Source organism: Pseudomonas extremorientalis, assembly GCF_001870465.1.
Classification (GTDB): domain Bacteria; phylum Pseudomonadota; class Gammaproteobacteria; order Pseudomonadales; family Pseudomonadaceae; genus Aquipseudomonas; species Aquipseudomonas extremorientalis.
Window position 1 is genome coordinate 1 of record NZ_MDGK01000056.1, and the last position, 56,878, is coordinate 56,878.

50 protein-coding genes (1 of these 50 cut by a window edge) are annotated in these 56,878 nt (G+C 62.3%); 29 read left to right on the forward strand and 21 right to left on the reverse strand.

What is annotated here, in order from left to right; all coding sequences use genetic code 11:
* Positions 1–328: 328 nt before the first annotated feature.
* Both BFN10_RS22655 and aptA read right to left on the reverse strand, forming a co-directional pair.
* Positions 329–1,822 (reverse strand): CoA-acylating methylmalonate-semialdehyde dehydrogenase, encoded by a 1,494-nt coding sequence (locus BFN10_RS22655; protein ID WP_071491551.1) that lies wholly within the window; start codon positions 1,820–1,822, stop codon positions 329–331.
* 39 nt (positions 1,823–1,861) lie between these two features.
* A complete protein-coding gene (aptA, locus tag BFN10_RS22660; RefSeq protein ID WP_071491552.1) occupies positions 1,862–3,211 on the reverse strand; it encodes an omega-aminotransferase AptA in 1,350 nt (449 codons plus the stop codon).
* A gap of 126 nt (positions 3,212–3,337) precedes the next feature.
* Here aptA and BFN10_RS22665 point away from each other — a divergent pair, with 126 nt between their 5' ends.
* The 6 genes from BFN10_RS22665 to BFN10_RS22690 all read left to right on the forward strand — a co-directional run bounded on the left by BFN10_RS22665 (position 3,338) and on the right by BFN10_RS22690 (position 9,297).
* Positions 3,338–4,258, forward strand: a complete 921-nt coding sequence (locus BFN10_RS22665; RefSeq protein WP_071491553.1) for a LysR family transcriptional regulator — start codon at positions 3,338–3,340, stop codon at positions 4,256–4,258.
* Positions 4,259–4,338: 80 nt separating this feature from the next.
* Positions 4,339–5,733: a uracil-xanthine permease family protein gene (locus BFN10_RS22670; protein WP_071491554.1), complete on the forward strand. Its 1,395-nt coding sequence runs from the start codon at positions 4,339–4,341 to the stop codon at positions 5,731–5,733.
* An 87-nt stretch (positions 5,734–5,820) separates the two neighbouring features.
* On the forward strand, positions 5,821–6,480 hold the full coding sequence (locus BFN10_RS22675; protein WP_058423630.1) for a TetR/AcrR family transcriptional regulator: 660 nt from the start codon (positions 5,821–5,823) through the stop codon (positions 6,478–6,480).
* A gap of 12 nt (positions 6,481–6,492) precedes the next feature.
* A complete protein-coding gene (locus BFN10_RS22680; RefSeq protein ID WP_058423629.1) occupies positions 6,493–7,074 on the forward strand; it encodes an IMPACT family protein in 582 nt (193 codons plus the stop codon).
* Positions 7,075–7,108: 34 nt separating this feature from the next.
* Positions 7,109–7,795 (forward strand): SDR family oxidoreductase, encoded by a 687-nt coding sequence (locus BFN10_RS22685; protein ID WP_071491555.1) that lies wholly within the window; start codon positions 7,109–7,111, stop codon positions 7,793–7,795.
* Positions 7,796–7,941: 146 nt separating this feature from the next.
* Complete coding sequence (locus BFN10_RS22690; protein WP_071491556.1) at positions 7,942–9,297, forward strand: 8-oxoguanine deaminase; 1,356 nt, start codon at positions 7,942–7,944, stop codon at positions 9,295–9,297.
* Here the strand turns inward: BFN10_RS22690 and BFN10_RS22695 are convergent, their stop codons facing one another.
* Entirely contained in the window at positions 9,298–10,389 is a 1,092-nt protein-coding gene (locus tag BFN10_RS22695; RefSeq protein WP_071491557.1) for a calcium:cation antiporter, read from the reverse strand.
* Positions 10,390–10,583: 194 nt separating this feature from the next.
* Here BFN10_RS22695 and BFN10_RS22700 point away from each other — a divergent pair, with 194 nt between their 5' ends.
* Positions 10,584–11,537 carry an adenosine deaminase gene (locus tag BFN10_RS22700; RefSeq protein ID WP_071491558.1) on the forward strand — a complete coding sequence of 318 codons (954 nt, stop codon included), beginning with the start codon at positions 10,584–10,586 and terminating at the stop codon, positions 11,535–11,537.
* 50 nt (positions 11,538–11,587) lie between these two features.
* Here the strand turns inward: BFN10_RS22700 and BFN10_RS22705 are convergent, their stop codons facing one another.
* Positions 11,588–12,277, reverse strand: a complete 690-nt coding sequence (locus BFN10_RS22705; RefSeq protein ID WP_071491559.1) for an ArsR/SmtB family transcription factor — start codon at positions 12,275–12,277, stop codon at positions 11,588–11,590.
* 137 nt (positions 12,278–12,414) lie between these two features.
* Positions 12,415–13,341, reverse strand: coding sequence for a LysR family transcriptional regulator (locus BFN10_RS22710; protein ID WP_071491560.1), 927 nt, complete (start codon positions 13,339–13,341; stop codon positions 12,415–12,417).
* Between the two features lie 118 nt (positions 13,342–13,459).
* Here BFN10_RS22710 and BFN10_RS22715 point away from each other — a divergent pair, with 118 nt between their 5' ends.
* From BFN10_RS22715 to BFN10_RS22725, 3 genes are all read left to right on the forward strand, one after another.
* Positions 13,460–13,753 carry a putative quinol monooxygenase gene (locus BFN10_RS22715; protein ID WP_071491561.1) on the forward strand — a complete coding sequence of 98 codons (294 nt, stop codon included), beginning with the start codon at positions 13,460–13,462 and terminating at the stop codon, positions 13,751–13,753.
* Between the two features lie 25 nt (positions 13,754–13,778).
* The gene (locus tag BFN10_RS22720) at positions 13,779–14,792 is read left to right on the forward strand and encodes a zinc-binding alcohol dehydrogenase family protein (RefSeq protein ID WP_071491562.1); all 1,014 of its coding nucleotides are present in this window, start codon (positions 13,779–13,781) and stop codon (positions 14,790–14,792) included.
* Between the two features lie 146 nt (positions 14,793–14,938).
* Complete coding sequence (locus tag BFN10_RS22725) at positions 14,939–15,121, forward strand: hypothetical protein (RefSeq protein ID WP_071491563.1); 183 nt, start codon at positions 14,939–14,941, stop codon at positions 15,119–15,121.
* A gap of 8 nt (positions 15,122–15,129) precedes the next feature.
* On the opposite strand, the gene BFN10_RS22730 is transcribed toward BFN10_RS22725, so the two are convergent.
* Positions 15,130–16,323, reverse strand: coding sequence for a Bcr/CflA family multidrug efflux MFS transporter (locus tag BFN10_RS22730; protein WP_058423620.1), 1,194 nt, complete (start codon positions 16,321–16,323; stop codon positions 15,130–15,132).
* Positions 16,324–16,408: 85 nt separating this feature from the next.
* Positions 16,409–16,606 carry a heavy-metal-associated domain-containing protein gene (locus tag BFN10_RS22735; protein ID WP_071491564.1) on the reverse strand — a complete coding sequence of 66 codons (198 nt, stop codon included), beginning with the start codon at positions 16,604–16,606 and terminating at the stop codon, positions 16,409–16,411.
* A 147-nt stretch (positions 16,607–16,753) separates the two neighbouring features.
* On the opposite strand from BFN10_RS22735, the gene BFN10_RS22740 reads away from it, so the two are divergent.
* The 3 genes from BFN10_RS22740 (at position 16,754) to cueR (ending at position 19,800) form a co-directional block, all read left to right on the forward strand.
* The gene (locus tag BFN10_RS22740) at positions 16,754–17,134 is read left to right on the forward strand and encodes a hypothetical protein (protein WP_071491565.1); all 381 of its coding nucleotides are present in this window, start codon (positions 16,754–16,756) and stop codon (positions 17,132–17,134) included.
* A 66-nt stretch (positions 17,135–17,200) separates the two neighbouring features.
* On the forward strand, positions 17,201–19,402 hold the full coding sequence (locus BFN10_RS22745) for a heavy metal translocating P-type ATPase (RefSeq protein ID WP_071491566.1): 2,202 nt from the start codon (positions 17,201–17,203) through the stop codon (positions 19,400–19,402).
* Positions 19,399–19,800 (forward strand): Cu(I)-responsive transcriptional regulator, encoded by a 402-nt coding sequence (gene cueR / locus BFN10_RS22750; RefSeq protein ID WP_071491567.1) that lies wholly within the window; start codon positions 19,399–19,401, stop codon positions 19,798–19,800. The genes BFN10_RS22745 and cueR overlap by 4 nt, the downstream gene beginning before the upstream one ends.
* A gap of 133 nt (positions 19,801–19,933) precedes the next feature.
* Here cueR and BFN10_RS22755 read toward each other — a convergent pair whose 3' ends face one another.
* The gene (locus BFN10_RS22755) at positions 19,934–20,833 is read right to left on the reverse strand and encodes a PA4780 family RIO1-like protein kinase (RefSeq protein WP_014716761.1); all 900 of its coding nucleotides are present in this window, start codon (positions 20,831–20,833) and stop codon (positions 19,934–19,936) included.
* A 124-nt stretch (positions 20,834–20,957) separates the two neighbouring features.
* Positions 20,958–22,235 (reverse strand): acetyl-CoA C-acetyltransferase, encoded by a 1,278-nt coding sequence (locus BFN10_RS22760; RefSeq protein ID WP_071491568.1) that lies wholly within the window; start codon positions 22,233–22,235, stop codon positions 20,958–20,960.
* A gap of 105 nt (positions 22,236–22,340) precedes the next feature.
* On the opposite strand from BFN10_RS22760, the gene BFN10_RS22765 reads away from it, so the two are divergent.
* From BFN10_RS22765 to BFN10_RS22780, 4 genes are all read left to right on the forward strand, one after another.
* Positions 22,341–23,684: a 3-oxoacyl-ACP reductase gene (locus tag BFN10_RS22765; RefSeq protein WP_071491569.1), complete on the forward strand. Its 1,344-nt coding sequence runs from the start codon at positions 22,341–22,343 to the stop codon at positions 23,682–23,684.
* Positions 23,685–23,686: 2 nt separating this feature from the next.
* Positions 23,687–24,535 (forward strand): MaoC family dehydratase, encoded by an 849-nt coding sequence (locus BFN10_RS22770; protein WP_071491570.1) that lies wholly within the window; start codon positions 23,687–23,689, stop codon positions 24,533–24,535.
* Positions 24,536–24,836: 301 nt separating this feature from the next.
* Positions 24,837–26,399, forward strand: a complete 1,563-nt coding sequence (locus BFN10_RS22775; protein WP_071491571.1) for a collagen-like triple helix repeat-containing protein — start codon at positions 24,837–24,839, stop codon at positions 26,397–26,399.
* Between the two features lie 175 nt (positions 26,400–26,574).
* Positions 26,575–28,257, forward strand: coding sequence for a ShlB/FhaC/HecB family hemolysin secretion/activation protein (locus tag BFN10_RS22780; protein ID WP_071491572.1), 1,683 nt, complete (start codon positions 26,575–26,577; stop codon positions 28,255–28,257).
* Positions 28,258–28,279: 22 nt separating this feature from the next.
* Here the strand turns inward: BFN10_RS22780 and BFN10_RS22785 are convergent, their stop codons facing one another.
* A complete protein-coding gene (locus BFN10_RS22785; RefSeq protein ID WP_071491573.1) occupies positions 28,280–28,684 on the reverse strand; it encodes a response regulator in 405 nt (134 codons plus the stop codon).
* Between the two features lie 58 nt (positions 28,685–28,742).
* Positions 28,743–28,934, reverse strand: a complete 192-nt coding sequence (locus BFN10_RS22790) for a Flp family type IVb pilin (RefSeq protein ID WP_058423609.1) — start codon at positions 28,932–28,934, stop codon at positions 28,743–28,745.
* Positions 28,935–29,265: 331 nt separating this feature from the next.
* Here BFN10_RS22790 and cpaB point away from each other — a divergent pair, with 331 nt between their 5' ends.
* Genes cpaB through BFN10_RS22830 form a run of 8 tightly spaced genes read left to right on the forward strand, consistent with a single transcriptional unit; the run spans position 29,266 to position 36,684 of the window.
* The gene (cpaB, locus tag BFN10_RS22795; RefSeq protein ID WP_071491574.1) at positions 29,266–30,207 is read left to right on the forward strand and encodes a Flp pilus assembly protein CpaB; all 942 of its coding nucleotides are present in this window, start codon (positions 29,266–29,268) and stop codon (positions 30,205–30,207) included.
* Between the two features lie 19 nt (positions 30,208–30,226).
* Positions 30,227–31,444: a type II and III secretion system protein family protein gene (locus BFN10_RS22800; protein ID WP_071491575.1), complete on the forward strand. Its 1,218-nt coding sequence runs from the start codon at positions 30,227–30,229 to the stop codon at positions 31,442–31,444.
* The gene (locus tag BFN10_RS22805; RefSeq protein ID WP_071491576.1) at positions 31,441–32,634 is read left to right on the forward strand and encodes a CpaE/TadZ family protein; all 1,194 of its coding nucleotides are present in this window, start codon (positions 31,441–31,443) and stop codon (positions 32,632–32,634) included. Before BFN10_RS22800 ends, BFN10_RS22805 begins: the two co-directional genes overlap by 4 nt.
* Positions 32,631–33,902 carry a TadA family conjugal transfer-associated ATPase gene (locus tag BFN10_RS22810; RefSeq protein ID WP_071491577.1) on the forward strand — a complete coding sequence of 424 codons (1,272 nt, stop codon included), beginning with the start codon at positions 32,631–32,633 and terminating at the stop codon, positions 33,900–33,902. The genes BFN10_RS22805 and BFN10_RS22810 overlap by 4 nt, the downstream gene beginning before the upstream one ends.
* A gap of 10 nt (positions 33,903–33,912) precedes the next feature.
* The gene (locus BFN10_RS22815) at positions 33,913–34,794 is read left to right on the forward strand and encodes a type II secretion system F family protein (RefSeq protein ID WP_071491578.1); all 882 of its coding nucleotides are present in this window, start codon (positions 33,913–33,915) and stop codon (positions 34,792–34,794) included.
* A gap of 1 nt (position 34,795) precedes the next feature.
* Entirely contained in the window at positions 34,796–35,683 is an 888-nt protein-coding gene (locus tag BFN10_RS22820) for a type II secretion system F family protein (protein ID WP_071491579.1), read from the forward strand.
* Positions 35,684–35,693: 10 nt separating this feature from the next.
* Entirely contained in the window at positions 35,694–36,404 is a 711-nt protein-coding gene (locus BFN10_RS22825) for a tetratricopeptide repeat protein (protein WP_071491580.1), read from the forward strand.
* 10 nt (positions 36,405–36,414) lie between these two features.
* A complete protein-coding gene (locus BFN10_RS22830) occupies positions 36,415–36,684 on the forward strand; it encodes a DUF3613 domain-containing protein (RefSeq protein ID WP_071491581.1) in 270 nt (89 codons plus the stop codon).
* Positions 36,685–36,687: 3 nt separating this feature from the next.
* Here BFN10_RS22830 and BFN10_RS22835 read toward each other — a convergent pair whose 3' ends face one another.
* Together BFN10_RS22835 and BFN10_RS22840 are read right to left on the reverse strand one after the other, a co-directional pair.
* Entirely contained in the window at positions 36,688–37,476 is a 789-nt protein-coding gene (locus tag BFN10_RS22835) for a response regulator transcription factor (RefSeq protein WP_071491582.1), read from the reverse strand.
* A 125-nt stretch (positions 37,477–37,601) separates the two neighbouring features.
* Complete coding sequence (locus BFN10_RS22840) at positions 37,602–38,051, reverse strand: prepilin peptidase (RefSeq protein WP_071491583.1); 450 nt, start codon at positions 38,049–38,051, stop codon at positions 37,602–37,604.
* 72 nt (positions 38,052–38,123) lie between these two features.
* Between BFN10_RS22840 and BFN10_RS22845 the strand changes: the two genes are divergently transcribed.
* Both BFN10_RS22845 and BFN10_RS22850 read left to right on the forward strand, forming a co-directional pair.
* A complete protein-coding gene (locus BFN10_RS22845; RefSeq protein WP_071491584.1) occupies positions 38,124–38,567 on the forward strand; it encodes a TadE/TadG family type IV pilus assembly protein in 444 nt (147 codons plus the stop codon).
* Positions 38,564–41,290: a PAS domain-containing sensor histidine kinase gene (locus tag BFN10_RS22850; RefSeq protein WP_071491585.1), complete on the forward strand. Its 2,727-nt coding sequence runs from the start codon at positions 38,564–38,566 to the stop codon at positions 41,288–41,290. The genes BFN10_RS22845 and BFN10_RS22850 overlap by 4 nt, the downstream gene beginning before the upstream one ends.
* Here BFN10_RS22850 and BFN10_RS22855 read toward each other — a convergent pair.
* The 6 genes from BFN10_RS22855 to pbpC all read right to left on the reverse strand — a co-directional run bounded on the left by BFN10_RS22855 (position 41,287) and on the right by pbpC (position 48,207).
* Positions 41,287–43,233: a pilus assembly protein TadG-related protein gene (locus BFN10_RS22855; RefSeq protein ID WP_071491586.1), complete on the reverse strand. Its 1,947-nt coding sequence runs from the start codon at positions 43,231–43,233 to the stop codon at positions 41,287–41,289. The genes BFN10_RS22850 and BFN10_RS22855 overlap by 4 nt on opposite strands.
* 216 nt (positions 43,234–43,449) lie before the next feature.
* Positions 43,450–44,007, reverse strand: a complete 558-nt coding sequence (locus BFN10_RS22860) for a DUF4136 domain-containing protein (RefSeq protein ID WP_071491587.1) — start codon at positions 44,005–44,007, stop codon at positions 43,450–43,452.
* 45 nt (positions 44,008–44,052) lie between these two features.
* Complete coding sequence (locus tag BFN10_RS22865; protein ID WP_071491588.1) at positions 44,053–44,655, reverse strand: DUF4136 domain-containing protein; 603 nt, start codon at positions 44,653–44,655, stop codon at positions 44,053–44,055.
* 24 nt (positions 44,656–44,679) lie between these two features.
* Positions 44,680–45,429 carry a methyltransferase gene (locus BFN10_RS22870; protein ID WP_071491589.1) on the reverse strand — a complete coding sequence of 250 codons (750 nt, stop codon included), beginning with the start codon at positions 45,427–45,429 and terminating at the stop codon, positions 44,680–44,682.
* Positions 45,422–45,730, reverse strand: a complete 309-nt coding sequence (locus BFN10_RS22875; protein ID WP_016972502.1) for a MazG-like family protein — start codon at positions 45,728–45,730, stop codon at positions 45,422–45,424. The genes BFN10_RS22870 and BFN10_RS22875 overlap by 8 nt, the downstream gene beginning before the upstream one ends.
* Before the next feature lie 146 nt (positions 45,731–45,876).
* A complete protein-coding gene (gene pbpC / locus BFN10_RS22880; RefSeq protein WP_083351533.1) occupies positions 45,877–48,207 on the reverse strand; it encodes a peptidoglycan glycosyltransferase PbpC in 2,331 nt (776 codons plus the stop codon).
* A 90-nt stretch (positions 48,208–48,297) separates the two neighbouring features.
* Here pbpC and BFN10_RS22885 point away from each other — a divergent pair, with 90 nt between their 5' ends.
* A complete protein-coding gene (locus tag BFN10_RS22885; RefSeq protein ID WP_071491590.1) occupies positions 48,298–48,591 on the forward strand; it encodes a hypothetical protein in 294 nt (97 codons plus the stop codon).
* A 77-nt stretch (positions 48,592–48,668) separates the two neighbouring features.
* Here BFN10_RS22885 and BFN10_RS22890 read toward each other — a convergent pair whose 3' ends face one another.
* On the reverse strand, positions 48,669–53,567 hold the full coding sequence (locus BFN10_RS22890) for an alpha-2-macroglobulin family protein (RefSeq protein WP_071491591.1): 4,899 nt from the start codon (positions 53,565–53,567) through the stop codon (positions 48,669–48,671).
* 298 nt (positions 53,568–53,865) lie between these two features.
* On the opposite strand from BFN10_RS22890, the gene BFN10_RS22895 reads away from it, so the two are divergent.
* Positions 53,866–55,233 carry an MATE family efflux transporter gene (locus BFN10_RS22895; protein WP_071491592.1) on the forward strand — a complete coding sequence of 456 codons (1,368 nt, stop codon included), beginning with the start codon at positions 53,866–53,868 and terminating at the stop codon, positions 55,231–55,233.
* Positions 55,234–55,440: 207 nt separating this feature from the next.
* On the opposite strand, the gene speA is transcribed toward BFN10_RS22895, so the two are convergent.
* Positions 55,441–56,878 carry the 3' portion of an arginine decarboxylase gene (gene speA, locus BFN10_RS22900; RefSeq protein WP_071491593.1) on the reverse strand. It continues 476 nt past the right edge of the window, so only the last 1,438 of its 1,914 coding nucleotides appear in the window; the start codon falls outside the window, past its right edge — the gene reads right to left on this strand; it ends in the stop codon at positions 55,441–55,443.

The window sequence follows — 56,878 nt, forward strand, 5'->3', positions numbered from 1 at the left end:
GCGGGAGGCGAATTCTACAGCGTTACACGCTGCTGTCAACACCTCTTTTTCTCCGCTTTCGACCGAGAGGATCGAATCGTTAATAGAGCCAGACAACACTGCCCTACCAACTCCTCCTGGACTTCGATGAACTGAAGCAAGTCGCTGTCGAATTCCGCGTAACTCTTTGTTTACCAAGGAGTTTTCCGTTTCGACTGCGCCGGAAGTGGGGCGAATTATAGACTTCCAGAATCTGCCGTCAACACCTTTTTTAATATTTATGTCACACAGGTCAAAAAACGCCCAGAAACGCAAAAGCCGGCCCCGAGGGGCCGGCTTTCTGCACTACTTACAAACTAGGGAAAGCAAATTGCGAGGCTTCATGACTGGCCCGCTGCGGCCAACGCTGGGTAATCGCCTTGCGACGAGTATAGAAACGCACCCCATCCGGCCCGTAGGCATGCAGATCGCCAAACAGCGAACGCTTCCAGCCACCAAAACTGTGATACGCCACCGGCACAGGCAATGGAACATTCACCCCCACCATACCCACTTCAATCTCGTCACAGAACAGACGCGCCGCTTCACCGTCACGGGTGAAAATACACGTACCGTTACCGTATTCATGGTCGTTGATCAGTTGCATGGCCGCTTCCAGGCTATCCACCCGCACAACACACAACACCGGCCCAAAGATCTCTTCTTTGTAGATACGCATTTCAGGCGTCACATGATCAAACAGACTACCGCCCAGGAAGAAACCTTCTTCATGGCCCGCAACACTCAGTCCGCGCCCATCAACCACCAACCTGGCACCCGAAGAAACACCGTCTTCTATATAGCCACTGACCTTATCCCGCGCCTGACCAGTCACCAACGGCCCCATATCCAGGCCACAAGACGTCCCCGCCCCGATCTTCAGTGCCTTGACCTGCGGCACCAGCTTGGCGATCAACGCATCCGCCACTTGGTCGCCCACGCACACCGCCACCGATATCGCCATGCAACGCTCACCGCAGGAACCGTATGCTGCACCCATCAGAGCGCTGACGGCGTTATCCAGATCCGCATCCGGCATCAGCACCGCGTGGTTCTTCGCCCCACCCAATGCCTGTACGCGCTTGCCACGCTTGGTTGCCTCGGAATAGATGTATTCGGCAATCGGCGTCGAGCCCACGAAGCTAAGCGCCTTCACTTCCGGCGCCTCGATCAGCGCGTCCACCGCGCCCTTGTCACCGTGCACCACGCTGAGCACGCCTTTGGGCAGCCCGGCTTCCTGCAACAGTTGTGCAATCAGCAATGTCGAGCTCGGATCACGCTCCGATGGTTTCAGGATGAAACAGTTACCGCAGACGATCGCCAGCGGATACATCCACAGCGGCACCATCGCCGGGAAGTTGAACGGCGTAATACCGGCCACTACGCCCAGCGGCTGGAAATCCGACCATGCATCAATATTTGGTCCTACATTACGGCTGTACTCGCCCTTCAGAATCTCTGGTGCCGAACACGCGTACTCAACGTTCTCGATGCCACGCTTCAACTCACCGGCAGCATCTTCCAGCGTCTTGCCATGCTCTTCGCTGATCAGTTGCGAAATGCGCGCTTCGTTCTGTTCCAGCAATTGCTTGAAACGAAACATCACCTGGGCACGCTTCGCCGGCGGTGTATTACGCCACGCCGGGAACGCCGCCTTGGCTGCGTCGATCGCCTGTTGGATGGTTTCACGGCTGGCCAACGGCACCTGATGAATCACTTGGCCGGTCGACGGGTTGTACACGTCGGCACTACGGCCGGAATCATTGACCAACTCACCGTTGATCAAATGCTGGATAAGGCTCATGCGGGGCTCCTGAAAAGTTGTTCTATATAGAAGGAGAAATCAGTCGATCTTGTTCAGCACTTCGCCGACCGCATCGAACAGGCGATCCAGGTCCTGCGGCTTGCTGTTGAAGGTTGGCCCGAACTGCAGGGTGTCACCGCCAAAGCGCACGTAGAAACCCGCTTTCCACAAAGCCATGCCGGCCTCGAATGGACGCACGATGGCATCACCATCACGCGGGGCAATCTGGATCGCGCCGGCCAGGCCGTAGTTGCGAATGTCGATCACGTTCTTGCTGCCCTTCAAGCCATGCAGCGCATTCTCAAAGTGCGGGGCGACTTGAGCGACGCTCTGCACCAGGTTTTCCTTCTGCAACAGGTCCAATGCCGCCAAGCCCGCCGCGCAGGCCACCGGGTGCGCCGAGTAGGTGTAGCCGTGGGGGAATTCCACCGCGTACTCCGGCGTCGCCTGGTTCATGAAGGTCTGGTAGATCTCGCTGCTGGCAATCACTGCGCCCATCGGGATCGCGCCGTTGGTGACTTGCTTGGCGATGCACATCAGGTCCGGGGTCACGCCGAAGCTGTCGGCACCGAACATCGAGCCGGTACGGCCGAAACCGGTGATCACTTCATCGAACACCAGCAGGATATTGTGCTGGTCACAGATCTCACGCAGACGCTTGAGATAACCCTGTGGCGGCACCAGCACGCCAGCGGAGCCGGCCATAGGTTCGACAAACACTGCAGCGATGTTCGACGCATCGTGCAATTCGATCAGCTTGAGCAGTTCATCTGCCAGCGCAATACCGCCCTGCTCCGGCATGCCACGGGAGAAGGCATTGCTTGCCAGCAAGGTATGCGGCAAATGGTCAACGTCCATCAAGCCCTGGCCAAACAGCTTACGGTTGCCGTTGACGCCCCCCAGGCTGGTACCGGCAATGTTCACACCGTGATAACCACGGGCGCGACCGATCATCTTGGTCTTGGTGGCCTGGCCCTTCAGGCGCCAGTACGCACGCACCATCTTCACCGCCGTATCGGCACACTCGGAGCCAGAGTCGGTGAAGAACACATGGTTCAGGTTGCCTGGGGTCAGGTCGGTAATCTTTTCCGCCAACCGGAAGGACAATGGATGACCGTACTGGAAGCCCGGCGAGTAGTCCAACGTGCCCAGCTGCTTGGCGACCGCGTCCTGGATTTCCTTGCGCGTATGCCCGGCACCACAGGTCCACAGGCCCGACAACGAGTCATACACCTTGCGGCCCTTGTCATCGGTCAACCAGCTCCCTTCGGCGGCCACGATCAGGCGCGGGTCACGCTGGAAGTTTCGGTTGGCGGTGTATGGCATCCAGTGCGCGTCCAGCTTCAATTGGCTGGCCAGGGACGATGGGGCATTTTCGGGCATGTTCATCAGCAAAACCTCGCAGGGCAAAAGGCAGCGTCGGGATTGAAAAAGCGTTGTTGCAGCTAAATTGCCACGACGATAAAGTCGGTGAAATCCAACTCTTCTAACCTTCAGTCAGGCCTTCACTAAACTATGAGCAGCCGTCGACCCGACCCCCTGGCCCAAGTCAGCGACTTCGATATCCGCCTGCTGCGCATCTTTCGCAGCGTGGTGGAGTGCGGCGGCTTCTCCGCGGCGGAAACCGTGCTGGGCATCGGGCGCTCGGCGATCAGCCAGCAAATGAGCGACCTGGAGCAACGCCTCGGATTGAGACTGTGCCAACGCGGCCGCGCCGGCTTCTCCCTGACCGAAGAGGGCCGCGAGGTCTACCAGTCGGCCCTGCAACTGCTGAGTGCCCTGGAAAGCTTTCGCACCGAGGTCAACGGCCTGCACCAGCACTTGCGTGGCGAGTTGATCATCGGCCTCACCGACAACCTCGTCACCCTGCCCCACATGCGCATCACCCACGCGCTCGCACAACTGAAGGAGCGCGGGCCGGACGTACAGATCCAGATCCGTATGATCGCCCCCAACGAAGTCGAACAAGGCGTGCTCGATGGCCGCTTGCATGTGGGCGTGGTGCCCCAGGCCAGCGCCTTGTCGGGGTTGGAATACCAACCGCTGTACAGTGAACGTTCATTGCTCTACTGCGCGGTCGGCCACCCGTTGTTCTATGCCGACAACAAGCAACTGGAAGATGCACGCATTGACGCCCAGGACGCCATTGCCCCGACCTTCCGCCTGCCCGCCGAAATCCAGGCCCATTACCAGGCGCTCAACTGCACGGCCAGCGCCTCCGACCGCGAAGGCATGGCGTTCCTGATCCTCACCGGCCGTTACATCGGCTACCTGCCCGACCACTACGCGAGCCTTTGGGTACAACAAGGCCGACTGCGTGCGCTGAAACCGGCTACGCGTTTTTACGATTTAAGCCTCGCATCGGTCACGCGCAAAGGCCGGCGCCCCCATTTGGTGCTGGAAAGCTTCCTGGAAAGTCTCGCGGCAACCCGCTAACTCGGCCTCGCAGCTAAAAGCTGAGCAGTTGGACAGCTTTTTGCAACAGCCCAAGGACATAGACCTTGAGTTTGCCAGCCATGTCACCAGAAACGTCCAACAGCAGCGATCTTATCTACGGGCTCAACGACCGCCCGAAACCCGGACCTGCCTTACTCGCCGCCCTGCAACATGTACTTGCTGCATTTGTCGGCATCATCACCCCGCCGCTGATCATCGGCTCCGCCCTGGGCCTCACCGCCCATTTGCCCTACCTGATCAGCATGGCGCTGATGGTCTCCGGTGTCGGCACCTTCATCCAGGCGCGCAGGCCCTTCGGCATAGGCGCCGGGATGATCTGCCTGCAAGGCACCAGCTTCGCCTTTCTCGGCGCGGTGCTGTCGGCAGGTTTCCTGGTGAAACAACGCGGCGGCAGCCCGGAAGACATCATGGCGATGATCTTCGGCGTGTGCTTTTTCGGCGCCGTGGTGCAGATCGTGTTAAGCCGCTTCATCGGGCAACTGCGCCGAGTCATCACGCCTCTGGTCACCGGAATCGTCATCACCCTGATCGGCATCAGCTTGATCAAAGTCGGTATCACCGACCTCGGCGGCGGCTTCAATGCCGCCGACTTCGGCGCGCCGACCAACCTGGCGCTGGGCCTGTTCGTGGTGTTGACGATCATTCTGCTCAACCGCTCGAATACACCTTGGGTGCGCCTCTCGGCCATCATCATCGGCCTCGCCCTCGGCAGCCTGGCCGCCTGGTTCAGTGGCAAACTGGTGCCTCAAGCCCTGCCAGATCTGCCGCTGGTCAGCCTGCCGATCCCGTTCCGCTTTGGTTTCAACTTCGACTGGAGCGCTTTCCTACCGATCGCGCTTATTTATCTGATCAGCAGCATCGAAACCGTTGGTGACCTCACCGCCAACTGCATGATTGCCCGCCAACCCATCAGCGGCCCTTCTTATATAGGCAGACTCAAGGGCGGCGTACTCGGTGATGGCGTGAGCTGCATGATCGCCGCCACCTTCAGCGCCTTCCCCAACACCACCTTCGCGCAGAACAATGGTGTAATCCAACTCACCGGCGTGGCCAGCCGCTACGTTGGCCTCTACATCGGCGCGGTGCTGTTTTGTCTCGGTCTGTTTCCAATGATTGGCGCCGTGCTGCAGCAAATCCCCAAGCCGGTGTTGGGCGGCGCCACCCTGGTGATGTTCGGCAGTGTGGCCGCTGCTGGCGTGCGCATCCTCGCCCAGGCACCGCTGGACCGGCGCAGCATGCTGATCATCGCCACTTCGTTTGGCGTCGGCCTGGGCATCGCCGCCCAACCGAACCTGCTGCATCTGATGCCGACGCTGGTGCAGAACCTGTTTGACTCCGCCATCACCAGCGGCGGGCTGACGGCCATCGTGTTGTGCCTGTTGCTGCCCGAAAGCAAGGCCCCCAGCGCTGCCGCAAACAAAGCACCGGAAAGCGACAGCCTGGAACCGCTTTGACGGTTTTATTGCATCAGGACTTGTCTGAGGCTTGAGGGTGGGTTATCTGTGCACACGTCGTCTCAATCGATCAGCACGGAAACCTCCATGAGCCTCGAAGTTCCTGCCCACAGCACCCACGCCGGTAAGCCCGCCAGCCGCATTCGGCAAAAGAACGAACAAGCGATTCTGCAGGCGGCTGAAGACGAGTTCGCGCGCCATGGCTACAAAGGCACCAGCATGAACACCATCGCGGCCAGTGCCGGGCTGCCCAAGGCCAACTTGCATTACTACTTCACCAACAAGCTGGGCCTGTATATCGCGGTGCTCAGCAATATCCTCGAGCTGTGGGACAGCACCTTCAACACGCTGACCGCCGAAGATGACCCGGCCGTAGCGCTCACCCGCTACATCCGCACTAAGATGGAGTTCTCGCGTCGCCAGCCCCAGGCTTCGCGAATCTTCGCGATGGAGATCATCAGCGGCGGCGAATGCCTCACCGAATATTTCAGCCAGGACTACCGCGCCTGGTTCAGCGGCCGGGCAGCCGTGTTCCAGGCCTGGATCGACGCTGGCAAGATGGACCCGATAGACCCCGTGCACCTGATCTTCCTGCTGTGGGGCAGCACCCAGCACTACGCCGACTTCGCCACCCAGATCTGCCGCGTCACCGGTCGCACCAAGCTGACCAAGCAGGACATGGAAGACGCCGGCACTAACCTGATCCATATCATCCTCAAGGGCTGCGGCATCAAGCCCGCCTATTAAACGAAGCGACTTATGCCTTTCACGCTCACCGGCCTTTGCGAGTTTCGCGAAGAAATACGCAAAAGCCGCTTTATCACCCTCGCCGCACCGATCACCAGCCCGCAGGACGCCCAGGCGTTTTTCGAGCAACACAGCGACTTGAACGCCACGCACAACTGCTGGGCCTGGAAACTGGCCGATCAATACCGCAGCAACGACGATGGCGAACCCGGCGGCACCGCCGGGCGGCCGATCCTGGCGGCCATCGAGGCCCAGGGCTTCGATCAGGTGGCGGTGCTGGTGATTCGCTGGTACGGCGGCATCCAGCTGGGCACCGGCGGTCTGGCCCGGGCCTATGGCGGTGGAGCGAACAAATGCCTGCAAACCGCCGATCGCATCGAACTGATCAGCCGTGTCCCCTTGAGTTGCGCTTGTGGCTTCGCCGAGTTGAACCTGGTGAAACTGCGCGTCGCCGAACTGGGTGGGCTGGTGGTCGAAGAAACCTTCACCGCCAATGGCGTCGAGCTGCAACTGGCCTTGGGCGAAGCGCATATCGACACCCTGCAAATTCAACTCGCCGACCTCAGCCGTGGGCGTATCCTGCTACAACGCTGAACTCCGTGAACCGCGACGCTAAAGGAAGCTTTTCATGTCTACGCCAAAAACCGCACTGATCATCGGCGCCTCCCGCGGCCTGGGCCTCGGCCTGGTCAAGCAACTGCTTCAGGACGGCTGGGACGTGACTGCCACCGTGCGTGACCCGAACAAGGCCGATGCGCTGAAAGCCGTTGGGCCGGTACAGATCGAAAAACTCGACATGGACGATCAGCAAGCCGTGATCGCCCTGAGCCAACGCCTCAAGGCACGCACCTTCGACCTGCTGTTCGTCAATGCGGGCGTCAAGGGCCCCGCCAACCAGGAGCCGGGCCACGCCACCCTGGCCGAAGTCGGCCGACTGTTTTTCACCAATGCCGTAGCGCCGATCAACCTGGCCCAGCGTTTCGTCGGGCAGATCCGCAAGGACACTGGCGTGCTGGCGTTCATGAGTTCGGTGCTGGGCAGCGTGACCATCCCGGACGGCTCGGACCTGGCGCTGTACAAAGCCAGCAAGGCGGCACTCAACTCCATGACCAACAGCTTCATCACTCAGTTGGGTGATCACAAGCTGACCATACTGTCGCTGCATCCGGGCTGGGTGAAGACTGACATGGGCGGCGAAAACGCCCATATCGATGTCGACACCAGCGTGCGCGGCCTGGTTGACCAGGTGAACGCCTACACCGGCAAAGGCGGCCATCACTTCATCGACTACAAAGGCGACACCATCGCCTGGTAAGCGGTGCGGGATTGTTATCGACCGATTGCCGTCGATAACAATCCGCGCGTAGACTGCCCACCTCGCCCTCACGGGCGACCCTGGATCAGCAGACAGGGCAACACTGAGCTGGCAAACCTGAACCCATCATTCAGAGGAGCCGGCCAATGCCTGCGACCCGTATCTCGTTAAAAAACCCCCTTGCGATTTTCACGGCCAACGGCCTCGACGCCCGTGGCGGCCTGGTGCTGCAGGACGGTGTGATCACCGAAGTGCTGGCCCAGGGCCAAGAACCCACGCAACCCTGCGCACAGGTGTTCGATGCCCGTGAACATGTGGTCCTGCCCGGGCTGATCAACACCCACCATCACTTCTATCAAACCCTGACCCGCGCCTGGGCGCCGGTGGTCAATCAGCCGTTGTTTCCCTGGTTGAAGACCCTGTACCCGGTCTGGGCACGGCTCACCCCGGAAAAACTCGCACTGGCCAGTAAAGTTGCGTTGGCCGAACTGCTGCTCTCGGGCTGCACCACGGCGGCAGACCACCACTACCTGTTCCCCGAGGGCCTGGAAAACGCTATCGACGTGCAAGTGCAAAGCGTGCGCGAATTGGGCATGCGCGCCATGCTCACCCGCGGTTCCATGAGCCTGGGCGAGGCCGACGGTGGCCTGCCGCCGCAACAGACGGTGCAACAGGGCCAGGTCATCCTCGAAGACAGCCAGCGCCTGATCCGTGAATACCATCAGCGTGGCGACGGCGCGCAGATCCAGATTGCCCTGGCGCCCTGCTCGCCGTTTTCCGTCACCCCGGAAATCATGGAAGCCAGCGCTGAACTGGCCAATCGCCTGGATGTGCGCCTGCACACCCACCTGGCGGAAACCCTCGACGAGGAGGATTTCTGCCTGCAACGTTTCGGCCTGCGTACCGTGGATTACCTGGACAGCGTCGGCTGGCTCGGTCCGCGCACCTGGCTGGCCCATGGCATCCACTTCAACCCGGATGAAATCGCGCGCCTGGGCGCTGCCGGCACCGGCATCTGCCATTGCCCAAGCTCGAACATGCGCCTGGCGTCCGGCATCTGCCCGACCCTGGACCTGCTCGCGGCCGGCGCGCCTATCGGCCTGGGTGTGGACGGTTCCGCGTCCAACGACGCGTCGAATATGATCCTTGAAGCGCGCCAGGCTTTGTACATCCAGCGCCTGCGTTACGGCGCGGAAAAGATCACCCCGGAAGGTGTGCTGGGTTGGGCGACCAAGGGTTCGGCGCAGTTGCTGGGGCGTACGGATATCGGTGAATTGGCCGTAGGCAAGCAGGCCGATCTGGCGCTGTTCAAGCTGGATGAGCTGCGCTTTTCCGGCAGCCACGATCCGATTTCGGCGTTGCTGTTGTGCGGCGCCGACCGTGCGGACCGGGTAATGATCGGCGGCAAATGGCGCGTGATCGACGGCCAGGTCGAAGGCCTGGACCTCAAGGGCCTGATCGCCGATCACACCCAGGCTGCGCACCAGTTGATCGCTGGCTGATTACAACCCCAACAGCGACAGCATGATAAAGGTCGCAAACAGCACGAAATGGGTCATCCCTTCGATGGCGTTGGTTTCGCCATCGTTGAGGTTGATCGCGCTGACGATCAGCGTGATAAACACCATCACGGTCTGCACCGGCGTCATCGCCATCTGGAACGGCTGCCCGGTGTAGAGCGCCATCGCCTCCATCACCGGCACCGTCAGGATCACCGTCGACAGCGAAGCACCCAGCGCGATATTCACCACCGACTGCATGCGGTTCGCCAACGCCGCCCGCAACGCGGTCAGAATCTCCGGTGCCGCCGAAATGGCCGCGACCACGATCGCCGTGATCACCGGCGGCGCGCCTGTGCCTTCCAGGCCCAGGTCCAAGGTCTTGGACATCACCTCGGCCAGTGCACCGATCACAATCACCCCAAACACCAGCGTGCCAATGGAAAACGCCAGGTTGACTGGCGGCGCTTCCTGTTCTTCCGGCAGTTTCTTGCGGCGCTTTTCCGGGTAGCTGTAGCTGAAGAAGTAACTGTGCGGCCCAACCTGCATGCGCAGGAACAGGGTGTACAACACCACCATCGCGCCAATGGTGAAGGCCGAATAGATTTTCCAGTCGGCTTCGGGGATAAATTCCGGCACCACCATCGACACACCCATGGCGGTGAGGATCATCACGCTGTAGGTGCGTGCCGAGTCATCGTTGTAGGACTGTTCACCATGCTTGATGCCGCCCATCAGCGCGGCCAGGCCGAGGATCCCGTTGATGTCGAGCATCACCGCCGAATAGATGGTGTCGCGCACCAGGGTGGGCGATGGCTCATTGCTCATCATGATCGCCAGGATCACCACTTCCACCAGTACGGCGGCGAGGGTGAGGATCATGGTGCCGTAGGGGTCGCCGACTTTTTCCGCGAGCTGCTCGGCGTGATGGGCCACGCGCATCGACGCCACCACGATAAAGCCGATCAGCACCACACCGGCCAGCAGCGCCGTGATTTGGCCACTATGGAGCATCCAGTGCTCCAGCGGATAGGCAGCGATGGCGGCAATCAGCGCCAGCAGCATGAATTTTTCTTGCTTGAGGGATGTGAGCATTCCGGGCCTTTTAGTACGGCAAATCAGTCATTGATGGGGTACAGACTGCGCCAAGCCGCTAACGTTTCGTTACACCTTAGTTCACAAGGCCCTTGCGTGAATGCAACGAAAGCAATCCTGCTGGTCAGGTTTTGCCGATTATTTCAGCCATGGCCTGTAGAATGCCTTCATTGCACCTGATGAGAATTTAGAAAATGTACGATTGGCTCAACGCCCTGCCCAAGGCTGAACTGCACCTGCACCTGGAAGGCTCGCTGGAGCCGGAGTTGCTGTTCGCGCTGGCCGAGCGCAACAAGATTGCGCTGCCGTGGAACGACGTCGAAACCCTGCGCAAGGCCTACGCCTTCAACAACCTGCAGGAATTCCTCGACCTGTATTACAAGGGCGCCGACGTGCTGCGCACTTCCCAGGATTTCTACGACCTGACCTGGGCCTATCTGCTGCGCTGCAAAGCGCAGAACGTGATCCACACCGAACCCTTCTTCGACCCGCAAACCCACACCGACCGTGGCATACCGTTCGAAGTGGTACTCAACGGCATCGCTGCGGCGCTGAAAGATGGCGAGCAGCAACTGGGGATCACCAGCGGCTTGATCCTCAGCTTCCTGCGCCACTTGAGCGAAGCCGAAGCCGAAAAAACCCTCGACCAAGCCCTGCCGTTCCGCGACGCGTTCGTGGCCGTGGGCCTGGACAGCTCGGAAATGGGTCACCCGCCAAGCAAATTCCAGCGTGTGTTCGACCGTGCCCGCCACGAAGGCTTCCTCACCGTCGCCCACGCCGGTGAAGAAGGCCCGCCGGAGTACATCTGGGAAGCCATCGACCTGCTGAAAATCCAGCGTATCGACCATGGCGTACGCGCCATCGAAGACGAGCGCCTGATGCAGCGCATCATCGACGAGCAGATCCCGCTGACCGTGTGCCCGCTGTCCAACACCAAGCTGTGCGTGTTCGACGACATGGCCCAGCACAACATCCTCGACATGCTCGAGCGTGGCGTGAAGGTGACCGTGAACTCGGATGACCCGGCGTACTTCGGCGGTTATGTCACCGAGAACTTCCACGCGTTGTACACCTCACTGGGCATGACCCAGGACCAGGCCAGACGCCTGGCGCAAAACAGCCTGGATGCGCGACTGGTCAAACCGTAATACCCGTGGGAGCCGGCTTGCCGGCTCCTGCACAGTCAATGCCTGGACCATCACTCAGGCACGGCCAACCGGCTGATCGCCCTGCGCCCGATGGCACTGACCTGCAAGGCCTGGGACTCATTGCTCACGCAGATCCAGCTCGACTGCAAAAACAGTTGCAACAACCCCGCCCCCAACGCACCGCCCAGGTGCGGCTGCTGCTGGCTCCAGTCAAAGCAGTTACACACCAGCGGCGACGCCAATGCCTGGGTAAAAATCCCCAGTTTTGCCAAGTGCTGGGCGCCCTTCACCGTGACATCGGGACGCTGTTCGTAGCGCTCGATCCAGCCTGCGTCCAGCAGATGTTGATACAACTGCGCCCCCAACTCGCCACCAAGGTGCCCATGGCACAAACGGGCATGACGTAACGACGGCGGAGCAATCAGGGTCGGCGGCAAAGCATCCGGCGCGCTGCGCGCAGCGCAGGCCATGGTGGTCCTGGCCAGGGCATCGATGGCTGCACTGACATCCGGCGCCGCCACGCGAAACAGGCGCTTGCCACGCCTGGCTTCCACACGCAGCAAACCGCCTGCGGTCAGTCGCGCCAGGTGCGCATGGGCGGAGGTCGTGGACAAACCGGCGAACGTCGCCAACTCTATCGGTGACTTGGCTGAACCGTCCATCAAGGCCCACAGGATGGCGGTGCGCTTGGGCTCGGCGAGCAAGCTGGCGATCTGACTGATGCATGGTGCTGCTTCCATCTTTTCACTCCCTGTTGGCTTATTTTTCTACTGATGTGGGAGCCAGAGTATAGGGGCGCAAACCACCGGTTCCACGGCGTCTGACAGCGCGGATAGGGACAGGACCTGAGTGAAATTTCCTGCTCTGATGGAAGGCGCTACGTCGCGCTCAATCGCTCCGGCCATTGAGCGGTCAACGTCGCACAGCGAGATACGAGCATTTCCCGCAACAGGTTGATGGGCTTGCTCAGTTGCGCCCGATGGGCACACAGCAGATTGAGCGGCGTGCGCTCACCACGCAGCTCCGGCAGGATCAGGCGCAAGCGGCCCGCGAGCACATCGGTGCTGACATCCAGCCAGGATTTGTAGGCAATCCCCACACCCGCCACCGCCCAACGACGGACCACGTCGGCATCGTCACTGAAGCGGTCCCCCGTGACGGTCAAGCTCACTTCACGTTTGCCGTCGTGGAACGTCCAGTGGTCATGAACCCGGCTTCCGAGCATATAGAGCAGGCAATTGTGCTGGGCCAATTGCTCCAGGTGCCGAGGCTGACCATAACGGGCGAGGTAGCTGGGGGAGGCACACAGCACGCGAACATTCTCCGGCGCAACGGGCAGCGCGATAAGGCTCGAATCCTCGGGCTCACCGTAGCGCAGGGCAATATCCACCGGCTGGCGAAACAGGTCGGCAATCCGATCACCCAACAGCAGACGCACGGTAAGTTGCGGATACTCACGCTGAAATTCATCCAGCCACGGCAGCAACTGGTTACGCCCGAAATCCGACGGGGCGGACAGCTGCAGCACGCCGCTGACATGGTCCTGGCCGCTCGCCAATAAACGGCGCCCCTCGTCCAGTGAACTCAACGCAGCACGGGCATACTCCAGGAAGCCCTCGCCTTCGGCGGTCAGGCGCAAGCTGCGGGTGGAACGCGCCAGCAAGCGCGCGTCCAGTTGCTGTTCGATACGCTTGAGCGCGGCGCTGGCCACGGCAGGCGACAGGTCCATCACCCGTGCCGCTGCGGACAGGCTCCCGAGGTCCGCCGCCCGTACAAACAACTGCAAATCATCAAAGCGCAGCATACGTTCCCGCCCATTATCAAAATTTCATTGAAACAGACTGCTGTTTTAGCCGCTTTTATCTGCGCTGGAAATAGCCAATCATCTGTGCATCCCGTTCATCACGTGTCTGGAGTTGACTATGTCCACCGCCTTTAACGTCATTGCCACGCTGATCGCCAAACCCGGCCAACAAGCCACCCTGGAACTCTTGCTGCGCGGCCTGCTGGAACCCACGCGCCTGGAAGCCGGTTGCGAACAATACGACCTGCACCAAGACCTGCAACACCCCGAGACCTTCTACATGCTCGAGCGCTGGAGCGACGAAGCGGCGCTCGCCGACCACGACCAGAGCGCGCATATCCAGAGCTTTCGCACCCAGGCCGCTGATGTGATCGAACACTTCGAACTCAAGCGCCTGAAATTTCTCGCCTGATCATCGCCCTTTTTCCGGAGCCATCATGAAAGCCATTGCCTACTACGCCTCACTGCCGATCAACGATCCAAACGCCTTGCAAGACATCGAGCTGCCAGCACCCGTCGCCGGCCCGCGTGACCTGCTGGTGGAAGTCAAAGCCATCTCGGTCAACCCGGTGGACACCAAGGTGCGCCAGAACGTCGCCCCGGAAAACGGCGCCGCCAAGGTCCTGGGCTGGGACGTCGCCGGTGTGGTCAAGGCCGTCGGCAGCGACGTGACGCTGTTCAAGACCGGTGACAAGGTGTTCTACGCTGGTTCCCTGGTGCGCCCAGGCGGCAACAGCGAACTGCACACCGTGGACGAGCGCATCGTCGGCCATATGCCGAAAAGCCTGGGCTTTGCCGAAGCCGCCGCGCTGCCACTGACGGCGATCACCGCCTGGGAGCTGCTGTTCGAACGCCTGCAAGTGCGTGAGGGTAAACAGGATGAAGGCCAGAGCCTGCTGATCGTCGGTGCCGCCGGAGGTGTGGGCTCGATCCTGACCCAATTGGCCAGCCAGCTCACCGCCTTGAAAGTGATCGGCACCGCTTCGCGCCCGGAAACCCAGGCGTGGGCCAGGGACCTGGGCGCCGACCTGGTGATCGACCACAGCCAACCCTTGAGCGAAGCGCTGAAAAGCGCCGGCCACCCGCACGTGACCCACGTCGCCAGCCTGACCCAGACCGATCATCACCTGGACCAACTAGTCGAGGCTCTGCAACCCCAGGGCAAGCTGGCGCTGATCGACGATCCCAAGGCGCTGGACGTCAGCAAGCTCAAGCGCAAAAGCCTGTCGTTGCACTGGGAGTTCATGTACACCCGCTCGATGTTCGAGACACCGGACATGATCGAGCAGCACAACCTGCTCAACCGCGTGGCCGAACTGATCGACGCCGGCACCCTGAAAACCACGGTGGGCGAACACTTCGGCGTGATCAATGCGGCCAACCTGCGCCGCGCCCATGCGCTGCTGGAAAGCGGCAAGGCCAAGGGCAAGATCGTGCTGGAAGGGTTCTGAAAAAACGGCTGTCAGCGTCGTCCATTATTCATGTGAGTAATGGACGACACCGCTAGTCAGAGAGTTGATCTTTGTCATATTTGTGAGCGTATTCGGGTTTATATTGGCCGCCTTTGCCACGATTCTTTTACGTGAGGAAGTCAGCAATGAAGATCCTGATAAAAGCGTTAGCAAAATCCGCAGGCAATAAATGGCAGGTGCGTCTCGACCAGGACGCCTTCACCTTCCGCACCGAGGCCGAGGCCCGCGCCTTTGCCGACACCCTGCAAGCCCGTATCCAGGCCCCCCACCGTTTCCCCATCAGCCAGCAACGTTCTGCCGCTGGCTGACCCGCTCTTCAGACCTGCGCCTGCAAGGCCCGTTTGCGTTGCAGGCGCTGGGTCGACATCGCAATCGTCACCGCCAGTACACCGCACAAGCTGATGACCATGGCCATCGGCATCGCCGTGCCGTCGTGCAACACGCCGACCAACGAAGCAGCGCCGGCGGCCACGCCAAACTGAATGCAGCCGAGCAACGCCGAAGCGCTACCGGCCCGTGCACCCTGCCCGCTCATGGCGCAGGCCGAAGTGTTAGGCAGAATGCAGCCCAGGCTGGCAATGCAGATAAACAGCGGCACCAGCAATGGCCACAATGCATCGGTGCGCAATGCCGCGATGCCCAGCAACGTCAACGCCGCCAACAAGTAGACCCACACACTGCGCGACAGCAGGAACGCCGGGCCGCGCTTGGACAGCAGCCGCGCATTGACCTGCGCCACGAGGATAAAACCCGCCGCGTTGGAGCCGAACAGCCAGCCGTAATGCTCGGCCGGCACGCCATAGAGTTGGATAAACACGAACGGTGAACCGGCGATGTAGGCAAACATCCCGGCAATCGAAATGCCACCGGTGAGGGCATACCCGAGGTAGACGCGGTCCGACAACAAGGCCGCATAGCGACGCAACGAGCCGGACAACGGCTGGCGCGGCTGATGGGCCGGAAAGGTTTCCGGCAACCCGACGGCGACCGCGATGGCCGCCATTACGCTGAATATCGACAGCGCCAGGAAAATCGACTGCCAGCCCCACAGCCCCACCATCAACCCACCGGCCAGCGGCGCGAGGATCGGCGCCAGGCCAGTGACCAGCATCAGTTGGGAAAAGACTTTGGCCGACCCCACCGCGTCGCATTTGTCGCTGACCACGGCACGGGAAATCACCATGCCCGCGCAACCGCCCAGGGCCTGCACGAAACGCGCGCCAATCAACCATTCCAGTGAAGGCGCAAAGGCGCAGGCGAAGGAGGCCAAGGTGAACAAGGTGACGCCGCTGAGCAGCGGACCGCGCCGACCAAAGCGGTCAGCCAATGGGCCGTAGATCAACTGGCCGATGGCCAGGCCGCCGAAATACACCGCCAGGGTCAGCTGGATGTGTTTTTCATCGGTGGCAAAGGCCTTGGCCATGGCCGGGAAGCCCGGCAGGTAAAAATCGATCGCCAGCGGCGCGAAGGCGCTCAAGGCACCCAGGATCAGAATTATGCGGAGGTTCATCGGGCACCCAAGTGAGTCGGCAGCCCGATAGTCTAGCCGCGCTTGGGTGCGTTGAACACGATAGCTCGCTAACTATTTGTCCGCGTCAGGCGAGCTTGGCGCTATAGCCCTCGGCGTTGATCGCCTCGATCACTTGCTCGGCAGACAAGCGGCTCTCGACGCCCACCTCTTTTGCCGCCAGGTCGACCTTCACGTTGGCCGCCGGGTCCTGGTTCTGCACCGCCTGGGTCACCGCTCGAACGCAATGGCCGCAGGTCATTCCTTCAACGCTGAATACTTGCATGACATGACTCCTTTGATGAGGTTGGACCCAGTCTCGACCTTGCCACGATGGCAAGGTCAAGTTCCGGAAGTTTCTGCCGGGCTGGTATTTGGCCGCTTCAAAGGCCAAGCTTCACTCATCTTCGATTCACACCACGGAGCATTCGCCATGCGCTGGTCGTTTTTTGCCCTTGCCGGCCTGATGAGCCTGTCGGCCGCCGCGCCCCAAGCCTTCGCCGCAGAAGACTATGCGGTGCTGATCATTTCCCGGGAACGCCTGGAGGTGCCGACCAACTGCGAAATCGGTCTGTACCTGAATGACCAGTTGGCGGGTCGGCTGTTCCAGGAGCAGGCCACCTCGTTCAACCTGCCGGCGGGCAACCTGTCACTGCGCCTGAAGTTGCTGCCGGGCCAGTCCCCGGGTTGCCTGCCGGGCCTGCTGGCACCGCCTGCGCAAAACATTACGCTCAAGGTCGGTGATGTGCGCAAGTTGCGCATTGCCCAGGGCCCGGACGGCATGTACCTCAAGCCCGCCGCCTTGGAATACTGAAGGCGCTTGACCTTCCCCACAGGTCAAGGTTGATGCTAGGGGCAACTTCTCTTGGAGGACTGCCCCATGAATGGATCCACCACCTTTGACCTGCCCATCGGCGGCATGACCTGCGCCAGCTGTGCCGGCCGGGTCGAGCGCGCGCTGGGCAAGGTGCCGGGGGTGCAAAGCGTCAGCGTCAACCTGGCCAATGAACGCGCCCATGTCGAAGTGCTCGGCCTGATGGACCCCGGCGTGCTGATTGCCGCCGTCGACAAAGCCGGCTACACCGCCAGCCTGCCCCAAAGCGAAACCTCCACCGATGCCGATCAGGCCCGGCGCCTGCACCGCGAGCGTTGGTCGTTGCTGCTGGCAATCCTGCTGGCACTGCCGTTGGTATTGCCGATGCTGGTGGAGCCCTTCGGCCTGCACTGGATGCTGCCGGCCTGGGCGCAGTTCGCCCTGGCCACGCCGGTCCAATTCATCTTCGGCGCACGCTTTTATATTGCTGCCTGGAAAGCCGTGCGGGCGGGTGCCGGCAATATGGACCTGCTGGTCGCCATCGGCACCAGCGCCGGTTACGGCCTGAGTCTCTACGAGTGGCTCACCGCTCACCCAGGCATGACGCCGCACCTGTACTTCGAAGCGTCGGCGGTGGTGATCGCCCTGGTGCTACTGGGTAAATACCTGGAGAGCCGCGCCAAACGCCAGACCGCCAGCGCCATCCGCGCCCTGGAAGCCCTGCGCCCCGAGCGAGCGATTCGGGTACTGGATGGCCGCGAAGAAGACGTCGCCATCAGCGCCCTGAAGCTCAATGACCTGGTGCTGGTGAAACCCGGCGAACGCTTCCCGGTGGACGGTGAAGTGGTCGAGGGTCAGAGCCACGCCGACGAAGCGTTGATCAGCGGCGAAAGCCTGCCGGTGCCAAAGCAACCTGGCGACAAAGTCACCGGTGGCGCCATCAACGGCGAAGGCCGCCTGCTGGTACGCACCCTGGCCCTCGGCGCCGAAAGCGTGCTGGCGCGGATCATCCGTCTGGTGGAAGACGCCCAGGCCGCCAAGGCACCGATCCAGAAGCTGGTGGATAAAGTCAGCCAAGTGTTTGTCCCGGCCGTGCTGGTGCTGGCGTTGATCACCCTGGTGGGCTGGTGGCTGTACGGTGCTTCGCTGGAGACCGCGATCATCAATGCCGTGGCTGTGCTGGTGATCGCCTGCCCCTGTGCCTTGGGCCTGGCCACACCCACTGCAATCATGGCCGGCACCGGCGTTGCCGCCCGCCACGGCATCCTGATCAAGGACGCCGAGGCCCTGGAACGCGCCCATGAAGTGAGCGCCGTGGTCTTCGACAAGACCGGCACCCTCACCTCCGGCGCCCCGAAAATCGCCCACCTGGCCGCCGTGGATGGCAACGAAGCGCGGCTGCTGCAACACGCCGGCGCGCTGCAACGCGGCAGTGAACACCCGTTGGCCAAAGCCGTAGTGGATGCGTGCAAGGAACAAGGGTTGGCAGTTGCCGATGTGACGGCCAGCCAATCCCTGACCGGACGCGGCATCGCCGGAACCCTGGACGGCCAGTCGCTGGCCCTGGGCAATCGCCGCCTGCTCGAAGAAAACGGCTTGAACGCGGGGGGCCTGGCGGACTCGGCCAAGGCCTGGGAAGCCGAAGGCCGCACCTTGTCCTGGCTGATCGAGCAAGGCGCCCAACCGCGAGTGCTGGGGCTGTTCGCTTTTGGCGATACGCTCAAGCCCGGCGCGCTGGAAGCGGTACGGCAACTCAAGGCCCGGCACATCAGCAGCCATTTGCTCACCGGTGATAATCACGGCAGCGCCCGCGTGGTCGCCGAGGCTTTGGGTATCGACGATGTACACGCCGAAGTGCTGCCCGCCGATAAAGCCGCAACTGTCACTGAGTTGAAGAAAACCGGCGTGGTGGCCATGGTCGGCGACGGCATCAACGACGCCCCGGCCCTGGCCGCCGCCGATATCGGCATCGCCATGGGCGGTGGCACCGACGTGGCCATGCACGCGGCCGGTATCACCCTGATGCGCGGTGACCCGCGCCTGGTGCCAGCAGCCCTGGAGATCAGCCGCAAGACCTACGCCAAGATCCGTCAGAACCTGTTCTGGGCCTTTGTATATAACCTGATCGGCATTCCGTTGGCCGCATTCGGCCTGCTCAACCCGGTATTGGCCGGCGCGGCAATGGCCTTGTCGAGTGTCAGCGTGGTCAGCAATGCCTTACTGTTGAAGACTTGGAAACCCAAGGACCTGGAGGAACGACGCCCATGAACATCGGCCAAGCCGCGCGCCAGACCGGGCTCAGCGCCAAGATGATTCGCTACTACGAATCCATCGGCCTGCTGAAGCCAGCCCACCGCACCGACAGTGGCTATCGCGTGTACGGCGCGGATGACTTGCACACCCTGGCGTTTATCAAACGCTCGCGCGACCTGGGATTTTCTCTGGATGAAGTCGGCAGGCTACTGACCCTGTGGCAGGACCGGCAACGGGCCAGCGCCGATGTAAAAGCCTTGGCGCGCCAGCATATCGAGGCGTTGAACCAGAAGATTCTTGAGCTGGGGCAACTGCGCGATACGTTGCAGGACCTGGTGGAGCACTGCCAGGGCGATCATCGGCCGGATTGTCCGATTCTCAAGGAGTTGGCGTCCGGAAGCTGCTGCGCCTGACCGAATGTGCACAAGTCCAATGTGGGAGGGGGCTTGCCCCCGATTGCAGTGGGTCAGCTACAGATAAGCCGGCTGATCCACCGCTATCGGGGGCAAGCCCCCTCCCACATTGTGATTTCCAGTTATCTGGCAATCACTGCATCCAAGGCGGCGGCGGAGGTTCGTCCGGCACCTTGCTCGGCGGCGCATCGTCCGCCGCGCGAATCGCCTGGCGGCGCTCTTCATCCAACCGCGCCGCTTCGATCTCGCGGATCACACCGCCGACGTCTGCCAGTTCTTCCGGCTCGTCGAACTCACCGGTCAACACGCTGGCAGGGTGCAACGTGCCGGCTTCGTACAGCGCCCACATTTCCTTGGCGTACTTGGTCTTCTTCAACTCCGGGGCAAAGCGCCCGAAATAGGAAGCCATGTTGCCCACGTCCCGCTCCAGCATGCTGAACGCGTGGTTATTGCCCGCCGCATCCACCGCCTGGGGCAGGTCGATGATCACAGGGCCGGTGGGCGTGAGCAGTACGTTGAACTCGGACAGGTCACCGTGCACCAGGCCGGTACACAGCATCAGCACGATCTGGGAAATCAGGAAGGCGTGGTATTCGCGCGCCTGGTCCGGTTCCAGCACCACGTCGTTCAGACGCGGCGCCGCATCGCCGTACTCGTCGGCCACCAGTTCCATCAGCAGCACGCCTTCAAGGAAGTCGAACGGCTGGGGCACGCGGACGCCCGCACCGGCCAGGCGGAACAATGCAGCCACTTCGGCGTTCTGCCAGGCATCCTCGGTTTCTTTCTTGCCGAACTTGGAGCCCTTGGCCATGGCCCGGGCCTGCCGGCTGTTACGGACCTTACGGCCTTCCTGGTATTCGGACGCTTGACGAAAACTTCGTTTGTTCGCCTCCTTGTAAACCTTGGCGCAACGCAATTCGTTGCCGCAGCGCACCACATAAACAGCTGCTTCTTTACCACTCATGAGTGGGCGCAGCACTTCGTCGACCAGACCGTCTTCGATCAGGGGTTCAATGCGTTTAGGAGTCTTCATCAGCTTTTATTGTGGGTCCTGTATTACCAAACACGCGTATGGCACTCGTTATACGGCAATCAGCTCGCCGGTGGGAGAGGCTAGCGACCGTTGATCACTTAAGAATGCATCCAATATGCCAGTTTCAGCGCTCGATGATCGCCGTAACACCCTGACCGCCCGCAGCGCAGATCGAAATCAGCCCACGCCCCTTGCCCGCCGCGTCCAGCAACTTGGCCAGATTGGCAACGATACGCCCACCGGTGGCGGCAAACGGATGGCCGGCGGCCAGGGAACTGCCTTTAACGTTCAAGCGGCTACGGTCGATGGAACCCAAGGGGGCGTCAAGTCCCAGGCGCGTCTTGCAGTAGTCCGCATCCTCCCAAGCCTTGAGCGTGCACAACACTTGGGCAGCGAAGGCTTCGTGGATCTCGTAGTAATCGAAGTCCTGCAGCGTCAGACCGTTCCTCGCCAGCAAGCGCGGTACCGCATACACCGGCGCCATCAGCAGGCCTTCTTCACCGTTGACGAAGTCCACCGCCGCCGCTTCGCCATCGCGCAGGTACGCGAGGATCGGCAGGCCGCGCTCCCTGGCCCACGCTTCACTGCCCAAGAGCACCAGCGATGCGCCATCGGTGAGCGGCGTGGAGTTGCCGGCAGTGAGCGTGCCCTTTGCGCTGCGTTCGAAGGCGGGTTTAAGGGCGGCGAGTTTTTCCAGGGTCAGGTCGGGACGCAGGTTGTTGTCGCGGGTCAGGCCCAGGAACGGCGTGAGCAGATCGTTGTGCCAGCCCTCGGCATAGGCGGCGGCCATTTTCTGGTGGCTTTCCAGGGCCAACTGGTCCTGCTCGGCGCGGGGGATCTGCCAGGTCTGCGCCATCAATTCGCAGTGCTGGCCCATGGACAAACCGGTACGCGGTTCGCCGTTGCGCGGCAGTTCCGGCTTGAGGTGATGGGGACGAAGTTGTAACAGGACTTTTAATTTATCCACCATGGACTTACTGCGGTTGGCTTGCAGCAAAAGCCTGCGCAGCCCTTCGTTCACCCCGATCGGTGCGTCGGAGGTGGTGTCGACCCCACCGGCAATCCCGCATTCGATCTGGCCCAGGGCGATCTTGTTGGCTACCAGCAACGCCGCTTCCAGGCCGGTGCCGCAGGCCTGTTGAATGTCATAGGCCGGGGTTTGCGGGGACAGGCGCGAGCCAAGCACACATTCGCGGGTCAAGTTGAAATCCCTCGAGTGCTTGAGCACCGCGCCGGCAGCCACTTCACCCAGGCGCAGGCCGTGCAGGTTGTAGCGTTCGATCAGGCCTTCGAGGGCCGCGGTCAGCATTGCCTGGTTGCTCGCCGTGGCATAGGGGCCATTGGAGCGGGCGAAGGGAATGCGGTTACCGCCAATGATCGCTACACGGCGCAATTGAGTCATGGAAAGCTCCCTCTGTCTGTTATGGGCTGGATTACTGAGCCTAGTCGAACGACTGCTACCCTGGGATGGTCAACCCTTTGAACCCCAGCCTTCGGAGAGCGTTCCATGTCTGACCGTTATATCGACTTCGCCAACTCAAGCCTCGGCCATCGTCTGGTCGCCGCCATTGGCCTGCCGTCGCCGGTACGCCTGGAACGCTGGCAGGCCGGGCGCCTGCGCCCGGTGGAAGGCGCATTGCTGCTGGGCGGCGGTGCACTGGTCAGCAAGGTGCAGGCGTTTGCCAACAGACTCACCGATGCCATTTACACCTACGGGACTGAAACGTCGACGTGGATTCCCGGGCACGGTCCCAAACTCAAGGCCGTGGTGTTCGACGCCAGCGACTTGCAACACACCGACCAGCTCAAGCAACTGCGCGAGTTCTTCCAGCCGCTGCTGAAAAACCTGGATAACAGTGCGCACCTGGTGATCCTCGGCCGTGCGCCGGAAAACCTCAGCGATCCGTTCGCCGCCAGTGCCCAACGCGCCCTGGAAGGCTTCAGCCGCTCGCTGGCCAAGGAGTTGCGCAACGGTGGCGTGTTGCAATTGCTGTATGTCGGCGACGGTGCCGAAGACCAGTTGGAAGGCGCCCTGCGCTTCTTCCTCTCGCCGAAAAGCGCCTATATCTCCGGCCAGGTGATCCGCCTGGAGGCTTGCACTACACCGGTGGAAGATTGGACACGGCCGCTGGCCGGGCGCAAGGCGCTGGTCACCGGCGCCGCCCGGGGCATCGGGGCATCCATCGCCGAGACCCTGGCCCGCGATGGTGCCGAGGTGATCCTGCTCGACGTGCCCCAGGCCAAGGCCGACCTCGACGCCCTGGCCGCACGCCTGGGTGCACGCACCGTAGCGCTGGATATCTGCGCCGAAGACGCCGGCAACCAATTGATCGAACACTTGCCCGAAGGCCTCGACATCCTGGTGCATAACGCGGGTATCACCCGTGACAAAACCCTGGCAAACATGACCCCGGAATACTGGGACGCGGTGCTGGCGGTCAACCTCAATGCACCGCAGGTACTGACCCAGGCGCTGCTCGACAGCGGCACCCTGCACGACAACGCCCGTGTAGTGCTGCTGGCTTCGATCAGCGGCATCGCCGGCAACCGTGGGCAAACCAACTATGCGGCGAGCAAGGCCGGCTTGATCGGCCTCGCACAGGCCTGGGCGCCGCTGCTCAAGGAGCGCGGCATCAGTATCAACGCCGTGGCGCCGGGGTTTATCGAAACCCAGATGACCGCGCATATCCCGTTCGCCTTGCGTGAGGCCGGGCGACGCATGAGTTCGCTGGGCCAGGGCGGCCTGCCGCAGGACGTCGCCGAAGCGGTGGCCTGGCTGGGCCAACCGGGTTCCGGTGCGGTCAGCGGGCAAGCGCTGCGGGTGTGTGGGCAAAGTCTGCTGGGGGCGTAACCATGCAATGGAAGACGTTAGACAGTGCACCGTCTCTGCCGCCGCTGTATTGGCGTGCGGCCCTCAAGCGCAAGATCACCGGCCGCACGCTGCCCGAGCACGGGTTGCGCTGCCGGGTCAGCATCGACCCCAAGCGGGTAGCGGCCTATCGCAAGGTCTGCGGCTTTGCCGACAGTCCGATCCTGCCGGCGACGTATCCGCATATCCTTGCGTTCGGTTTGCAGATGCAGTTGCTCACCGATAAGAGTTTTCCGTTCCCGCTGCTGGGGCTGATTCACCTGAGTAACCGCATCCGCATTCATCGCCCCCTGGGGGGTGTGAGCGACCTGTCTGTGGCTGTACATGCGCAGAACCTCAAGCCCCACGCCAAGGGCGCAACCTTCGACCTGATCACCACGGTTGAAGACTCCCTCGGCCTGCTGTGGGAAGCTGAAAGCCGCATGTTGTGCCGGGGCGTGAAGCTGGAAGGCGCGGCAGAAGATATCGCCCAATCGCCCCCCGACCAGGTCAGCGAGCTGACCCGCTGGAAAGCCCCCGTCGATATCGGCCGTCGTTATGCGCGAGTCTCCGGTGATTACAACCCGATCCACCTCAGCGCCCTGACCGCCAAGCTGTTCGGCTTCCCCCAGGCCATCGCCCATGGATTGTGGAACAAGGCACACACCGTTGCCGCGCTCGGCGAACACTTGCCCTCCGCCAATATCGAGATCGACGTCGAGTTCAGGAAACCCGTGCGCCTGCCCGGTGAAGTGACGTTATTGTCCAGCGCCGCCGGTTCCAGCGGAGAGTTGCGGTTGAAAGGCGCGGGCGATATTGAACATATGGTAGGTAAGTGGCGACCGATCGCCTGAAACAAACAGATTAATTGTATATATACACCCTAAGTAATAGCGGACTTTATGAAGTCCGCTTTTTTATTTAACCAATTGATTTATAACCTATATATATCTTGATACATCCACCCTTTACACCCTTGGTATTAGTTGCTTAACCGGTACATCGCTGCTGTATATAAATCGTTAATACCAAGTAGAGCATTGAGAGAACGCACCGCCGGGGCTGTTATAGCCGCACGGACAAACGCATCGCTATCCCCAGAAGTAGCGAGCGCTTGAAGACAACCAAGGTTGTACAGGTGCAAGGAACTCAATCATGAAAACTCAAGTCGTGTTTTGGAAAGCAAGTACCGCGCTGGCCCTGGCAGTAGCACTGGCACTCGGCGGCTGCAGCAGCGGTGGTGGTGGGCACAAATCCAGCGTTGCAGCATCCTCCCCGGATGCAGGTGCAGGAACCGGGGGTGGCACGGGTGGCGGTGATGGCAGTGGCACAGGCGGCACGGGTGGAGGCACAGGTGGTGGCACAGGTGGTGGCACAGGCGGCGGCACGGGTGGCGGCACAGGCGGTGGTACGGGTGGTGGCACAGGCTCGACCAGCACACCTCTGGTCACCGGCCAGATTGCCGGTACCCTGGGCAGCACCGTGGGTAACGTAGGCGCTGCCGTCGGCGATCTGGGCGACACTTTGACCAGCGTCCCCATCGTCGGCACCACCGCAGGAGGCCTGGTCACAGCAACCGGCAATGCGGTCACCAGTATCGGAACCGGCGTCACTGCAGGCCTGGGCTCCCTGGGCACAAACAGCAACTCCTTAGGCATCACCGTGGCGGGTGTAGGTAATGGCGTCGCCGACTTGGGCGACGGCCTTTCGACCACCGGCAAATCCTTGTCCACTACGCTGGGCGGCGTTCCAGTCGTCGGCGGACTGACCGGCGGTGTAGGGGGCGCAGCAGGAGGCCTGGTCGACCAGGTTGGCCAGGCCGTCACCATGCTCGGCGATACCTTGAGTACCGCCAGCACCACCGGCCCGCTGGGCTCGATCACCGGCCGTGTCGGCGCAAGAGTGCTGGTACCCGTGGTGTCGTTGGTGGAAAACACCACCGGCAACCTCGGCAACGCAACCGGTCTGGGGAACCCGGTAAACGGCCTGGTGGATAAGGTCGGTGCCGCAGTCACCGGCCTGGGTGGCCAGGTGGCCAGCGCAGGCGGTACCGGTAACCCCGTCACTGACATCGTGGGTGGCGCATTGACCGGCGTCGGTGGCGTGCTCGACAAATCAGGGGGTTATGTCGCTCCAGCGGGTGGCGCTTCCGCACCTGGCTTGCCTGAGTTGGTGGGTGGCCTGGTGGCAAATGTCGGTAACGGGCTGAATGCTGGCAACACCAACGGCGCGGTCAGCGCAGCAGGTGTCACCGGTGGCGCGCTGGGCGGCACCGTCGCCTCCCTCGGCACGGTCATCGGTGGTACCGGCGTGGCCAACACGGGGGCAACGGCACCCGTCGCAGGCCTGGCAACCAATGTCGGTGCAGCCCTCAATCCTGTGACCTCAGGCGTGGCCAGCCTCACGCAAAACATCGGCACAACCACAGGCGTCGGTGCTCCGGTCAACGGCCTGGTGACCAACGTGGGCGCCGCAGTCACCAACGTCGGGACCACGCTGACCGGTGCAAATGCCAACCCGATCACTCACGCGCTGGGCAATACCGTCAGTGCCGTAGGCGGCACGGTAGGCTCGGTCGGGGGCCTGGTCACTGGAGGTACCGGCAGCAGTGGCGGCCTGCTCGGTGGCTTGAGCGTCGGCGCCTCCGCCAATGGCAGTGCAGGCGCTACCACCAACACCGGTGTAGGCGGTTTGCTCACAGGCCTCACCGGTCAATAGAAATGCACCTGGCCGATTAGACGGCCTCACCTACAGCGCCTACGCTTGGTTGAGACGAGAGCCCCCCAATAAGTCTCTCGTCTTTTTTATGGGGCTTGGCACCATGTTCCTCCCGAGCCGAGTCCCAGAACCCGGTGGGCCCGAAACGCTGCTGCAGTTGACCATGGAGTGTCCTATGCGCGTGTTGACGCCGTTGTTATTGCTTTCTCTCAGTGCCTACGCCCAGGCCGAGACCCTTCCCAGCTTCCTCAACAGCAACGACACCATCCGCAACTTGCCAGTGCCCAACCTCCCTGCCGATGCTTATCGACCGGTCACGCCGCAAACCCAGGTGCCTGAAGCACCGCCTACCCAGGGCCAGCCGCTGATGATGGACACCAAGGTGACGATTCGCAAACTGCAGATCGAGGGTGGCACGGTCTACCCTCTCGCCGAGAGCGCCAAAGCCTACGAACCGTTGATCGGCCATGAGACCAACCTGGCGCAGTTGATCGAAGCTACCCGCGGTATCACACGTCGCTACCAACAGGACGGCTATCTGCTGTCCTATGCGTTCCTGCCCCAGCAGAACTTTGAAAACGGCCTGGTGCGCGTGGTGCTGGTGGAGGGCTATATCAAGGATTACCAGCAAAGTGGCGACATCGGCTCGGTCTCGACCTACGTCGACAAGTTGGCCGACAAGCTTTTGGTCGAACGCCCCCTGACCCGCAAGACCTTCGAGCGCTACACCACGCTCATGGGCCGCATCCCGGGCGTCACGTTGCAAGCCCAAGTGCCACCACCCGGTACCACTGACGGTGGCACGAGCATGCACATCACCGCAAGCCGCAAACCCTTCACCAGCAGCATGAGCATGACCGACGACAGCCGTGGTGGCCTGCAGGCCTTGCTTACCGGTACCAGCAACGCCCAGACCAGCATGGGCGAGCAGCTCAACATCAGCGGTCTGCTCCCACCTGGCAAGGATAAAGAGCATTACTACCGCGTGGGCTACAGCCAGTTCGTGAATGCCGAGGGGACCCAACTGGCGCTCGGCGCTGAGCGCTATCGCGCCGATCCCAACACTAGCCTGCAACTGGGCGGCGGCTTCGCGCTCAAGCCGCACCAGGCCATCGATCGCTATTCCGTCGGCCTCAGCCATCCGTTGATTGCCTCACCCAATGAGTCGCTGACCCTGGGCACGCGCCTGTACGCAGTCGACCAGACCACGCGCTACCAACTGGTGGGCTACCCCCAGCGCTTCGACATCGAAACCAACCTGCGCGCCCTGGCCTTTGAAGGTGACTGGCGCAAGGCCGACACGCGCCAGTTACGCATTCTCAGTGCAGGCCTGTACCAGGGGATAGACGGCATGGGTGCCAAGACCCGTAGTGATTTCGAAGGACTCAAGCCAGACCTGGATTTCTTCCGCCTGCGCCTGTCCGGCGTCCAGAGCGACACGTTCTTCGATAACTGGCAGGGCGTGCTGTCGGGAGCGTTTTACTGGAGTGATGACACCCTGCCCGACAGCGAACGTGCCACCTTCGGCGGGCAGAACTTCGGGCGTGGCTACCCCGATGACCAAGGTTCCGGCGACAAGGGCTGGGGGTTGGCGTATGAGGTCAACTACAGCTACAACCGCGCCGGTGAGTGGGTGCGGATCCTGCAGCCCTATATCGTGTTCGACCGTGCCAAGTCCTGGTTCAACAACCTGCCGGTCAGGGCCAGCGATATGTCATCTGCGGCGATGGGCCTGCGCTTTGGTGACAACAAGTACTACAACATTGCATTGGAAGCCGCCAAACCCATGTCAGATATTGCGCTGGACAGCTTCAACCGCAGGCCGCGCTACTCACTGAGCTTCAGCTACCAACTGTAATCCCCTATATAGAGGCCAGGCTCTAAGGTTTCGCTTTGGGCAGGGGGAAGAGGTTGTTCAACGTATCGATCAACCGCACCAGGTAGATCGGCTTGCGAAACAGGTCCAGCACCTGCAGGCGCAGCATGTCGCTCACATCATCCATTTCGGCATGACCCGACATCACAATCACCGGCAAGTGCGAGCGTGAGGTGTGTTCGCGCAGGCGCTTGATCAAGGAAATGCCACTTTCCTCAGGCATGCGCAGGTCGGTGATGACCAGGGCGATGTCGGGGTGAAGTGTCAATTCTTGCAGGGCGAAGGTGACGGAATTGGCGGTAAAACACACAAACCCTTCGTTTTCGAGGGATTCGGCGAGTTCGATCAGGGCGTCCTCTTCGTCATCCACCAAAAGAATTTGTTGGCGGGAAGTCGAAGAGGCGCTCATGGCTGTACCTGGACAGGAAGAACGTTAATGAGGCGTTTCCACATGGAAAAAGACGCTATCAAGTGGTCATCTTAGTGGCGACGCTGTCGAAGATCGATTTGATCTTAGTTCCCAGCCCAGAACCGGCACCGACGATCACCAATGCAACCATGGCCACAATGATCGCGTACTCAATCCCGGACGCACCGTCTTTGCGTTGAAAAAAAAGTTGGGTTTGGACATACAGCTTCAACATCATGTCAAGGAACATTGGACTTCTCCCTAAAACGCCACTGAAAGCCGGAAAGGCTCTACCACCAGATGATCGCGGCGTGCCATTAGAGCATTGTCAACAAACCCTGGCCTCACAACTGTAAGAACGGATTAATCACAAAGTATTAGTCGCAACGTTGACGCCACAACACCGCAGTTTAAAAGGCCAACTTTCTGCTTCAGATAATTTTTCCCCGCGGTAATGGCATTTCGTCCTAGCTGAGCTACCTTCAAATAGCCAAATCGTTAGATGTTCATCACAGCCAGGTTGCGGATTAACCCGTTTGGATTAACAGGGTGTGCAGTGCAACGGGAAAGGGAGAGCCGTCATGAACAGTCGCATCAGCATGGTCCTGGCCGGCTTGTTGCTGATCGGGGCATTGATTGCCGGGTACTGGGGGCTGGTGTTGAGTCGCGCACCTGAGCCCGTCGCAGCGCCTGCCGCACCTGTCGTTTCCGTTGAAAAAACCCTCGCCGCCGCTGAAGACCAAACCCGCCAGCCGGTGGTCGTCCTGCGGCATGAAGTGCCTGCCTTTACGCCACTGACCGCCGCGGACCTGTCCGTCGAGAAACTGCGCACCGCGCCCGCCGGCAGCCTGACCCAACTCGACCAGGCCATCGGGCGCATACCCCTGAGAACCCTCGGCGCCGGTACCTGGCTCAACGAGGACAGTTTCAACGCCGGCGGCCCCCTCTCGCGCATGATCCGCCCCAACGAGCGCGCGCTGGCCGTGGCCGTGGACGAGGTGGTCGGCGCCGCAGGCCAATTGAGCCCTGGCGATTACGTGGATGTGCTGCTGTTCCTGCGCCAGGATGCCGGCAACGCCGAACAGTCGGCCCAGATCGTCCTTCCGGCGATGCGCCTGCTCAGCGTCGGCGATCAATTGGGCCTGGCCAACGATGGCCAACCGGCAGTGCCACCCCCGGCTACCGCCGAAGAACGCGCCCAGGCCCTACAACGTCGACTCACCGCACGCACCGTGGTGCTGGCCGTGCCGGAGCCTTTATTAAGCCGCATGATGCTCGCGGCACAAGCCGGGACCTTGCGCCTGGCCGTGCGCAGTGCCGAGGAACAACTGCTCAGCCGCTATTGGGCCGGTGAAGAGGACACCGCGCAGAAGCTGGAAAGCGCTAACCGCGACCTTTACCAGTTCACTCAACTGGCGTTGACCGGCCCGCCCAAACCCGTCGTGCCGGCTGGCGGTGGGCCTGGTGTACGGCGTGGCATTGAAGTGATTCGCGGTGCCCAGGCGGCACCACAAACCCCGTGATCGAGCAAGGATGCCTTGAATGAGCCATCGCTACGCACCCCTGTTCACGCAACTGGCCTGCGCCCTGATGCTGGCGAGCCTGCCGATCGACATGGCCCTGGCAGCGCCGGGCAACTGCAGTGCCCTGGGCCAGCTACCCGCCGTGGTCGAGGTGGGAGAAGGCCTGCAACAGGAACTGCAATCGCCCGTGGCAATTACGCGCCTGGCCATCGGCGATCCGAAAATCGCCGACGTGCGGGTCAACGGTGACCGTAACTTCCTGCTCACCGGTGTCAGCAGCGGCGCCACCAGCCTGCTGGTGTGGACCGCCTGCGCCAGCGCGCCGCGCCAGAGCATGGTGTTCGTCAAGGGCAAGGCCACCTCGGCGCTGACCAGCGTGTCGCTGTCGCCCTCGCAAGACCCGTTGCTGCCCAGCCAGGTGCAGACCGACATCCGCTTTGTGGAAGTCAGCCGTACCAAGCTCAAGGAAGCCAGTACGAAGTTTCTCGGCGTGGGTACCAACTTTTTCCTCGGTAGCCCCAGCCTTCTTTCGCCCTCTGAGGGGGTATTCAAGCTGCCGGTGAGCACGGACAGTTTCAACGTCGGATTTGGCGGCGGCCGGGTCAAGGCCATGATCAACGCCCTGGAGCGCAGCGGCTTTGCCTACACCCTGGCCCGCCCAAGCCTGGTGGCCATGAGCGGGCAGAGCGCATCCTTCCTCGCCGGCGGTGAAGTGCCCGTCCCGGTACCCAGCTCTGGTAGCGATACCATCTCCATCGAATACAAAGAGTTCGGTATTCGCCTGACCCTGACCCCCACCGTGATCGACCGCAACCGCATCACTCTCAAGGTGGCACCGGAAGTCAGCGAACTGGACTACAGCAACGCCGTGCAGATTCAAGGCATCCAGGTGCCGGCCCTGACTGTACGCCGTACCGACACCAGCGTGTCCCTGGCCGATGGCGAAAGCTTCGTGATCAGCGGCCTGATCAGCACCAACAACCGCTCGACCATCGATAAATTTCCAGGGCTGGGCGATATCCCCATCCTTGGCGCATTTTTCCGCGATTCCACGATCAGCCGCGAAGAAAAAGAGCTGCTGATGATCGTCACGCCGCACCTGGTGCAGCCGTTGGCCGCCAACGCCCAACTGCCCTCCTTGCCCGGCGAAAAACTGCGCAACTACGACCCGAACTGGTACCGGCTGTTCTTTCTGGAAAACGGCAACTTCGACCGTCGCAGTGGACTTTCCCAATGAGCGATAGCCTGAGCCAGACCTTCCTCGCCATCACCCGCAACACCACTGACCTTGAGTGGCTGCAGGGGGCCCTCGCACCGCTTGGCCAAGTGGTGAGTGCCGGCACCGGCAGCCTCGACGAACTGTTGGCGCTGGTCGATGTGACCTTCGCCAACCTGGTGTTCATCGGCCTTGACCGCGAAAACCTGGTGGCCCAGAGCGCACTGATCGAAGGGGCGCTGGAAGCCAAGCCCATGCTCGCCGTGGTTGCCCTCGGCGATGGCATGGACAACCAGCTTGTGCTGAATGCCATGCGTGCCGGCGCCCGCGATTTCGTGGCCTACGGCTCACGCTCCAGCGAAGTGGCCGGCCTGGTGCGGCGCCTGAGCAAGCGCCTGCCGACCGTGACCCCCAACGCACAACTGGGCGGCCTGACCGTGCTGTTCGGCACCCAGAGCAACGCCGACGGCGCGATGCTGGCCACCCACCTGGCGCTGGTGGTGCAAAAGAGCGGGCAGCAGACCCTGCTGCTCGACCTCGGCCTGCCACGCAGCGACAGCCTGGCGTTGCTGGGCCTGGAGAGCACGTTCAATTTCGGCGATGCGCTGCGGCATTTGCGCCGCCTCGACACCACCTTGATCAACAGCGCCTTCACCACCGCCCTGGATGGCCTGCGCATCCTGGCGTACGCCACCGGTGACGAACCGCTCAAACTCACCAGCGCCGCCGAGCTGTACATGTTGCTCAGCGCCTTGCGCCAACACTTCCAGCACATCGTCGTGAACATTACCGGACAGCCGGACAGCGAAGCCCTGCGCACCTTTGTCAGCCATTGCGACAAACTGCTGTGGTGCACCGACCAGAACGTACTGGACTGCCGTCGCAACCTGGCGGTGATCAATCGCTGGCGTGAAAAAGGCATGAAGCTTGAGCATGCCAAACTGGTAGTGGACCGCTACATCAAGGCCTGCGCACCGGACACCGAAGCCCTGGAAAAGAGCTTCGGCCTCGAATGCGTCGCCGTGCTGCCCCTGAGTGCCGAACTGCGCCTGAATGTGAAAAACCAGGGCCAGACGCTGTTCGCCCTGGCGCCGCGCGAACCCTTGACCCAGGCCGTGCGCGCCTTGGGCGAGCGCCTGGCAAAACGCTCCGAGGGTTTGGCAAAGCCTTCGATGCGCTGGTTTGAACGCATCCTGGGGTCAGGACGATGAACGGAGAAAAGCTGTTTGGCGGCCCGGCCCGCGCTGCCGGTGGCAACACCGATCACGATGGCCTGAAACTGGTGCTGCATCGCTACATCATCGACGCCATCGAAGAGTCGGGCAAGAACCTGCTCGAAGGCACGCGCCAGTCCCTGGCGCAATTCGTCACCGACAAAGTCTCCGAGTACATCACGCGCATGCGCCTGGCGATTTCGCGCTACGAGACGGAGCGCCTGGCCGAAGAGATCGTTGACGAACTCACCGGTTTCGGCCCGCTGGAGGTGTTGTTGCGCGATCCGTCGGTGACCGAAATCCTGGTCAACGGGCCACATCGAGTATTTATCGAACGTGATGGTTTGCTGCACCAGAGCGACCTGCGCTTCATCGACGACCACCACGTGGAGCGCGTTATGCAACGCATCCTCGCACCGCTGGGCCGGCGCCTGGATGAGTCTTCGCCCATGGTGGATGCGCGCCTGCCCGATGGCAGCCGGGTCAATGCGATCATCCCGCCGATCGCCCTGGACGGACCGTGCCTGTCGATTCGCAAATTCCGCAAGGACATGCTCAAGAGCAGCGACCTGGTCGCCATGCAGACCATCGACCAGAGCATTTTCGAGTTCTTCCAGGAGGCCGTGGGCAAGCGCTGCAATATCCTGATCAGCGGCGGCACAGGCACCGGCAAGACTACGCTGCTGAATATCCTCAGTCAGTTGATCAACCCCCACGAACGCCTGGTGACCATCGAGGACGTCGCCGAATTGCAATTGGGCCACCCCCACGTGGTACGCCTGGAAACCCGTCCACCCAACGCCGAGGGCCACGGCGAAGTCAAGTCCAGCGACCTGATCCGCAACGCCCTGCGGATGCGCCCGGACCGCATCATCCTTGGCGAGATCCGTGGTGTCGAAGTGCTCGACGTGATGACGGCGATGAACACCGGCCACGACGGCTCCATGAGCACCGTGCACGCCAACAACGCCCAGGATGCATTGCTGCGCCTGGAAACCCTGGTGGGCCTGACCGGGCGGGCAATCGCCGAAAAAACCCTGCGCCAGATGATCTGCGCCGCACTGGACGTGATCATCCAACTGTCGCGCATGCCCGATGGGCGTCGCTGCGTGAGCGAAGTGGTGGAAGTGGTCGGTGTGCGTGATGACGTGTACGTCACCAATACCCTGTTCCGCCTGGACCGGCGTACCGGCTTTGGCTTCCTGCGCGAAGCCCTCAACCCGGCCGGCGACAAACTGCGCCGCGAATCGGCGTTGCAGTCCTAGGGAGCGCGTGATGACAGGACCGGTGTTGTTGCTTGTCTGCCTGCTGTTGATCGGCCTGTCGTTCTGGCAGTTTCAGCATGGCCTGCGCAAAGCCCAGACGGACCGCGTGCTGGAGCGCCTGGGTGACGGCCAGCCGCAGACACAGGAACCGAACAACAAGTGGACCGCTCTTGAGCGCATGTTCCAGCGTGCCGGGCTGGGCAAACCCACTGACCGCCTGGGCCTTTGGCTGAGCGCCTGGGTGATCGGCGCGCTGTTCGGCTGGCTGCTGGCCGACGGTCTGGGGCTGATCGCGATGGTCGTGACGCCGCCCCTGGTACTGCGCTTGTACATCAGTTGGCGTTATCAACGGCGCGTGCAGCGCATGGTCGAGCAACTGCCGCAGTTGCTCGACCACAGTGTACGCAGCCTCAAGTCCGGCAGAACCCTGGCAGATGCAGTACTGGGCGGCGTCGAAGGCGTTGAAGACCCGCTCAAGGACGCCATGGCCCGCGTGCAACGCAATGTGCGCATGGGGGTCAGCCTGCCGGACTCGGTGAGCGACTTTGCCGAGTTCTACGAGCAGGACGAATTCCGCCTGTTCGCCCTCGGCCTGAAGGTCAACCACCGCTACGGCGGCAACGCCAGCGAACTGCTGGAAAACCTCATCAAGATGATTCGCGAGCGCGAACAAGGTGCCCGGCAACTCAAGGCCATGACCGGTGAAACGCGCATGACCGCCTATGTGCTGGGCGGACTGCCCATCCTGATCGTCGGCTACTTCATGATCGTCAACCCTGGCTACTTGATGACCATGTGGAACGACGACACCGGGCGCATCATGCTGTTCGCCGCGCTGGGGATGGACCTGACGGGTACCTTCGTCATGTGGCGCATGTTGAGGAGTGTCTGAGATGGTGCTGCTGGCCTGCGCCCTGTTGTTGCTATCCGCCGCGGTACTGGTGGGAGGCCAGGTGCTTGAACATCGCCGGCGTGATCGACGGGTCGCCGAGCGCTTGCAAGGGCGGAGGGCAAGCGACCACAAACTCGGTAGCTTCATGCGTCAACTGGGGGGAAGCGCCCTGGCCCAGCGCTCGGTCAGCCTGGACAACGAGACTCAGGTTCTCCTCAACCGGATCGGTTGGCGCAAGGCCAGCCAGCGCTCGCTGTTCGCCGCCTTCCAGGTCGGTACGCCAATTGTGCTGCTGGGCCTCACCCTGCTCGGCCAGCAGCTATTGTTTCCGCACGCGGCCCCCGCATGGATTGCGCCGATGTTTGCCGTGGGCATCGGCTACCTGCTGCCCAAACGCGTACTCGCCGCTGCGGCCAAGTATCGCCAGCAGACCATCGCCAAGGAAATTTCAACCTTCATTCCACTGCTGCGCATCCTGTTCGAATCCGGCATGGCGATTGAACAGTCGCTGCGGGTGGTGGGCAACGAAGCTCAACGCCTGCTCCCCGCGTTGACGCATGAACTGCGCCTGATCCTGGCACGGGTCGATTCGGGGCTGGAGCTGGGCGAGGAACTGGGCAAGACCGCACGCGTGCTGGAGGTGGATGAGTTCACCGACACCTGCATCATCCTCCAGCAATTGATCCAGCAGGGCGGCGGCGCGATGAAGTCCCTGCTGGCCCTCAAGCAACTGCTCGACGACCGACGCCTGACCCGTTTGCAGGAATACATCTCGAAGATGTCGGCAAAAATGTCGGTGGTGATGATGGTGTTTCTGTTCCCCGCTTTGTTGATCGTGCTCGGCGGCCCCGCCTTTATCGGCATCGCCCGCGCGTTGAGCCACTTTTGAGGAGACCTTGATGAAAGCACTGATTGCCGGCCTGACGCTGTTGATGCTCGGCGGCTGCGCCACCAACGGCCAATCGCCCTGGGCGGCGCTGGCCTCACCGGGCAGTTGCACCAAGCCGAGCGCGGACCAGGAGCTGGCGCTGAACCTGTCCGACGACCTGGCCAACGAAGGCAAGCTGCACGCCAGCCTGGCCAACCTGCAAAACCTGCCCGAGTCCCTGCCCCAGGTGCGCCAGCGCAAGGCCCGCACTTATCGCCTGCTCGGGCGCAGCGAAGCCGAGCCGCTATACCGCAGCCTGCTCGGCACCTGCATGACGGCCGAAGGCGAGCACGGCCTCGGGCAGTTGGCGGCCGCCAGAGGCGACAACGGCCTGGCCATGACCCACTTGCAACGGGCTGCGCAGCTGGCCCCCACTGACGAAAAGATCCGCAATGACTTGGGCGTGGTCTACCTCAACCAATTACGGGTGGAAGACGCCCGCTTTGAATTCATGACCGCCATCGAACTCAAGCAAGGCGACCCGCTGGCCGCCGTCAACCTGGTCACACTGTTGATTTACCAGAACGACTGGGGGCAAGCGGCCAAGGTCGTCAGCCAGTTGGGCCTGAGCCGCGAGCAGTTCACCGAGGCCCAGGCCCGCGCGGAGAAACTCAAGGCCGCTGGCGTGGCGGCACGCAAAGTCGCGGCAGTCAGCCAGGCCCTGCCGGTGACCCTGAAGTAAGGAGAGCGAGATGACAGCACATTACTTCATTGCACTGGCGCTGCTACCGCTGAGCGCACTGGCCATCGAGCCGGGCCCGTCGTCCCCCTACCAGGCGGAGACGGAAAACTGGATGGCCTTGCAGGTCGATGGGCGCGCGGCTTCCGCCACGCCGCAACGGACCACGCCCGCAGAACGGGAACAGGCCATGCAGCGTTGGCTGGACAGCAACAAGCATCCGATTCCGGAGTTCTTCGAGTCGCAATCCGGCGGGTCTTCCAAGGGTGGGAAGAGTCAGTAACCGTCAGTGCGCCGTCACCCGTTGCCGCAGCACCGAGGTAGCCGGCGACAGGGCCAGTGCCAGCTGGGTACGGTTATGCATATGGGTGAGGCGCAGCACCTGGGACACGTACAGCTTGACGGTGTTCTCGGTGATCCCCAGTTCACAGGCGATCTGGTAGTTGGTCTGGCCCTTGCCCACCAGGCGCGCAACATCGAGCTGGCGCGGCGACAGCTGGTTGAAGATGGTCGGGATTTCGATCGGCCCGGCATCATCGACGACCGGCTCGCCCTCATCCGCCAAGCCGGCGCCAGGGCTGCGCCGCACTTTGTCGAGGTCCTGGTACAAATCGTTGATGGATTCGGAAAGGTATTGCAGCTTCTGGTTCAGGTGCCCCAGGTGCAGCTCCTTTTGCCGCTCCTCCAGCGCCGCTTCCTGGCGTTGCAGGCCTTCGAGCAACTCATCGAGGTTGATCGGCTTCTGGTAGTAATCCGAGATCCCCGCACGCAGGGCCTTGATCACGTCCTGTTTGTCGGCACGCCCGGTGAGCATGATGGCCTCGAACGCGCGCTGCTTGCCCGCGACCTTCTGCATGGCCTGCACCAGCTCGATGCCATCCATGTCCGGCATATGCAGGTCGCACAGCACCAGGCCGATCTCGGGGTCTTCACTGAAGCGCTGCAAGGCGTGTCGACTGGACTCACATGGGACGCAGCGGTAGCCGCTGCCTTCAAGAAATTCGCAGAGTTCTTCCACGATCAACGGCTGATCGTCGACCACGAGCACTTTTACTGCCGAGGTAAGCTTGTTCACGCGCTACTCCATGCCTGGCAAGCAAATGGGCGACCCATCCATTTGGACAAAAAATAACTTACGGATACTTCATAAACGTAGACGTACTTTTCGACTATGTACATAGCGGTAGAGCGGTTGTTCGACTAATGGATCCAAAGCCAGTACAGCACAAATCCTGTCAGGACAAAGGGGGCAAATGGCTGTTTGGTCGACACCTGCGCATCTGCCCTCCCCCGACGCGCCCCAAGCCTTTGACTCACAAGCACCCAGCACGCCTGAAAGAGCGCCGCACCGATCAACGACCACAGCAAACAGTCCAGCGTACTGGCCAGGGCCAGGGCAGCCAGCAGCTTCACATCCCCCGCACCAAAGCGGCCCAGCGCATAGCCGGGCAAGGTCAACAAGAGGGCCAGGGCAAAGGCCCAACCGCCCTCGCTGGCGGGCGCTCCTAGCCAGGTCGTGCCCGTCCACAGCAAGAAGATCAGCGCCAGCAGCGCTGCCCCCAGGGTCAAGCCATTGGCGATCTGCCGCTGACGGATATCCTGCCACGCACAGAGCCCCAGCCAGAGCAGTATCACCACGCCGTGGATCACGTAAAAAACATCCCTTTTCGCTGATTGATTCTATGCTGATATCAAGTAGTAGCCGTCAGGGTAGACGCAGTCATGAAAACAGGCCTGCCTGGAAAGCAAAAAGGTGCGGCGGCGATTGAGTTCGCCCTGGTCTTCACGATCTTTTTTGCCGTGTTCTACGGGTTGATCAGCTATAGCCTGCCGTTGCTGTTGATGCAATCGTTCAACCAGGCCGCGGCGGAGGCCGTACGCCAGGCCCTGTCGGTGGACCCGATAGCCGCTGGCACCGCTTACGGCACGCAGGTGACCGACCGTGCCAAAACCACTGTGATAGAGCAGTTGAAATGGATCCCGAGCAGTTTCCAGTTCTCCCCCAGTTACATCAGCAGCTCCTATAACGGCACCACGCTGACCGTGGCAATCAACTACCCGACTACCAACCTCTATTCCGTGTTCCCGGCGCTGGTGCTGCCGGGGATCGGCACCGTCCCGAGCCTGCCGGCCAACCTGTCCGCCAGTTCGAGTCTGCAGTTTTGACGTCGGGGGACAAACTCTTCGGCCGCCTGCTTGGCCGCGCCAGCGCCCCGCCCCTCGACATGCCGGGTGTGCCCCTGCCAGGCCTGCACGTGCAACTGGATGCTCGAGGCCATGTGCTGGGTATCCGCGGCACCCTGCGCTCACAGCTGGCGACCCACGCCATCGGCGAACGTCGGCCGCCACTGCGTGAGCTGCTGTGCGCCGACAGTGCCCTGGATATCGAAGGCAGCCCTGCCGACTGGCAACACCAGAACCTGGACCTGGACTTCCTGGGCGCAACCGGCCAGGTGCTGCACACCCGCGGCTGGATCGAACCCGACGGTGATGAATGGAGCCTGCGCCTGCAGGACGTGGGTGATTTACTGGCCGGCCGGCAACTGGCCCAGCACCGCGAACAGAACCATCAACTCGCCTGCCAGATGAGCGAGCAGTTGCGGGTGTGCAGCCTGACCCGCCTGCCCGAGGTGTTCAACGAGCACCTGCGCAGCCTGGCCCAGCGCTGGCACATCCCCTGCGTTGCCCTGGCCTTGCTCGATGACGAAGACCGGGGTTGGCGGATCTACAGCCAGTACGCCGCCCACGACGCCCCTGCCTTGTGGCAGGCCGGCCAATACCTGGGCATCAGCCTGGACAGCGTCAATGGCAACGTACCGTTGAGCCTGGCCCGGGAGCGCAGCGATAACCCGCGTCTGCACAGTATTTTCGGCGATGCCGACGGTTTCCTGGTGCCTTACCGTGACAGTCAGGGCGTCGCCGCCTGGTTGCTCTGTGGCCCATACAACGGCCAGCAGCACACCAACGACCGCGACTGGCTGAATCTCACCGCCGCCGTCGCCGCGCCCCTGCTGAGCCGGCTGCGCGAGCAGCGCTATCACCAGCAGCTCGACCGCATGGAGGCGTTGCAGGGCCTGCTCGGCACCGGCTGGTGGGAGCTGCTGCCGGCCACCCACGAAATCCAGTTGGCCCCGCAGTTGCTGCACAGCCTCAGCCTGGAAGACGGTCCGACCCTACAACCTTTGAGCCAATGGCTGGAATTGATTCACCCCGCCGATCGCCAGGCACTCGACAGCCGTCTGCACGACCTGCAGGCCCTGGGCAAACCCTTGCTGACCAGCGTGCGCCTGCAACGCACCGACGCCGAGCACCACCCGCTCTGGTATCGCGTGCAGGGCCAGGTGCTTGGCGTGGGTGACAGCCGCCGCTGGATCGGTTTCATGCTCGACATCAGCGACATCAAGAACCAGCAATTGCAAGCCGCCGCCGCCCATGCACGCCTGGACAACCTGATCGCCAGCTCACCGGCCGTGATCTATGTGCAGCGCTATGTCGACGGCGCCCTGCATCCGGCTTTTTTCAGCGACAGCCTGCTACCGCTGCTGGGCTGGACCTTGGCCGAGTGCAACCACGACAGCCTGGCATCCTTGATCCACCCCGAAGACCGCGACCGGTACTTCGAGCGCAGCCGCCAGTTGCTGCGCGAAGGCAGCGTACGCAGTCGCTACCGCCTGCGCGACAAACAGGGCCACTACCACTGGCTGCTGGACGAGGCCAAGCTGCTGCGCGATGACTTGGGCCTGCCGGTGGAAGCCGTCGGCCTGTGGCTGGATGTCACCGAGGCGACCCTGGCCGCCGAACAGATCAAGCAAAGCGAAGAACGCTATCGCATCCTGGTCGAAGACTCCCCGGCGATGATCTGCCGCTATCGCCCCGACCTGACCCTGACCTTCGGCAACACACCGCTGGCCAATTACCTGGAATGCCCGCCCGCAGAGCTGCCAGGGCTGAACCTGGGCCACTGGATGTCGCAGGAACAGCGCCAGGCGTTTGTGCAGCGTATCGGCCAATTGAGCGCAGAATTCCCGGTCAGCACCGCCGAAATCAGCCTTGAACTGCCGGGGCGCGAGCACGCCTGGTGGGTCTGGTCGGACCGTGGCGTGTTCGATGAACAGGGCACGCTGGTGGAGGTGCAGGCGGTGGGCCGTGACAACACCGAAGTGCGTCGCTCCCAGAACCAACTGACGCAAAGCGCCAAGATGGCCACCCTGGGTGAAATGGCCACCGGTCTGGCCCATGAAATCAACCAGCCGCTGAACGTGATGCGCATGGCCATCGTCAATGTGCTCAAGCGCCTGGGCAACGGCGATGCGCAGATCGACTACCTCACCGAAAAACTCCAACGCATCGACACCCAGGTGCAGCGCGCCACGCGGGTGGTGGACCATATGCGGGTGTTCGGCCGCCGCTCGGAAATCGAACAGCAACCCTTCGACCCGTCACAGGCCGTGGAAGGCACGCTGTCACTGCTCGGCGAGGGCCTGCGCGGCAAGGGCGTTGAGCTGCGGATCACCCCGGCGGACGTCCAGGTCCAGATCAAAGGCTATGTCGATCAGCTTGAACAGGTGTTGATCAATCTGATGGTCAATGCCCGTGACGCGCTGTTGAGCAAACGGGAAAAACACCCCGAATTTCGTCCCTGGATCGCAGTGCATTGCGAACAGGACAGCCGCCATGTGCGGATCTGGGTGGAAGACAACGGCGGCGGGATTGACCCACGGTTGCTGGAGCGGATTTTCGAGCCGTTCTTTACCACCAAGCCGATCGGCGTGGGCACGGGGCTCGGGTTGTCGGTGAGCTACGGCATTGTGGAAAACATGGGCGGACGCTTGAGCGTCGCCAATGGCGAGCATGGCGCGAAGTTTTGTGTGGAGCTGCCGATCAGCTAGATCACCAGATAGGCGCGGCCCATGTGGCAACTGAGGTTGGCGCCGACTTCGGCGTTGCCGAGGTTGACGCCCAGCGCTGCGAGCAACGTATTGACGATAGGGTCGAGGATCGGCGCCAGGACGTTCTGGACCAGGCTGACCACCGAGCTGACGATGGTCGCCAGTGCACCGGTGACTGTACTGTTCGGCGTAGCGGGCGTGCTCCCCGTAGGTGGGACATAGGTGACCTGCAGGCCGTTCAAGGTAGCCCCCAGGCTGTTAACGATATTGGCGGTGCCGGGTGGGCTTTTGTAGATCGTCGCCGCATTGACGTCATTCAGCGGCGAAAACAACACCGTATTGGTTTGCGCCCCCACGGTGGACAACGCCCTCAGGTTCAAGCCACCGCCAACGCCGGCCGTGCGAGGCCCACACACCAGGGTCAGCAGGCAAAAGCGTTGGCCAAAGTCGATCAGCCGCACCGGCTGCACATTGACAGGCGCCGACGATGAAAACGCCGACACCGGGTCAACATAGCCGACGCCCAGGGTAGCGAGTGACGTGGTGGCCTGCACCGTCAACGACTTGGTGGCCGGTGTGGCGCAACTGAAGTCTGTCACGTGGCTCTCCGCGCTGGCCGCCTCGATGTAGATGGATAAGGTCGTGGTGATATCCACATCAGCCACATTGCACCCGACTATGCACACGACACCGGCCACCACATCGAGCAGGTTCAGGTTCAGCAAACCGCCGACCACCTTCGACACAGGCGTCGCCAGCCCGGTCAGTATCGATGAAACCCCCGAGACTACCTTGATGATCGGCGCATCGATGGTGACCAACGTGCGTACCTGGGCAGTTCGTACAAAAATCTGGTCCGTCGGCGGATTATTCAAAAGCCCAGCCTTGGCCTTGGCCGGATTGCCAAACGCAGACAGTTGCGGCGGCTCGATGACTTTGGTCTGGACCGAGACGGTGCCAACCAGAGGAATATTCACCTGCGCTGCCGCACCGACCGCACTTTTGCTACTGGATAGCTGCGCCACGGTCTCCAGCAACTGAAACAGCTGCACACTGGTATTCAAGGCAGCCGCTGGTGTACCGGTAGCGACCTTCAACAGATCGCCCACCTTCAAAAGCTGGGTATTCGGGGCAATCGCTTTCACTGAAATGACATCGTTGATCACCGCCGTGGCGACCGCGCCGTTTTTTTGCAGGACCTTCACCGCTGCGTCGAGCAACTGGCTGGCGGATACGGCGGTGCTCAGCAACGCGTCGTAGTCCCCCGCCTTGACGTTCAATTGAACCGCCAACTGGTCCAGGTAACCGAGCAGGTTCACGTTCGTCGTCAGCAAGCCATTCCAGCCCGCAGCGGTCAGGGACAGGCTGCCGCCCAGCAGATTGCCGATGACCATGTTCAATAGCGGGGAGTTGCCGGAGTTCACAGAGGACAGGCTGCTGCGAATCGTCAGTTGCGCCACCGGCGGTGCATAGGCGGCCACGGCGGTGGCACTCAGCGTCATCTGGGTGGAGACCGGCGCACCACTGAACATGCCCCACAGCCCACTGGCGATGCTGGTGATTACGCTTCGCGTGGCGACCACGCGCACGGCATCGCTTTTGGTGGCGTCGGCAGTGAATACACGGACATTGCCGGCATTGGTGGTCAAGGTGCCGCAGGTGACGGCCAGGCCACGGCTGCTGTCGCCAGCGACCACGGTGAAACCGTTGCGTGTGGCGTTCTGCACGGCGTAGTCATTGGCGGTGGTGGCGGGTGTGCACAGGCCGCCACGGCTGGCGGCTTCCAGCGCGGCGCTGTCGGCGACGGACTGCAGCTTGCGCTTTTCCAGATAGAGACGGCCGCTGTCTACCGCCAGCAGCAGGAACACCATGGCCATCGCCAGGGTAGCCGCCGCCATCAGGCCAATCGCACCACGCTGCCTGTAACCAAGTCGGGGAGACATCAGGCACTCCTTAGCGCTTACTCTCCGTAGATGGTTTTGAGTGTAGACAAGGGCTGGCCCGTTGCCATAAATCGGTTTGGGGGTTTTAGGGTTTTAGGGGGCTGCTTCGCAGCCCAACGCAGGGCAAGCCTGCTCGCCACAGCAAGCCTGCTCGCCACGGCAAGCCTGCTCTCCACAGCAAGCCCGCCTGCCACAGCGAGCCTGCGCCTGCAGAGGTTAGTGAGGGGGGTAGCTGGAGAGGACGCGGGTGACGGTGGTACGGATGGCTTTGTCACGGTCCTGAGGGTTGGGCGAGCTGGCCATCATCTGTTCGTCGCTGCCACGCCAGACCAGTTTGCCGTCCTTGCCATCGAGCAGGTCGATCTGGATGGTCGCCACTTTGTAGGTGATGTTCCGCGTTTCGTTGTACATCGGCGCGCCCCAATAGCCATTCCACGGGCCGCCCCAGGCGCCGCCGTAGTTGGTGGTGACCTGCTGCTGGCGGTCTTCGACGATCAGGTAGGCCTGCACGTTCAGGTCAGCCCTGGTGCCCGGCGCCGCAGGGCGCAGGCCGCGCTGGTCGAGTTGTTCACCGACGGCCTGGCGGATGCGTTGTTCAGTGAGGTCGCTCTTGATGCGCGGGTCATCCGGGCGGTATTGCAGGGCCGGGTCTTTCCAGGCCCAACTTCGGTAGGCACCGAAGTCCCGGCTGGCGTCAAAATCGTGGTTGACTTGGCTGGTCTGGCAACCGCCTAGCAGCACAACAAAAGCGAGCGTAGCGATACGACGAAACATGGTTGTTCTCCAAAGAGCGACCCGCGCCAAAGATGAGAATAGCGGTTAACTGGGAGGATACGCCGTCATTGCCTTCTGCACCGCCTGGCGCAAAGCATCCGCCCGTTCACTGAGGCTTCCCTGGCTGCCAGTCTCTGCGCTGGCGCTCCACACCGGCTGACCGGTGCGGGCATCGAACAGGTTGACGCGCACCACCACGACCTGGACTTCATAAGTGCGCACGATCGGCACCGAGTTGTACATGCCATAACCGTTGCCGTAGCGGTTATAGCCGCCATAACCGTAGCCGTAGTCATCCTGAACTTGCTTGAGACGCTTCTCCAGGCGCACGTCGGCGCTGACGAAAAGGTCCGCCGGGCGGTTGTCATGCAAGGGGCGCAGGCCGCGCTGGTCGAGGGCGCCGCTAACCGCCTCGGCGATCTGCGCCGAATCGGCCCAGGCCGTGCCCGTCGGAAGCTGGCCGTTGCGCCAGGCCCAATTGCGGTAGGCACCGTAATCGCGCACCGGCGCCGGGTAGGCACTGGCATCAAAGGTGTGGGCGGCCTGGGGCGGCGCCGGAGGGATCGGCGCCGACGCGGCAACATAAGGATTGGGGCTTGAACAGGCGCCCAACCCCAGGGACAACAGGATCAAACAGAGACGACGCATTTCGACCTCCGCAGACTGGGCCGCTTAAACCGGACGGCAGATCCAGTGCAAATAACGCCCAAGTCCGGCAAAGCTTGGGTGACGACGGTGAGCGAGTTCCATCTCTACAAGGTCCTGCAAATCCGCACGGGCCTGGAATTCCACCGGCATATAGTCGTGGAACACCCGCACGCCACTTTGGCTTTCGACCTGCCAAAGGCCTTCGAGTTGCGCCGCCAATTCTCGTGGGTCCAGCGGTTGTTGCGGCGTGAGGCTCTGCTTTTCGCCGGCCATGTCATTCTTGCGCATTTTGCGGAAGTGGCCTTTGAGCAGGTTGCGATAGATCAGCGCATCACGGTTGTAGAACGCCAGGGATAGCCACCCACCCGGCGCCGCGAGTTGGTGCAGTACCGGCAGGATTGCATGGGGTTCGGCCAGCCATTCCAGCACGGCATGGCACAGCACCAGGTCGTAGGGTTCGGTGAGCTGGCCGAGCAGGTCTTGCCAGGGCGCATGGATAAACGTCGCGGTCTGCCCCGCCTCGGCGAAACGTTGACGGGCGCCTTCGAGCATCGGTTCGGCGGGTTCGGCCAGGGTCACCTGATGCCCTTGCTCAGCCAGCCACAACGACATATGGCCCAGGCCCGCGCCAATATCCAGCACACGCAGCGGGCGCCTTGGCAGGGCTTCGGTGAGGTCGGCCTGGAGCACCGCCAGGCGGATCGCGCCTTTGGCACCGCCGTAGATTTTCTCGGCGAAGCGCGTGGCCAACTGGTCGAAATGACGGTCACTCATGGGCAAACCGCCGTTCGCTGTCGGCCAATTTGGCGCGCACCACTTCGTTCATGTCCAGGCCCAGCTCACTGCACAGCAACAGCAGGTACAGCACGATATCGCCGACTTCCTGCCCGGCATGGGCGAGTGTGTCGGCCGGCAGCTGGCGCGACTGGTCTTCGGTCAGCCATTGGAAGATCTCCACCAGCTCGGCCATTTCCACGCTGGCGGCCATGGCCAGGTTTTTGGGGCTGTGGAACTGCTTCCAGTCGTTGGTATCGCGGATGCGGTGCAGGCGTTCGGTGAGGTGTTCGAGGTTCATGTGGCAGGCTCCTGAAGGTGGATAGCTTCGGGGGGAATGGCCTTCAAGGCAAGTGAACCTTTGGGCCGTCACCGGAGCAAGCCCCCTCCCACCTTTGATAGGCCAACACATCCCAGTGTGGCAGGGGGCTTGCCCTCGATAGCGATCTAATCAACGACGCTGAACTCGACGCGCGCGGTCTGCCCGGCTTCGTCGAGGACACTGAGTTGATAGCGCCCCAGTTGCTCGAAACTGGCATTGATAAAGTCCTGGTTGGCACTGTCGCCCAGGGGCGCGCCGTTAAGGAACCACCAACGCCGGCCGCTGCCGCCCAACGCAGAGAGTTTGAGGCGCAGCGCCTGTTGGCTGGCGGCGGGCAGGCGCAGTTGGTCACCTTCACGCACGCCAACGATGGATAAAGGTGAAGAGGCGGCCAGCGCCGGTGGCGGGCAATCGGGGTCGGCCGCGGGAATGCGCGCTTCGCGGCGTTCGGCCCTGGGCAGCCAAGGCTCCAGGGGCGCGGGCCACAGGGCGATGCTCCTGGGCTCGGCACCGGGGCAACGGGCGTCCACCCGCAAGCCCTTGGCATTGACCCACACACTTTCCATCAAACCCACACTCAACGGTTGGTCCAACGCCTGCAAAGTGGGTGGCGTGGTGTTGTCCAGGGTCCAGGCAAAGCGCTGGCGGCGGCAGTTGGGATCGCTGCGGTTCATCGGCTGGCCCAGCGGCCAACAGATCGCGGCCACACCGACATTCGCCGGCACCGGCTTGACCGGTGCAGTGATACCGCGCTGGCTGTCGCGGTTGGTCAGCACATCGTGCACCTGCAACATCAGCGGTGCGGCCGAAGCCAGGCCGAACTGGCCCGGCACCGGCGTACCATCCGGGCGGCCGATCCACACGCCGATCAGGTAACGCGGCCCCACACCGATCGCCCAGGCATCGCGAAAGCCGTAGCTGGTGCCGGTCTTCCAGGCCAGCACCGGGCGCTGCACCAACTCGGCACGCGGGTCGCGGTCGGGTCGCGCCTGGCCGCTGAGGATGCGCCGCACAATCCAGGCGGACCCTGGCGACAATAATGGCCGTTCCCTGAGCGTATCGTCCGGCTGCAAGCGAAGGGTGGCGCTTTTGCCGTCCCGGGCGAAGACGCTGTAACCACTCACCAGGTCTTCCAGGCGGCTGCCCGCCCCCCCCAGGATCAGCGCCAGGTTCGGCTCGGCCAATGCCGGTAATGCCAGCGGCACGCCGCCGATGCGCATTTCGGCGGCGAACCGCTTCGGCCCATAGGCTTCCAGCAACTGTACCGCCGGGAGGTTGAGCGAGCTGGACAGCGCCGTACTCGCTGGCACTGCGCCGGTGAAGCCCATGGAGAAGTTGCCCGGTCGGTAATCGCCATATCGTCGGGGCACGTCCTGCAGCAGTGATTCGGAGTGGATCAGCCCATCGTCCAACGCCATGCCGTACAAAAACGGCTTTAACGTGGAGCCCGGCGAACGCAGGGCACTGATCATGTCCACATGGCCGAAGCGCTTGGCGTCGTTGATATCCACCGAACCGAGGTAGGCCCGCACGGCCATGGTTTCCTCCTCCACCACCAGGATCGCGGCGGAGGTGTGCTCCGGCAAACGCGCGCGCCAGCCCAACAGCAGGTCTTCGAGGCGACGTTGCAGGGTGGCGTCCAGGGTGGTGCGGATCAGCGACGGGCTGTCGGGGCGGTTCAGGCGCCGTGCGAGCAAGGGCGCCAGGCTCGGTTCCAGGCGCGGCGCGAGCAACAGCGGTTCTTCCAGGGCCTCATCGACGGCGGCTTGCGGCCACACCTGGAATTCGGCGAGGCGGCGCAGCACTTTGTCGCGGGCGTCCTGGGCGCGTTGGGGGTGGCGGTCCGGACGCAAGCGGCTGGGCGCCTGGGGCAGCACGGCGAGCAAGGCGGCTTCGGCGCGGGTCAGCTGTGACGGCGACTTGCCCAAGTACGCCCAACTGGCGGCGGCCACGCCCTGCAACGTACCGCCAAACGGGGCGCGATTCAGGTAGAGGTTGAGGATTTCTTCCTTGGACAGGTGCCATTCCAGCTGTGCCGTGCGCCACAACTGACGCAATTTGCCGTGAAAAGTGCGCGAATGCGGATCCAGCAAGCGCGCCACCTGCATCGACAAGGTGCTGCCGCCAGACACCACCCGCGCGCCGGTCAGGTTCTGCCAGGTCGCCCGCACCAGCGCCAGCGGATTCACGCCGGGGTGCTGGTAGAACCAACGGTCCTCATAGGTGAGCAGCGCATCCAGGTAATACGGCGACACCTCGCGGGTCTGTACGGGGTAGCGCCACACACCGTTGGCATCGGCAAACCGCCACAACGGCGTGCCATCCTCGGCCAGCACCACCCGCGCCAGGTCATCCTTGGGCAAGGGCAACGGCCAGATGCGGTCGGCCATCCAGAGCAGGGCGATCACCAACAAAAGGCTGGCCAGGGTCCAGCGGGCAACTAAACGCAAACTCAAACGGGCAAACCTCTATGCTGGTAGGGAACTAGCCTGTTGCAATAACAACCAAAGGCACAGATACGCCCACCTTCTCATCAGGACACACACATGCAGGTAGAAAGCTTTTTCGAATGGTTGGGCCAGGCGCTCGGTTCGGTCATCCGTTTTATCGTCGACGGGCTCAGCGGCCTGTTTGGTGCGCTGACCCATGCCGGTGGCAACTTCATCGATGGCCTGTCCCGCACCTTGGGCATGGATACCTCGATCATCAGCATCCTCACCCTGATCATCGGCCTGATGCTGCTGTACTCGGCGGTGCGCGCCTTCATGCGGGCGTCGATCATCATGGGGATTATCTGGTTGCTGCTGGGCCTGTGGCTCTTGAGCTGGGTGGTCCACTAACCCCAGAACAGCGCAAATCCCCGGTGGGAGGGGGCTTGCCCCCTCCCAAATTGAGGCCATCTTTCACAATTGCGGTCTCAGCGCCCCTTGATCACCAGATCGGCCGGCGTCTCCCCCACCGCCTGCCAGTTCGGCCGGTACATCGACTCCACCTGCGGCGGCGGCACACGATAAGTCCCGGGCGTCACCGCCCGCGCCAGGTACAGCAGGTGCGTGGTGCCGGAACCGTCCAGGTTGATCGCTGCCACATAGCGGTCGTCACGGAACTCCTGGTGCTTGAGCGAGGCGTTCTGCATCGACTCACGCCATTCCTTCACCTGGCTGCTGGCGTTTTCCAGGCTGGCGGCGCTTTGCGCCAGGTTCTGGTTTTCCAGTTCCAGGCCGGCCGGCAGCAAATCTACCACCAGGGCATCCGGCACACGCTGCTTGGCGCTGACCGCCAGGTGCACCAGGACCAGCTCACCGCTGTTGAGGTTGCGCAGGTTCAGCGGCTGGCCGTTCATGCCCAGGTATTCGCGGCGGATGCTCAGGTTGTCGCCGCCGGCAGCCGGGGGCACCTGTGGATAACCCGAGATCGTCAATTGCTGGTACACCGGCGTCTCGCCCTGATTGCTCAAGGTCAGATCGCTGGACAGCAGCTTGCCTTCCAGCTCCAGCGTCGATTGCTGATTGTTCAACTCCTGCACGCCGCCACTGCCAGTGAGCGACACCTGCCAGTTCGCATCCGGCCTGGCAAACCCGAGGCGCCCCGCCAGGAACAGCGAGTTGCGCTCCTGGGTCGACAGATACGGACTGGCCGCCAGTTGATCCGACAGCGTAAACAAACGCTCCTCACGCTTGCCCTTGGCCAGGTCGTTCTCTTCAAGCAGGGCCAGGATCATTGCCTGGTCGCGCAGCGGGCTGCCGTAGTCGGCCAGCCACTCATTGGCGTTACGCTGCGCCGCCAGCCCAGCGAGCAAGGCCTGGTCCGCACGCGGCTGGTCGCCCATCTTCTGCAGCGCGATAGCCAACTGCACCAGCGGCAAACCGGAGCGCGCATCGCTGCGTCGATCGAAAATACTGCGCAGCGCCCCCAATGGCGCCTGCTGACTACGCGCCAGCACCATGCCAGCGTAGGCCTGTACGGCAAAGCGCGTATGGTCGGCGTTATCGCTGTAGTCGACGTCGATCAGGTTGCGTTCCTGCACGTAGCGCAGCAGGCGCTCGCTGGCTTTCTTCAACGCTTCAGGCGGCACGGCAAAACCCTGGTCGCGGGCACGCAGCAGGAAGTCGGTGACGTAGGCCGTCAGCCAGTATTCTTCTTCGCCATCGGCGCCCCACAACCCGAAGCTGCCGTTGTAGCGCTGCATGCCCAGCAGGCGCTCGATGCCCAACTCGATCTTGCGTTTACGCTCACTGTCCGACTCACCCTTGATCGACAGGCGCTTGAGCAGCGCATCGTCGGCATACAGCGACGGGTACAGGCCGCTCGCGGTCTGTTCCAGGCAACCATAGGGGTAGGCCTTGAGTGCGCTGATCTGAGCACCGAGATTCAGCGGCGGCCGGCTCGACAGGCTCAACAGCGCCTGGCGCCCCGATGAATCGAACTGATCGAGCGTGCCCGCCGGCAGGCTCCACGGCTGATCCTTGAGCACCGCGCGGTAATGCTTGAGCAGTGCCGGGTACGCCGGGCGCACGCCCAATGTCCATTCGCGAGTGAACGGCGGCAGGTTTTCACCCGGCAAGTCCAGCCCGTTCACGGTGACCTTGACCTTGCCCTGCCCCAAACCACCCCAGGCCTTCACCGGGATGCGCAGGGTGGTGCGCTGGCCTTGTTTCAACTCGACGGTCTGCGCGCCGGCGTTGACCAACTCCAACTGCCCTTCGGCGCTCAGTTGCACATCCAGCTTCTGGGCCTTGCCCGACAGGTTGGACAGGTCCAGCGCCAAAGTGGTCTGGTCACCACCGGCCAGGAAACGCGGCGCCGACAGCTCCGCAATCAAAGGCGCGGCGATCACCGTCTTGGCTTCGGCCATGCCGTAGCGGTCGTCTGTCCAGGCCTGGGCCATCAGGCGCAGTTCGCCGTTGAAGTCCGGGATATTGACGCTGACTTCGCCCTCGCCCTGCTCGTTCAGGGTCACCGGCGCACTTTGCAGGGCGACGATGGTCACGCTGGTGTCCGGGCGCTTGCCGCCCTTGGCCAGCGCGGCGTCACCGCCGAATGCCAGGCTGGCCAAGCGCCCCTGCCCGGCTTCGATCAACTGGCCGTAGATGTCGAACTGGTCCACGCCATAAGCCTTGCGACCGAACAGGCTGGAGTAAGGGTCCGGCGTCGGGTATTCGGTAATGTTCAAGATGCCCACGTCCACCGCTGCCACCAGCACGTGCACCTGTTTCGGCACGCTGCCATCGGCGTTTTTCGCAGCGACTTTCACCGTCAGCGGCTGTTTGGGACGCATTTTTTCCGGCGCGGCCAGGGTCACGCCGAGTTTGCGCTGGGTGCGATCCAACGGCAGGTGCAGCAGGCCCACGGCACGTTTGGGCGTGATGTTGGCTTTGCGCTCGCCAGGGCGAATCACCAGGGCACTGACGTACAGGTCATGGCGCGACCACTTCGGGTCGAGCTTCACGGCGAAGCTTTTACCCTCGGCCGGTACATCGATTTCCTGCCACCACAGCGGCCCTTCGGCGGACTCCACCAGCAGGTAGCCTTTGCCGGCAGCGGGCGGGGTGACGGTGACGTTGGCGGTATCGCCGTCGCCATAGGCCGGTTTGTCCAGCGCCAGCTTGACCTGGTCGGGGCGTACGGCGCCGCCTTCGGTGTTGTCCTGGGCCTGGTAGCCGGCCCAGAAGCGCAAGCTGCTGACCAGGCCGGTCTGCGGGTCTTCCACTTCGACGCGGTACGGGCCCCACTCCACCTGGAAGCTGACCTTGGCCGTATCGCCGGCCTTGATGTTCAGGGTCTGCTCGTCGAGGTTGAGGAATTTCTCGTTGAAGTGGTAGCTCCAGCCGTCGTTCTCGGAGTAGTTCCAGTAGTAGTCACGGCGCTCGCGTACCAGGCGCACCTTGAGGTTCTGCGCGGCGAGCTTCTGCCCGTCCTGGTTGGCCAGCAGCACTTCGAATTCCGCCGGGCCATCGCCATTGGTTTCCTTGCCGTCAAACAAGCCGCGCAGGCCCGGCAGTTGCTCGGCCGGCCAGATCGGCTGTACCAGGCGCCGAGTGATCGGCCGCCCGCCCGACTCGTGCAGGCTGGCTTGCACGATCAGTTGCAGCGGCGACTTGGCCTCGGCCCACTTGCTTTCCAGGGTCAACGCTTCCTGGCCCTTGGCATCGAGCACGCTTTCGTCCAGTTCGAAATCCTGGCTCAGCTCTTCTTCGGTGACAGAGCCGAACTGATAGCCCGGCAGCGACTTGACCGCTTCGCGCAACGGCCGCACATAAACCTGCCCGCTGACCCGGTTGCCCGATGCCGGCGCACCGTAGAGATAGCGCCCGGTGACTTGAATCACCGGGTTATCCGCCGGGCTCAATGCGGTATCGCTGCCCTTGAGTTCCAGCGCCAGGCGCTCGGGCAGGAAGTCTTCGACGAGAAATTCATACAGCTGCGGCTTGCCGTCGCCCAGGTCGAACACCAGCTGCCAGCGCCCGGTTGGCGCTTCGCCAGCCAATTGCAGTTGATATTGATAGAGACCGGAGGCGTCGGCATCCCACACGAATTTGCGGCTCACCTGCTCATCCGGGCGACGCACTTCGACGCTCACCGGTTGCGGTTTGACGGCATTGCCATCCTTGTCGCGCAGCAGGGCGTTGAGCAGCACGGTTTCGCCGGGGCGATACAGGTCACGCGGGCCAAAGACGAAAAACTGCAAGGGGTGGGACGGTTGCCCGCCGATATCGAACTCGGCCAGGTCCAATGCGGCACTGTCCAGGCGCAGCATGCTGGTCTGCTCGCCCTGCTTGGCCAGCAACACCTGGGCCTTTTTCGGCAACGGCAACTCGGCGTGGCCGCCCTTCTCGGTCTTGCCCTGACCGACCACACGACCCTCGGCGTCGAGCACCTCGAGGTCGACACCGTCCAGCGCCTTGCCGCCATCCAACGCCTGGGTGAACACATCCAGGCGATTGGCATAGCGGTGCACCGACAGGCCGATATCGCTCAAGGTGAACAACGTGGCCGGTTGGGAATAGTTGTAGGTGCCGGAGGCACGCATTACCGCCAGGTACACGCCCGGCTGCTGCAGTTGCTTGAGGCCGGCGATCGGCAGCAACAGGGTTTCGCGGGTGTTGCGCGCCGGGTTCAGGTCGAAACGGCCGCCGTAGACCAGGTCGGCCAGTGGCAGCAGTTCGCGGGACTCATAGCTCTGCAGGCTGGTGTTGCGCCCCCACTGCGCGAGAAAAGTCGGCAGGGATTCGGGCTTGATGCGGAAGAATTCGACGTCGATCTTGTCGACGTTCAGCGCGATCACCGGCAACCCTTCAGCCAGACGCGTCGGCAGCAAGGTGCCACGGCTGGCGAAGCCGACGGTGGCTTGCAGGTCGCGGGTTTCCAGGCGGGCGCTGTACTCGGCGGCGAGTGTATTGCCGTTGACCGCCTTCACCCCGGCATCCACCGTGAGCACCAGTTTGCGCTGTGGCTCCAGGTGACGCAGGCGCAATTCCATGAGGTTGTCGGAGATTTCCCAGGCGCCATCGACCTTGCCGGACTTGCTGTCCACCAGGTGGAGTTTGTCGGCGAACTTCTGATCGGGATCCAGCGGAATGGAAAAGCTCACGGACAGGGTGCTGGCCCCATCGAGCTGCACTTCGGACACATCCACCACACTCAACTCACGGCCGGCATAACGCTGCTTCAGCGCCGCCACGTCCACCGCCGCCTTGGCCGGTTTGGGTGCAACCGTCGCCGCTGCTGGAGCGGTCGGGGCAGCCGGTTTATCGGAGGAATCGCAGGCGCTCAGCAGGGCCAGCGCACAAGCAAGGAACAGTCCTTTGTTAAGCATGGGGCACTCGTTGTGAGAGGGGTCCGAGGGGTGAACTATATATCAGCCCGCAGCGGGCCGATGTGGTGCTGGTCACATTGACCGACGGAGGGTGGTTTGGTTCTTGAAGGAACGCGAACGGAGCCAAATCCCACAAACGCTGGAGATCCAAATGTGAGAGGGGGCTTGCCCCCGATGGCAGTATGTCAGCCGATACATTTCCAGCTGACAGACCGCTATCGGGGGCAAGCCCCCTCCCACATTGGTTCTGCAGTGAGATTAAGGGCCCGTTACAATGCCGCTCCCCCAAGGAGCCCCCATGCCCACCCTACTCACCGACTGGCGCCACCGCCCCACCCACCGCCGCGTCTGGGCCCTGGCCGCGCCGATGATTCTGTCGAATATCTCGGTGCCTCTCGTGGCCCTGGTCGACAGCATGGTCATCGGCCACCTGCCCCACGCCCATCAACTGGGGGCCGTGGCGGTCGGCGCCAGTCTGTATACCTTTCTGGCCTGGGCCATGGGTTTCCTGCGCATGGGCTCAACCGGTTTTGCCGCACAGGCTGCCGGGCGCAATGATGGGGCCGCGCTGCGACAAATCCTCCTGCAGGGCCTGCTACTGGCGTTGGGGCTGGCCATGCTGCTGGGCACCGTGGGCATTCCGTTCAGCCATCTGGCATTGGAATGGATGCAACCCTCCCCCGAACTCAATCAACTGACCCAGGACTTTTTCCACACGCGCCTGTTCGGCCTGCCTGCCGCCCTTGCCAGCTACGCACTGGTCGGCTGGTTCCTCGGCGCGCAGAACGCACGCGCGCCCTTGGCGATCCTGCTGACCACCAACCTGGTCAACATCGCGCTGAACCTGTGGTTTGTGCTGGGCCTGGATTGGGGGGTGGTCGGTTCGGCGCGGGCGTCCGTGATTGCCGAATGGACCGGCGCCTTGCTGGGCCTGGCGATGACGCAAAAAGCCCTGCGCGCCTACCCCGGCCATATCGCCTGGGCGGCGCTGAAACAGTGGGAAAGCTGGCGCCCGCTGCTGGCGGTGAACCGCGACATCTTCATCCGCAGCATTGCGCTGCAATCGGTGTTTTTCATGATCACGGTGCAAGGTGCACGCCTGGGCGATGCCACCGTGGCGGCCAATGCACTGCTGCTCAACGGCCTGTTGTTGACAGCCCATGCGCTGGACGGCTTGGCCCATGCGGTGGAAGCCTTGTGCGGCCACGCCATCGGCGCCCACGACCGCCAGGCCATGCGACGTTCACTGGTCGTCGCTGGCGGTTGGTCGCTGATTGCCAGCGTCGGCTTTGCCCTGCTGTTCACGGTCTGCGGCCACCTGTTTATCGCCATGCAAACCGATATCCCCAGCGTGCGCGAAACGGCAGATATCTACCTGCCCTACCTGGCCGTATTGCCCTTGATTGCGGTGTGGAGCTATTTGCTCGACGGCTTGTTTATTGGTGCGACACGGGCGCGGGAAATGCGCAATGGGATGCTGTTGACCGTGGTTTCAGTGCTACCGGTTGCCTGGGCATTGCAGGGCCTGGGCAACCACGGGCTGTGGATTACCTTCTTGGTGTTCATGTCGGTGCGCAGTCTGTTGCTTTGGGTGATCGCCAGGCGAATCAATCGGGCGAATGGATGGTTCGGCCCTCGTTTGGCACCGCGGTCATATTGGCCGTAACGCAAGGAACTCAGATACGCAATCTGGCGCCGGGACAAGCTATTGATCTGGATATAACCCAGGCAACTGTGTGTACGCTCAATGCGTCAGGGTAGATTGACCTGCCCCATCCGGCGAGGTGACATAGCTCAAATGAAGACCCGTACTCGGCGCTCAGGCCCCACAGCAGGGTAGGAGCGAATGGGCTCGCTCCTACCCTCTCATAGCTTACGACGAAAGATACGACGACCGCGTCAGCCCTAACCGAAGTGCATCCAGGAACTGCGTGCGCTCACTGGCGCTGATCTTCGCGCTCGCACACTTGTCACGGTAGTGCGTCATCAACTCCTCCGGCGACAAGTGCACATAGCGCAGCATGTCTTCGATGGTGTCGTGGGTCTCGATACCGGCGCTGTACACCGAACCGTCTTCACGCTGGTAGATGTTCACCGAATCGGTGTCACCGAACAGGTTGTGCATGTCGCCGAGAATTTCCTGGTAAGCGCCTACCAGGAAGATCCCCAGCAAGTAGTCCTCACCTTCGTTCAAGCCATGAACCGGCAGGCTGGTCTCGATGCTCTGCTCATCGACGTACTGCTTGATCTTGCCGTCGGAGTCGCAGGTCAGGTCTTGCAGTACGGCGCGACGCAGCGGCTCTTCGTCAAGGCGGTGCAGCGGCAGGATCGGCAATACCTGGCCGATGGCCCAGGTGTCCGGCAGGCTCTGGAACACCGAGAAGTTGCAGATGTACTTGTCGGCCAACTTGTCGTTGAGCTCATCCAGCACCTGGCGGTGCGAGCGCTGGCGGGCCTTGAGCGAGTTGTGCAGGCGGCGGCACACGGCGAAGTAGCACTGCTCGGCCAGGGCTTTTTCGGCCAGGGTCAGCTTGCCGTCGGCGTACTGCGTGGCCACGTCGCTCATGTAGTGGGTGGCGCGCCAGTAGGTTTCGGTGACCATCTCGATGTCGGTCGGGCCGAGCAGGTCCACCAGCCATTGCACGGTTTCCGGCAGGGCTTCCTTGTTTTCGATGGTCGGGATTTCGTCGTTGTGTTTCTCGACGTCAGTGACCTGCACCACCAGCATGGCGTGGTGGGCGGTCAGGGAACGGCCGCTTTCGGAGAAGATATTCGGGTGCGGCAGGCTCTGCGCGTCGCAGAATTCCTTGAGCATGCCCACGACCACGCCGGCATAGTCATCCATGTCGTAGTTGATCGAACTGGCGTTACGCGAGTGCGTGCCGTCGTAGTCCACGCCCAGGCCGCCGCCCACGTCGATGTGGTCCACCGGCAGGCCGAGGTTGCGCAGCTCGCCGTAGTAACGGATGGCTTCCTTGAAACCGTGCTGGTAGTCGGCCAGGTTGGCGATCTGCGAGCCCATGTGGAAGTGCAGCAGGCGGATGCCCTGGTCCAGGCCGGCCGCACGGAAGCGCTCGACCACGGACAGCAGTTGCGCCGCCGACAGACCGAACTTGGACTTCTCGCCACCGGTGTCCGCCCACTTGCTCGACGCCAGGGAAGACAAACGCACACGCAGGCCAACCTGTGGCTTGACCTTGAGGCTGGCGGCTTCTTCGATCACCAGCTCAACTTCGGATTCTTTCTCGATCACGATGAACACGTTGTGGCCGAGCTTCTGGCCCATCAGCGCGAGGCGGATGAATTCGCGG

What these genes read in the sequence shown, in the direction of transcription:
- BFN10_RS22845 (WP_071491584.1), top strand. Translation starts at nt 38,124, where the DNA reads ATGAAAACAGGCCTGCCTGGAAAGCAAAAAGGTGCGGCGGCGATTGAG.
- BFN10_RS22755 (WP_014716761.1), bottom strand. Translation starts at nt 20,833, where the DNA reads ATGAAGACTCCTAAACGCATTGAACCCCTGATCGAAGACGGTCTGGTC.
- aptA (WP_071491552.1), bottom strand. Translation starts at nt 3,211, where the DNA reads ATGAACATGCCCGAAAATGCCCCATCGTCCCTGGCCAGCCAATTGAAG.
- BFN10_RS22685 (WP_071491555.1), top strand. Translation starts at nt 7,109, where the DNA reads ATGTCTACGCCAAAAACCGCACTGATCATCGGCGCCTCCCGCGGCCTG.
- BFN10_RS22800 (WP_071491575.1), top strand. Translation starts at nt 30,227, where the DNA reads ATGAGCCATCGCTACGCACCCCTGTTCACGCAACTGGCCTGCGCCCTG.
- BFN10_RS22680 (WP_058423629.1), top strand. Translation starts at nt 6,493, where the DNA reads ATGCCTTTCACGCTCACCGGCCTTTGCGAGTTTCGCGAAGAAATACGC.
- BFN10_RS22720 (WP_071491562.1), top strand. Translation starts at nt 13,779, where the DNA reads ATGAAAGCCATTGCCTACTACGCCTCACTGCCGATCAACGATCCAAAC.
- BFN10_RS22710 (WP_071491560.1), bottom strand. Translation starts at nt 13,341, where the DNA reads ATGCTGCGCTTTGATGATTTGCAGTTGTTTGTACGGGCGGCGGACCTC.
- BFN10_RS22805 (WP_071491576.1), top strand. Translation starts at nt 31,441, where the DNA reads ATGAGCGATAGCCTGAGCCAGACCTTCCTCGCCATCACCCGCAACACC.
- BFN10_RS22665 (WP_071491553.1), top strand. Translation starts at nt 3,338, where the DNA reads ATGAGCAGCCGTCGACCCGACCCCCTGGCCCAAGTCAGCGACTTCGAT.
- BFN10_RS22830 (WP_071491581.1), top strand. Translation starts at nt 36,415, where the DNA reads ATGACAGCACATTACTTCATTGCACTGGCGCTGCTACCGCTGAGCGCA.
- BFN10_RS22655 (WP_071491551.1), bottom strand. Translation starts at nt 1,822, where the DNA reads ATGAGCCTTATCCAGCATTTGATCAACGGTGAGTTGGTCAATGATTCC.
- BFN10_RS22780 (WP_071491572.1), top strand. Translation starts at nt 26,575, where the DNA reads ATGCGCGTGTTGACGCCGTTGTTATTGCTTTCTCTCAGTGCCTACGCC.
- BFN10_RS22760 (WP_071491568.1), bottom strand. Translation starts at nt 22,235, where the DNA reads ATGACTCAATTGCGCCGTGTAGCGATCATTGGCGGTAACCGCATTCCC.
- BFN10_RS22735 (WP_071491564.1), bottom strand. Translation starts at nt 16,606, where the DNA reads ATGCAAGTATTCAGCGTTGAAGGAATGACCTGCGGCCATTGCGTTCGA.
- BFN10_RS22870 (WP_071491589.1), bottom strand. Translation starts at nt 45,429, where the DNA reads ATGAGTGACCGTCATTTCGACCAGTTGGCCACGCGCTTCGCCGAGAAA.
- BFN10_RS22860 (WP_071491587.1), bottom strand. Translation starts at nt 44,007, where the DNA reads ATGTTTCGTCGTATCGCTACGCTCGCTTTTGTTGTGCTGCTAGGCGGT.
- BFN10_RS22875 (WP_016972502.1), bottom strand. Translation starts at nt 45,730, where the DNA reads ATGAACCTCGAACACCTCACCGAACGCCTGCACCGCATCCGCGATACC.
- BFN10_RS22890 (WP_071491591.1), bottom strand. Translation starts at nt 53,567, where the DNA reads ATGCTTAACAAAGGACTGTTCCTTGCTTGTGCGCTGGCCCTGCTGAGC.
- BFN10_RS22690 (WP_071491556.1), top strand. Translation starts at nt 7,942, where the DNA reads ATGCCTGCGACCCGTATCTCGTTAAAAAACCCCCTTGCGATTTTCACG.
- BFN10_RS22790 (WP_058423609.1), bottom strand. Translation starts at nt 28,934, where the DNA reads ATGTTCCTTGACATGATGTTGAAGCTGTATGTCCAAACCCAACTTTTT.
- BFN10_RS22705 (WP_071491559.1), bottom strand. Translation starts at nt 12,277, where the DNA reads ATGGAAGCAGCACCATGCATCAGTCAGATCGCCAGCTTGCTCGCCGAG.
- BFN10_RS22825 (WP_071491580.1), top strand. Translation starts at nt 35,694, where the DNA reads ATGAAAGCACTGATTGCCGGCCTGACGCTGTTGATGCTCGGCGGCTGC.
- BFN10_RS22670 (WP_071491554.1), top strand. Translation starts at nt 4,339, where the DNA reads ATGTCACCAGAAACGTCCAACAGCAGCGATCTTATCTACGGGCTCAAC.
- BFN10_RS22815 (WP_071491578.1), top strand. Translation starts at nt 33,913, where the DNA reads ATGACAGGACCGGTGTTGTTGCTTGTCTGCCTGCTGTTGATCGGCCTG.
- BFN10_RS22695 (WP_071491557.1), bottom strand. Translation starts at nt 10,389, where the DNA reads ATGCTCACATCCCTCAAGCAAGAAAAATTCATGCTGCTGGCGCTGATT.
- BFN10_RS22810 (WP_071491577.1), top strand. Translation starts at nt 32,631, where the DNA reads ATGAACGGAGAAAAGCTGTTTGGCGGCCCGGCCCGCGCTGCCGGTGGC.
- BFN10_RS22770 (WP_071491570.1), top strand. Translation starts at nt 23,687, where the DNA reads ATGCAATGGAAGACGTTAGACAGTGCACCGTCTCTGCCGCCGCTGTAT.
- BFN10_RS22820 (WP_071491579.1), top strand. Translation starts at nt 34,796, where the DNA reads ATGGTGCTGCTGGCCTGCGCCCTGTTGTTGCTATCCGCCGCGGTACTG.
- BFN10_RS22740 (WP_071491565.1), top strand. Translation starts at nt 16,754, where the DNA reads ATGCGCTGGTCGTTTTTTGCCCTTGCCGGCCTGATGAGCCTGTCGGCC.
- BFN10_RS22855 (WP_071491586.1), bottom strand. Translation starts at nt 43,233, where the DNA reads ATGTCTCCCCGACTTGGTTACAGGCAGCGTGGTGCGATTGGCCTGATG.
- BFN10_RS22885 (WP_071491590.1), top strand. Translation starts at nt 48,298, where the DNA reads ATGCAGGTAGAAAGCTTTTTCGAATGGTTGGGCCAGGCGCTCGGTTCG.
- BFN10_RS22745 (WP_071491566.1), top strand. Translation starts at nt 17,201, where the DNA reads ATGAATGGATCCACCACCTTTGACCTGCCCATCGGCGGCATGACCTGC.
- BFN10_RS22700 (WP_071491558.1), top strand. Translation starts at nt 10,584, where the DNA reads ATGTACGATTGGCTCAACGCCCTGCCCAAGGCTGAACTGCACCTGCAC.
- BFN10_RS22785 (WP_071491573.1), bottom strand. Translation starts at nt 28,684, where the DNA reads ATGAGCGCCTCTTCGACTTCCCGCCAACAAATTCTTTTGGTGGATGAC.
- cueR (WP_071491567.1), top strand. Translation starts at nt 19,399, where the DNA reads ATGAACATCGGCCAAGCCGCGCGCCAGACCGGGCTCAGCGCCAAGATG.
- BFN10_RS22765 (WP_071491569.1), top strand. Translation starts at nt 22,341, where the DNA reads ATGTCTGACCGTTATATCGACTTCGCCAACTCAAGCCTCGGCCATCGT.
- BFN10_RS22715 (WP_071491561.1), top strand. Translation starts at nt 13,460, where the DNA reads ATGTCCACCGCCTTTAACGTCATTGCCACGCTGATCGCCAAACCCGGC.
- BFN10_RS22675 (WP_058423630.1), top strand. Translation starts at nt 5,821, where the DNA reads ATGAGCCTCGAAGTTCCTGCCCACAGCACCCACGCCGGTAAGCCCGCC.
- BFN10_RS22725 (WP_071491563.1), top strand. Translation starts at nt 14,939, where the DNA reads ATGAAGATCCTGATAAAAGCGTTAGCAAAATCCGCAGGCAATAAATGG.
- BFN10_RS22775 (WP_071491571.1), top strand. Translation starts at nt 24,837, where the DNA reads ATGAAAACTCAAGTCGTGTTTTGGAAAGCAAGTACCGCGCTGGCCCTG.
- BFN10_RS22865 (WP_071491588.1), bottom strand. Translation starts at nt 44,655, where the DNA reads ATGCGTCGTCTCTGTTTGATCCTGTTGTCCCTGGGGTTGGGCGCCTGT.
- cpaB (WP_071491574.1), top strand. Translation starts at nt 29,266, where the DNA reads ATGAACAGTCGCATCAGCATGGTCCTGGCCGGCTTGTTGCTGATCGGG.
- BFN10_RS22895 (WP_071491592.1), top strand. Translation starts at nt 53,866, where the DNA reads ATGCCCACCCTACTCACCGACTGGCGCCACCGCCCCACCCACCGCCGC.
- BFN10_RS22730 (WP_058423620.1), bottom strand. Translation starts at nt 16,323, where the DNA reads ATGAACCTCCGCATAATTCTGATCCTGGGTGCCTTGAGCGCCTTCGCG.